Source organism: Agrobacterium leguminum (assembly GCF_015704895.1).
In the GTDB taxonomy this organism is placed as follows: Bacteria; Pseudomonadota; Alphaproteobacteria; order Rhizobiales; family Rhizobiaceae; genus Agrobacterium; species Agrobacterium leguminum.
Genome location: NZ_JADQWB010000002.1, coordinates 452,229 through 509,368, shown reverse-complemented (window position 1 = coordinate 509,368; position 57,140 = coordinate 452,229). Strand labels below are relative to the sequence as shown.

55 protein-coding genes (2 of these 55 cut by a window edge) are annotated in these 57,140 nt (G+C 59.7%); 19 read left to right on the top strand and 36 right to left on the bottom strand.

Going from position 1 to position 57,140, the window contains the following annotated elements:
• On the top strand, positions 1–1,183 hold the 3' portion of the coding sequence (gene deoA, locus I3J13_RS05405; RefSeq protein WP_196378203.1) for a thymidine phosphorylase. 134 nt of this gene lie to the left of the window's left edge; the window shows 1,183 of its 1,317 coding nt (coding positions 135–1,317); the start codon falls outside the window, past its left edge; its stop codon occupies positions 1,181–1,183.
• Here the strand turns inward: deoA and I3J13_RS05400 are convergent.
• From I3J13_RS05400 to cyoA, 9 genes are all read right to left on the bottom strand, one after another.
• Complete coding sequence (locus I3J13_RS05400) at positions 1,176–1,697, bottom strand: TIGR02281 family clan AA aspartic protease (protein WP_174055829.1); 522 nt, start codon at positions 1,695–1,697, stop codon at positions 1,176–1,178. The two genes, deoA and I3J13_RS05400, sit on opposite strands and share 8 nt — an antisense overlap.
• A gap of 134 nt (positions 1,698–1,831) precedes the next feature.
• Complete coding sequence (upp, locus tag I3J13_RS05395; RefSeq protein ID WP_003524359.1) at positions 1,832–2,461, bottom strand: uracil phosphoribosyltransferase; 630 nt, start codon at positions 2,459–2,461, stop codon at positions 1,832–1,834.
• A gap of 94 nt (positions 2,462–2,555) precedes the next feature.
• Entirely contained in the window at positions 2,556–3,533 is a 978-nt protein-coding gene (locus tag I3J13_RS05390; protein WP_196378202.1) for an adenosine deaminase, read from the bottom strand.
• Positions 3,530–4,750 (bottom strand): phosphopentomutase, encoded by a 1,221-nt coding sequence (locus tag I3J13_RS05385; RefSeq protein ID WP_196378201.1) that lies wholly within the window; start codon positions 4,748–4,750, stop codon positions 3,530–3,532. Before I3J13_RS05385 ends, I3J13_RS05390 begins: the two co-directional genes overlap by 4 nt.
• A 113-nt stretch (positions 4,751–4,863) precedes the next feature.
• Positions 4,864–5,625 (bottom strand): SURF1 family protein, encoded by a 762-nt coding sequence (locus I3J13_RS05380; protein WP_196378200.1) that lies wholly within the window; start codon positions 5,623–5,625, stop codon positions 4,864–4,866.
• Positions 5,626–5,903: 278 nt separating this feature from the next.
• Entirely contained in the window at positions 5,904–6,299 is a 396-nt protein-coding gene (gene cyoD / locus I3J13_RS05375; protein ID WP_003514416.1) for a cytochrome o ubiquinol oxidase subunit IV, read from the bottom strand.
• A complete protein-coding gene (gene cyoC / locus I3J13_RS05370; RefSeq protein WP_003524364.1) occupies positions 6,299–6,925 on the bottom strand; it encodes a cytochrome o ubiquinol oxidase subunit III in 627 nt (208 codons plus the stop codon). The genes cyoD and cyoC overlap by 1 nt, the downstream gene beginning before the upstream one ends.
• 6 nt (positions 6,926–6,931) lie before the next feature.
• Positions 6,932–8,935, bottom strand: a complete 2,004-nt coding sequence (cyoB, locus tag I3J13_RS05365; protein ID WP_080852865.1) for a cytochrome o ubiquinol oxidase subunit I — start codon at positions 8,933–8,935, stop codon at positions 6,932–6,934.
• A gap of 76 nt (positions 8,936–9,011) precedes the next feature.
• On the bottom strand, positions 9,012–10,142 hold the full coding sequence (cyoA, locus tag I3J13_RS05360) for a ubiquinol oxidase subunit II (protein WP_080852864.1): 1,131 nt from the start codon (positions 10,140–10,142) through the stop codon (positions 9,012–9,014).
• 249 nt (positions 10,143–10,391) lie between these two features.
• Between cyoA and I3J13_RS05355 the strand changes: the two genes are divergently transcribed.
• From I3J13_RS05355 to I3J13_RS05345, 3 genes are all read left to right on the top strand, one after another.
• Complete coding sequence (locus tag I3J13_RS05355; protein ID WP_196378199.1) at positions 10,392–11,720, top strand: MFS transporter; 1,329 nt, start codon at positions 10,392–10,394, stop codon at positions 11,718–11,720.
• A gap of 406 nt (positions 11,721–12,126) precedes the next feature.
• The gene (locus I3J13_RS05350) at positions 12,127–17,628 is read left to right on the top strand and encodes a glutamate synthase-related protein (protein ID WP_196378198.1); all 5,502 of its coding nucleotides are present in this window, start codon (positions 12,127–12,129) and stop codon (positions 17,626–17,628) included.
• Positions 17,625–19,394, top strand: a complete 1,770-nt coding sequence (locus tag I3J13_RS05345) for a sulfite reductase subunit alpha (protein ID WP_196378197.1) — start codon at positions 17,625–17,627, stop codon at positions 19,392–19,394. The genes I3J13_RS05350 and I3J13_RS05345 overlap by 4 nt, the downstream gene beginning before the upstream one ends.
• Positions 19,395–19,432: 38 nt before the next feature.
• On the opposite strand, the gene I3J13_RS05340 is transcribed toward I3J13_RS05345, so the two are convergent.
• From I3J13_RS05340 to fabA, 5 genes are all read right to left on the bottom strand, one after another.
• Positions 19,433–20,026: a TadE/TadG family type IV pilus assembly protein gene (locus I3J13_RS05340; RefSeq protein ID WP_196378196.1), complete on the bottom strand. Its 594-nt coding sequence runs from the start codon at positions 20,024–20,026 to the stop codon at positions 19,433–19,435.
• Positions 20,023–20,619: a TadE/TadG family type IV pilus assembly protein gene (locus I3J13_RS05335; protein ID WP_003524373.1), complete on the bottom strand. Its 597-nt coding sequence runs from the start codon at positions 20,617–20,619 to the stop codon at positions 20,023–20,025. Before I3J13_RS05335 ends, I3J13_RS05340 begins: the two co-directional genes overlap by 4 nt.
• A gap of 188 nt (positions 20,620–20,807) precedes the next feature.
• Complete coding sequence (gene fabI, locus I3J13_RS05330) at positions 20,808–21,614, bottom strand: enoyl-ACP reductase FabI (protein ID WP_020812529.1); 807 nt, start codon at positions 21,612–21,614, stop codon at positions 20,808–20,810.
• 6 nt (positions 21,615–21,620) lie between these two features.
• Positions 21,621–22,844, bottom strand: a complete 1,224-nt coding sequence (fabB, locus tag I3J13_RS05325) for a beta-ketoacyl-ACP synthase I (protein WP_196378195.1) — start codon at positions 22,842–22,844, stop codon at positions 21,621–21,623.
• A 75-nt stretch (positions 22,845–22,919) separates the two neighbouring features.
• Positions 22,920–23,435, bottom strand: coding sequence for a 3-hydroxyacyl-[acyl-carrier-protein] dehydratase FabA (fabA, locus tag I3J13_RS05320; RefSeq protein ID WP_003507274.1), 516 nt, complete (start codon positions 23,433–23,435; stop codon positions 22,920–22,922).
• Positions 23,436–23,752: 317 nt separating this feature from the next.
• Between fabA and irrA the strand changes: the two genes are divergently transcribed.
• The gene (gene irrA, locus I3J13_RS05315) at positions 23,753–24,172 is read left to right on the top strand and encodes an iron response transcriptional regulator IrrA (RefSeq protein ID WP_003507276.1); all 420 of its coding nucleotides are present in this window, start codon (positions 23,753–23,755) and stop codon (positions 24,170–24,172) included.
• Positions 24,173–24,247: 75 nt separating this feature from the next.
• Here the strand turns inward: irrA and I3J13_RS05310 are convergent, their stop codons facing one another.
• Positions 24,248–24,886, bottom strand: a complete 639-nt coding sequence (locus I3J13_RS05310) for a trimeric intracellular cation channel family protein (RefSeq protein WP_003524379.1) — start codon at positions 24,884–24,886, stop codon at positions 24,248–24,250.
• 78 nt (positions 24,887–24,964) lie between these two features.
• Here I3J13_RS05310 and I3J13_RS05305 point away from each other — a divergent pair, with 78 nt between their 5' ends.
• The gene (locus I3J13_RS05305) at positions 24,965–25,483 is read left to right on the top strand and encodes a hypothetical protein (protein ID WP_003524381.1); all 519 of its coding nucleotides are present in this window, start codon (positions 24,965–24,967) and stop codon (positions 25,481–25,483) included.
• 12 nt (positions 25,484–25,495) lie between these two features.
• Here I3J13_RS05305 and I3J13_RS05300 read toward each other — a convergent pair whose 3' ends face one another.
• Complete coding sequence (locus I3J13_RS05300) at positions 25,496–26,206, bottom strand: YoaK family protein (RefSeq protein ID WP_003524382.1); 711 nt, start codon at positions 26,204–26,206, stop codon at positions 25,496–25,498.
• 205 nt (positions 26,207–26,411) lie between these two features.
• Between I3J13_RS05300 and I3J13_RS05295 the strand changes: the two genes are divergently transcribed.
• The 8 genes from I3J13_RS05295 (at position 26,412) to I3J13_RS05260 (ending at position 33,755) form a co-directional block, all read left to right on the top strand.
• Entirely contained in the window at positions 26,412–27,353 is a 942-nt protein-coding gene (locus I3J13_RS05295) for an ABC transporter substrate-binding protein (protein WP_020809180.1), read from the top strand.
• Positions 27,354–27,491: 138 nt separating this feature from the next.
• Entirely contained in the window at positions 27,492–28,265 is a 774-nt protein-coding gene (locus I3J13_RS05290; protein WP_020809179.1) for an ABC transporter permease, read from the top strand.
• The gene (locus tag I3J13_RS05285) at positions 28,265–29,050 is read left to right on the top strand and encodes an ABC transporter ATP-binding protein (RefSeq protein ID WP_020809178.1); all 786 of its coding nucleotides are present in this window, start codon (positions 28,265–28,267) and stop codon (positions 29,048–29,050) included. Before I3J13_RS05290 ends, I3J13_RS05285 begins: the two co-directional genes overlap by 1 nt.
• A 34-nt stretch (positions 29,051–29,084) precedes the next feature.
• The gene (hutC, locus tag I3J13_RS05280) at positions 29,085–29,822 is read left to right on the top strand and encodes a histidine utilization repressor (protein ID WP_196378194.1); all 738 of its coding nucleotides are present in this window, start codon (positions 29,085–29,087) and stop codon (positions 29,820–29,822) included.
• A 193-nt stretch (positions 29,823–30,015) separates the two neighbouring features.
• On the top strand, positions 30,016–31,212 hold the full coding sequence (exbB, locus tag I3J13_RS05275; protein WP_196378193.1) for a tonB-system energizer ExbB: 1,197 nt from the start codon (positions 30,016–30,018) through the stop codon (positions 31,210–31,212).
• Positions 31,213–31,218: 6 nt separating this feature from the next.
• Positions 31,219–31,695: a TonB system transport protein ExbD gene (gene exbD / locus I3J13_RS05270; RefSeq protein WP_059759025.1), complete on the top strand. Its 477-nt coding sequence runs from the start codon at positions 31,219–31,221 to the stop codon at positions 31,693–31,695.
• Positions 31,692–32,615 (top strand): energy transducer TonB family protein, encoded by a 924-nt coding sequence (locus I3J13_RS05265; RefSeq protein ID WP_196378192.1) that lies wholly within the window; start codon positions 31,692–31,694, stop codon positions 32,613–32,615. The genes exbD and I3J13_RS05265 overlap by 4 nt, the downstream gene beginning before the upstream one ends.
• Before the next feature lie 150 nt (positions 32,616–32,765).
• Positions 32,766–33,755 carry an Ldh family oxidoreductase gene (locus I3J13_RS05260; RefSeq protein ID WP_196378191.1) on the top strand — a complete coding sequence of 330 codons (990 nt, stop codon included), beginning with the start codon at positions 32,766–32,768 and terminating at the stop codon, positions 33,753–33,755.
• A 219-nt stretch (positions 33,756–33,974) separates the two neighbouring features.
• Here the strand turns inward: I3J13_RS05260 and I3J13_RS05255 are convergent, their stop codons facing one another.
• The 16 genes from I3J13_RS05255 to phnG form a co-directional block, all read right to left on the bottom strand.
• Positions 33,975–34,220: a LuxR C-terminal-related transcriptional regulator gene (locus I3J13_RS05255; RefSeq protein WP_196378190.1), complete on the bottom strand. Its 246-nt coding sequence runs from the start codon at positions 34,218–34,220 to the stop codon at positions 33,975–33,977.
• Positions 34,221–34,684: 464 nt separating this feature from the next.
• Positions 34,685–35,725, bottom strand: a complete 1,041-nt coding sequence (locus I3J13_RS05250; protein ID WP_080852850.1) for an AraC family transcriptional regulator — start codon at positions 35,723–35,725, stop codon at positions 34,685–34,687.
• Between the two features lie 87 nt (positions 35,726–35,812).
• Complete coding sequence (gene phnN, locus I3J13_RS05245) at positions 35,813–36,412, bottom strand: phosphonate metabolism protein/1,5-bisphosphokinase (PRPP-forming) PhnN (RefSeq protein ID WP_196378189.1); 600 nt, start codon at positions 36,410–36,412, stop codon at positions 35,813–35,815.
• A complete protein-coding gene (locus I3J13_RS05240) occupies positions 36,409–37,545 on the bottom strand; it encodes an alpha-D-ribose 1-methylphosphonate 5-triphosphate diphosphatase (protein WP_020809169.1) in 1,137 nt (378 codons plus the stop codon). The genes phnN and I3J13_RS05240 overlap by 4 nt, the downstream gene beginning before the upstream one ends.
• A complete protein-coding gene (locus tag I3J13_RS05235; RefSeq protein ID WP_170988555.1) occupies positions 37,542–38,240 on the bottom strand; it encodes a DUF1045 domain-containing protein in 699 nt (232 codons plus the stop codon). Before I3J13_RS05235 ends, I3J13_RS05240 begins: the two co-directional genes overlap by 4 nt.
• Before the next feature lie 273 nt (positions 38,241–38,513).
• Positions 38,514–39,863 (bottom strand): phosphonate ABC transporter, permease protein PhnE, encoded by a 1,350-nt coding sequence (phnE, locus tag I3J13_RS05230; RefSeq protein WP_196378188.1) that lies wholly within the window; start codon positions 39,861–39,863, stop codon positions 38,514–38,516.
• The gene (gene phnE, locus I3J13_RS05225) at positions 39,863–40,849 is read right to left on the bottom strand and encodes a phosphonate ABC transporter, permease protein PhnE (protein WP_196378187.1); all 987 of its coding nucleotides are present in this window, start codon (positions 40,847–40,849) and stop codon (positions 39,863–39,865) included. The genes phnE (I3J13_RS05230) and phnE (I3J13_RS05225) overlap by 1 nt, the downstream gene beginning before the upstream one ends.
• A 70-nt stretch (positions 40,850–40,919) precedes the next feature.
• Complete coding sequence (gene phnD, locus I3J13_RS05220) at positions 40,920–41,825, bottom strand: phosphonate ABC transporter substrate-binding protein (protein ID WP_078051428.1); 906 nt, start codon at positions 41,823–41,825, stop codon at positions 40,920–40,922.
• An 85-nt stretch (positions 41,826–41,910) separates the two neighbouring features.
• Complete coding sequence (phnC, locus tag I3J13_RS05215) at positions 41,911–42,771, bottom strand: phosphonate ABC transporter ATP-binding protein (RefSeq protein ID WP_196378186.1); 861 nt, start codon at positions 42,769–42,771, stop codon at positions 41,911–41,913.
• Between the two features lie 234 nt (positions 42,772–43,005).
• The gene (locus tag I3J13_RS05210) at positions 43,006–43,623 is read right to left on the bottom strand and encodes a transferase hexapeptide repeat family protein (RefSeq protein WP_196378185.1); all 618 of its coding nucleotides are present in this window, start codon (positions 43,621–43,623) and stop codon (positions 43,006–43,008) included.
• Entirely contained in the window at positions 43,620–44,327 is a 708-nt protein-coding gene (gene phnL / locus I3J13_RS05205) for a phosphonate C-P lyase system protein PhnL (protein WP_196378184.1), read from the bottom strand. Before phnL ends, I3J13_RS05210 begins: the two co-directional genes overlap by 4 nt.
• A gap of 4 nt (positions 44,328–44,331) precedes the next feature.
• Positions 44,332–45,108: a phosphonate C-P lyase system protein PhnK gene (gene phnK, locus I3J13_RS05200; RefSeq protein WP_035219536.1), complete on the bottom strand. Its 777-nt coding sequence runs from the start codon at positions 45,106–45,108 to the stop codon at positions 44,332–44,334.
• Positions 45,105–46,007, bottom strand: coding sequence for an alpha-D-ribose 1-methylphosphonate 5-phosphate C-P-lyase PhnJ (locus I3J13_RS05195; protein ID WP_065654731.1), 903 nt, complete (start codon positions 46,005–46,007; stop codon positions 45,105–45,107). Before I3J13_RS05195 ends, phnK begins: the two co-directional genes overlap by 4 nt.
• 133 nt (positions 46,008–46,140) lie before the next feature.
• A complete protein-coding gene (locus I3J13_RS05190) occupies positions 46,141–47,250 on the bottom strand; it encodes a carbon-phosphorus lyase complex subunit (protein WP_196378183.1) in 1,110 nt (369 codons plus the stop codon).
• 1 nt (position 47,251) lies between these two features.
• Positions 47,252–47,860, bottom strand: a complete 609-nt coding sequence (gene phnH, locus I3J13_RS05185; protein WP_196378182.1) for a phosphonate C-P lyase system protein PhnH — start codon at positions 47,858–47,860, stop codon at positions 47,252–47,254.
• Positions 47,860–48,321 carry a phosphonate C-P lyase system protein PhnG gene (phnG, locus tag I3J13_RS05180; RefSeq protein WP_196378181.1) on the bottom strand — a complete coding sequence of 154 codons (462 nt, stop codon included), beginning with the start codon at positions 48,319–48,321 and terminating at the stop codon, positions 47,860–47,862. The genes phnH and phnG overlap by 1 nt, the downstream gene beginning before the upstream one ends.
• A gap of 82 nt (positions 48,322–48,403) precedes the next feature.
• Between phnG and phnF the strand changes: the two genes are divergently transcribed.
• Entirely contained in the window at positions 48,404–49,141 is a 738-nt protein-coding gene (phnF, locus tag I3J13_RS05175) for a phosphonate metabolism transcriptional regulator PhnF (RefSeq protein WP_196378180.1), read from the top strand.
• Between the two features lie 9 nt (positions 49,142–49,150).
• Here phnF and dapB read toward each other — a convergent pair whose 3' ends face one another.
• From dapB to mepA, 4 genes are all read right to left on the bottom strand, one after another.
• Entirely contained in the window at positions 49,151–49,978 is an 828-nt protein-coding gene (gene dapB / locus I3J13_RS05170) for a 4-hydroxy-tetrahydrodipicolinate reductase (RefSeq protein ID WP_059759114.1), read from the bottom strand.
• A gap of 130 nt (positions 49,979–50,108) precedes the next feature.
• Positions 50,109–51,131, bottom strand: a complete 1,023-nt coding sequence (locus tag I3J13_RS05165) for a glucokinase (protein ID WP_196378179.1) — start codon at positions 51,129–51,131, stop codon at positions 50,109–50,111.
• Positions 51,132–51,153: 22 nt separating this feature from the next.
• Positions 51,154–51,537 carry a methylglyoxal synthase gene (locus I3J13_RS05160; RefSeq protein ID WP_003524431.1) on the bottom strand — a complete coding sequence of 128 codons (384 nt, stop codon included), beginning with the start codon at positions 51,535–51,537 and terminating at the stop codon, positions 51,154–51,156.
• Positions 51,538–51,637: 100 nt separating this feature from the next.
• Complete coding sequence (gene mepA, locus I3J13_RS05155; RefSeq protein ID WP_196378178.1) at positions 51,638–52,687, bottom strand: penicillin-insensitive murein endopeptidase; 1,050 nt, start codon at positions 52,685–52,687, stop codon at positions 51,638–51,640.
• A 204-nt stretch (positions 52,688–52,891) separates the two neighbouring features.
• Between mepA and I3J13_RS05150 the strand changes: the two genes are divergently transcribed.
• The 4 genes from I3J13_RS05150 to I3J13_RS05135 all read left to right on the top strand — a co-directional run.
• Entirely contained in the window at positions 52,892–54,733 is a 1,842-nt protein-coding gene (locus tag I3J13_RS05150) for an extracellular solute-binding protein (RefSeq protein ID WP_196378177.1), read from the top strand.
• 140 nt (positions 54,734–54,873) lie between these two features.
• Positions 54,874–55,968 (top strand): microcin C ABC transporter permease YejB, encoded by a 1,095-nt coding sequence (locus tag I3J13_RS05145; RefSeq protein ID WP_196378176.1) that lies wholly within the window; start codon positions 54,874–54,876, stop codon positions 55,966–55,968.
• Positions 55,968–57,113, top strand: a complete 1,146-nt coding sequence (locus I3J13_RS05140; RefSeq protein ID WP_196378175.1) for an ABC transporter permease — start codon at positions 55,968–55,970, stop codon at positions 57,111–57,113. The genes I3J13_RS05145 and I3J13_RS05140 overlap by 1 nt, the downstream gene beginning before the upstream one ends.
• 5 nt (positions 57,114–57,118) lie before the next feature.
• Positions 57,119–57,140, top strand: the start of a protein-coding gene (locus tag I3J13_RS05135) for an ABC transporter ATP-binding protein (protein WP_196378174.1). It continues 1,619 nt past the right edge of the window; 22 of the gene's 1,641 nt are visible here — the first part of the coding sequence; it begins with the start codon at positions 57,119–57,121; the stop codon falls past the right edge of the window.

The window sequence follows — 57,140 nt, the reverse complement described above, 5'->3', positions numbered from 1 at the left end:
GGCGGTGTTCTTTCGCGGCATGACCCGGGATGAGATGGTGGCGCTGACGCTTGCGATGCGCGACAGCGGTGAGGTCCTGTCCTGGAGCGATCTGGGCAGGCCGGTGGCGGACAAGCACTCCACCGGCGGTGTTGGCGATAATGTCTCCCTGATGCTCGCCCCCATCGTTGCTGCCTGCGGTCTCGCCGTGCCGATGATTTCCGGCAGGGGCCTTGGCCATACCGGCGGCACGCTGGACAAGCTGGAAGCGATCCCCGGTTACAACGTCATGCCGGACGAGGTGTTGTTCCGCCGGACGGTAAAGACGGTCGGCTGCGCCATCATCGGCCAGACGGGCGATCTCGCCCCCGCTGATAAACGCCTCTATGCCATTCGCGATGTGACCGCGACGGTCGATTCCATACCGCTGATCACGGCCTCCATCCTGTCGAAGAAGCTTGCAGCCGGGCTGCAGACGCTGGTTCTTGATGTGAAGGTCGGCAGCGGTGCTTTCATGCAGAGCGTTGAGGATGCCCGCAATTTGGCCCGCGCGCTGGTCGATGTGGCGAATGGCGCGGGCCTGCCGACAACCGCCCTGATAACCGACATGAACCAGCCGCTTGGCGATGCCGCCGGCAATGCGGTCGAAATCGTCAATTGTCTGGATTTTCTGGCCGGTCGCAAGGCCGACACCCGTCTTGAAAAGGTGGTCCTGTCCTTTGCGGCGGAAATGCTGGTGCAGGCGCAAAAGGCGGCCACGCTGGAGGAAGGAGAGGCGCTGGCGTCGGCTGCGCTCTCCTCCGGCCGGGCGCTGGAAATCTTTGCACGGATGGCTTCGGCACTGGGCGGTCCATCGGATTTCGTCGAGCGCCCGTCGCGCTATTTGCCATCAGCGCCGGTCATTCTTCCGGTTCTGGCGGAGCGCAGCGGTTTGCTCGCCTCCTGCGCCACGCGCGATCTTGGCATGGTTGTCGTCGAACTCGGCGGCGGCAGAAGAAAGCCATCGGACACGATCGATCCGTCCGTCGGTATCTCGGATATTCTGCCGCTCGGTGCAAAAGTGGAAAAGGGCGAGTCGATCGCCATTGTCCATGCTGCTTCCAGGGAGGAAGCAGAACGTGCGGTGAAAAGGGTAGCGACCTGCTACGGATTTGCTGACAGCGCGCCGGAGATTGGTGCGCCCGTTCTTGAGCGGATCACCTGACCAGCCGCATCTCGCCGCCCGATACCTTGAAGGACGATAGTTGTTTCAGGAAGCTCATGCCGATCAGCATGTTGCCGAGCGCATTGTCCTTCAGCACCATGGCGTCGACATTCTGAACCCGGATAGCGCCGATCTCCACCCGGTCGAGCTTCACATAGGCGGCCATGGTCTGGCCATTGGCCGTTGAAATCGCATATTTATAATCGAGGCTGTTGACGCCGTAACCGAGCCGGCGCGCAATCGTCTCGTTGATGGCGACCATGGAAGCGCCGGTATCGACAAGCCCGTCGAAGGATTTGCCGTTGATGCGGAAGGTGGCGTTGAAGTGGCCGCGGGCATCCGCTTTCAGATTGACGCCGCCCAGCGAAACGGACTCCGGTTTGGCTGCTTCGGGTCTGACTTCCGCTTTCTCAATGCTTGCTTCCGGGCGCGGCTGAAACTTTTCCACCAGCGCCGGAATTTGCGTGGCACCGACCGAAAGACCAACAAGCAGAAAAATCGCGCGCGTCAGCAAGTCTTTGCTCCTCCAGGGGCAGGTTATTCTTGCCCAGAATAGACGCAAAACATGCTGAAACCTTAAAATAAAAAGCCATTCGCCGCTGGTGGAGGCGGCGAATGGCTCAAACGGTTAAGCGATGATGAACGGCGTTATTTGGTGCCATACATGCGGTCGCCGGCGTCCCCGAGGCCGGGAACGATATAACCCTTCTCGTTCAGATGGCTGTCGATGGCGGCGGTGTAGATATGCACATCGGGATGCGCTTCACGGAAATTCTTGATGCCTTCGGGCGCCGCCAGCAGACACAGGAAGCGGATGTTCTTCGCACCGCGCTCCTTCAGCTTTTCAACGGCGGCGATGGAGGAATTGCCGGTCGCGAGCATCGGGTCGACAACGATGATCAGGCGCGCATCGAGACTTTCCGGAGCCTTGAAGTAATATTCGACAGCTTCCAGCGTGTCATGATCGCGATAAACGCCGATATGGGAAACACGCGCCGAAGGCACGAGTTCGAGCATGCCTTCCAGGAGGCCGTTGCCGGCGCGCAGGATGGAGGCGAAAACCAGCTTCTTGCCTTCGAGCACGGGGGCCTCGATGGTTTCAAGCGGTGTATCGATGGTTTCCATCGTCATCTCAAGGTCGCGCGTCACTTCATAGCAGAGCAGCGTCGAAATTTCCCTGAGCAGGCGGCGGAAGCCGGCCGTGGAAGTTTCCTTCTTGCGCATGATAGTGAGTTTGTGCCGCACCAGCGGATGTTCGATGACTGTGACGCCGTCCATGAAACTGGCCTTCCTTTTATCTTATGCCCTGTAATTCACCGAAAGTGCGTTTTTCGCAAGCCTTCTTCGCGGTTTTACCCCGCGAACCGCAGCGTCAGGCGCCATCGAGTTTCGCAAGCAGTCGCGCGCGTGTTTCCTCGTCCACGAAGGCGCATTCCAGTGCGGTCCGTGTCATACGGTTGATCTCGGCATCGCTGAAGCCGAACTCGTCCGCAGCCAGCGCATATTCCCGCGCAAGCGAGGTGAAGAAGAATGGCGGGTCGTCGGAACTGATGCACACTCGCACCCCGGCGTCGCTGAGAGCTTTCAGCGGGTGGCTGGCAAAATCAGGATAGACGTTGAGCGCGATATTCGAGCCGGGGCAGACTTCCAGAACCGTTCCCACCTCGGCCAGCCGGGCGATGAGACCGGCATCTTCGATGGCGCGCACGCCATGCCCGATGCGGGACGGTTTGACGAGATCGAGCGCATCGGTAACGCTTTCCGGTCCGCAAACCTCGCCGGCATGAATGGTCAGCCCAAGGCCGGCATCGCGGGCGATGTCGAAGGCGCGTGCATAATCGGCGACGCGGCCCATGCGCTCTTCGCCGGCCATGTTGAAGCCCGTCACCAGCGGATGTTGGGCGCGTGCCGCATATTCGGCCGCGGCGATTACCCGCTCCGGGCCGAAGTGGCGCTCACCGGTGACGATGATGCGGGTTTCGATCCCCGTCTTTTCCCTTGCGATGCGGATGCCTTCGGCAATGCCGGCCAGATAGGCGTCGGCGCCAAGCCCGATGCGGTCGCCGTGATCGGGCGAAATGATCAGCTCGCTATAGATGGTATTGGCTTCGGCAAGTTCGGTCAGATAGGTTTCAGTCAGGATGGCATAGTCCTCATCCGTCTTGAACACCTGCGCCACCGCATCGTAACAACGGATGAATTCGGCGAAATCCGACCAGACATATTGGCCGTTCCGCAGAAAACCGCTGGTGTCGATGCCGTATTTCTCCGCCTGTTTAGCGACAAGGGCGGGCGGGGCCGCACCTTCGATGTGGCAGTGAATTTCCGCTTTCAGCAAATGCGATGTCAAATGAAGCTCCTGCCGTGAGAACCGGCCTCGATGCCAAGATGGTGAGCGATGCTTTCGCCTATATCGGCGTAGCTTGAACGGATGCCGACATCGCGCAAGCGAATGCCCGGCCCGAATGCCATGATCGGCACCCTTTCCCGTGTATGGTCCGTGCCTCGCCATGTGGGGTCGCAGCCGTGATCGGCGGTCAGAAGGGCGATGTCACCCGGCGCCATCTTGCGATGGATTTCGGGGATTCGCGCATCGAAGGCCTCAAGGGCGGCGGCGTAACCGGCAACGTCGCGGCGATGGCCGTAAAGCATGTCGAAATCGACGAAATTGGTGAAGACGAGATCGCCGTTTTCAGCCTCATCGATAGCCTGCAATGTCGCATCCATCAGGGCGCTGTTGCCATTTGCCTTGATGATGCGCGAGACGCCCTGATGGGCGTAGATATCGCCGATCTTGCCGATGGCGTGCACTTTTCGGCCGGCCTCCACAAGCCTGTCGAGCAGGGTCGGTTCCGGTGGCAGAACGGAGAAATCGCGGCGGTTGCCGGTGCGTTCGAAGGTCGCGGCCGTCTCGCCGATGAAGGGGCGGGCGATGACGCGACCGATATTCAGAGGATCGAGCAGCTTGCGCACCGTCTCGCAGAGCGCGATGAGCCGCTCCAGACCGAAATGCGTTTCGTGCGCGGCGATCTGGAAAACGGAATCGGATGAGGTGTAGCAGATCGGTTTACCGGTCCTGATATGCTCCTCGCCGAGCGCAGCGATGATCTCGGTGCCGGAAGCATGGCAATTGCCGAGAATGCCCGGAATATCGGCTTGCCTGCAGATCGCTTCCACCAGTTCCGGCGAAAACGCATCGCCTTCCGTCGGGAAATATCCCCAGTCGAAGGTGACGGGCGTACCGGCGATCTCCCAGTGACCGGAAGGTGTATCCTTGCCCTTGGAGATTTCGCTGGCGGAACCGTGCAGGCCGAAAATGCGCTCGGGCGGTTCCATGCCGGCGGGAATGTCGCCGCTTGCCCGCCGCGCAATCTCCAGCAGGCCGAGCGAACACATGTTCGGCAATTTCAGCGGACCGGAGCGAAGCCCCGCTTTGTCGGCAGCGCCTGCTGCACAGAATTCCGCGATATGGCCGAGCGTGTTTGCGCCAAGATCGCCATAGCGCTCCGCGTCGGGTGCGCCGCCGACGCCGAAGGAATCCAGAACGAGAAGAAATGCTCTTGCCATAACTCACCGAAACAAAATGCGCCGACGGGCAATGTCAGGCCGAACTGTCGTTATAGATCAGCAAAACGTGAAGAAGGAAGTGCTTTTATGAACCATCCGGTAAAACCGGCTGCTTAGTCCTCGTCCCCCTTCGGTTTGGGGGCGTTGAGGTTGCGCAGGACATACCAGCCCGCAGCCACCACCATCGCCGCCAGAATATACCACGTAACGGCATAGGAGAGGTGGTTGTTGGGGAAGGTGAGCATGGTCTTGCCGCCGACCGGCAGGCCGCCCGGATTGGGGGTTGCATCGGCATCGACATAGAACGGCGCGACATCGGAAAGGCCGGATGCCTGCGAGATTTGCGGGATGTTGCGGGAATACCAGCGGCCATTTGCCGGATCGTTGGTGCGCAGGAAAAGCCCACCGGTTTCGGGGGCGCGCATCAGCCCGACGATCTCGACGTTTCCGGCCGGTTCGCCTTCCTGGCGGGAGGACGGATCGCGTCTGTCGGACGGCACGAAGCCGCGATTGACGATGATGCTGGAGCCATCGTCGCGCTTGAGCGGCGTCATCACCCAGTAACCGGGGCCGAGGTCCGTGACCGTATAGACCTGTACCTCCCTGTCATTGAGGAAGGTGCCGGACAGTTTCACACGGCGATATTCGTATTCCGCCGGATCGCCGAGCACCGGCCATTCTTTGGCGGCAGGGGCGTCGACGGGATCGGCATGGGCGCGGGCTTCGACCCGCTCGATAAGATCGAGTTTCCAGGACAGGCGCTTGACCTGCCATGTGCCGAGCGCGAGCAGCAGACCCGTCAGAACAACGGTCAGGAACAGGACGACGATGGCCGCAGGGCGGATGCGCCGGTTATGGGGTGTGGTTTCGCTCATGTCACGGTCCTTGCGAAGCGCGCCTGGCAGAAACCAGTCTGCTTTGGCGGGTTTCCTAGAGCATTTCCAGGAAAAGTGGAACCCGGTTTTCCGTCCGGAAATGCGCCAAAACAAAGAGTTAGAGTGTTTTCGCGATTCGAAGAAAAGCGAAAAAACTCTAGCGCCCGCATGCGCTTTTTTCAGCAAATAACCCCATAAATCGCACCACGATTCATGGGGTTATGTGTTGGCGCGAAGGCGGCCCGCCGGAAATCCGGCAGGCCGTAGGTCTCTGCTGCTCAGGGCAGGTTTTTCACATCCTCGATGTGCAGCGGCATCATGTTCTTGTTCATGTTGTACATGACCCAGAGCGAGCCGGAGAGCGTGATCAGGAGCACCACGACGGTGAAGATCAGCGCCATGAAGGTCCAGCCGCCTTCGGACTTGGTGTCCATGTGCAGGAAGTAGATCATGTGCACGAAGATCTGGATGACGCCGAGACCCATGATGGCGATGACCAGCAGGGTCTTGTTTTCAAGAACGTCACCCATGACCAGCCAGAAGGGGATCGCCGTCAGGATAACCGACAGGACGAAGCCGATCATGTAGCTCTTGAAGGTGCCGTGGCTTGCGCCATCATGGTGATGATGGTCGTCGCCATGCGCGTCGTGATGTGCGTGTGCTTCGGAACTCATCAAAGAACTCCCATGAGGTAAACGAAGGAGAAGACGCCGATCCAGATGACGTCAAGGAAGTGCCAGAACATCGACAGGCACATCAGGCGGCGCTTGTTTGCCGCGATCAGGCCGTGCTTGGCGACCTGGAACATCAGCGTGACGAGCCAGATGATGCCGAAGGTGACGTGCAGACCGTGCGTGCCGACCAGCGCGAAGAAGGCCGACAGGAACGCCGAACGCTGCGGACCGGCGCCTTCCGCGATCAGGTGATGGAACTCGTAGAGTTCGACGGCGAGGAAGGCGAGGCCGAAAAGGCCGGTCACACCCAGCCAGACCAGCGTGGCCTTTACCTTCTGCTTTTCCATTTCCAGCATGGCGAAGCCATAGGTGATGGAGGAGAAAAGCAGGAAGCCGGTATTGATCGCCACCAGCTTCAGGTCGAAGAGGTCGGCGCCGGAAGGGCCGGCCGCGTAGTTGCGGCCGACAACGGCATAGGTGGCAAACAGCGTCGCGAAGATAAGGCAGTCGCTCATCAGGTAGAGCCAGAAGCCCAGCGAGGTGCCATTCTCCGGGTGATGGTCTTCCTTCAGGTAGAAGACCGGTGGTTCAGCGCCGTCGACGCTTTGTGCAGGTGTATGAGACATGTTCCGTTACGCCTGTTCCGCGAGCAGCTTGGTACGTTCCGCCTCGACCGTCGAAACGTCGGAAGCCGGAATGTAATAATCGCGATTGTAGTTGAAGGTATGGGCGATGGAGACCGCGATGATGGCGAGCATCGACAGAGCCGCAAGCCACCAGATGTGCCATACCAGGGCGAAGCCGAGAACTACGCTGATGGCGCTGATGATCACGCCCGCGCCGGTGTTCTTCGGCATATGGATCGGAATGAAGCCTTCCTTGGGACGGTTGTAACCGCGCTTCTTCATATCCGCCCAGGCGTCGACATCATGGATGACGGGCGTGAAGGCGAAGTTGTAGGCGGGTGGCGGTGACGATGTCGACCATTCCAGCGTACGGCCGTTATAGGGGTCGCCGGTCACGTCACGCAGCTTGTCGCGCTTCAGGAAGCTGACGATAAGCTGGATGACGAAGGAGGCGATGCCGAGCGCGATCAGGAAGGCGCCGAAGGCGGCGATCACGAACCAGATCTGCAGGGAATTATCCTCGAACTGGCTGATACGGCGGGTGATGCCCATCAGGCCGAGAATATAAAGCGGCATGAAGGCGAAATAGAAGCCGATGAACCAGAACCAGAAGGACAGCTTGCCCCAGAAAGGATCGAGCCGGTATCCGAATGCCTTCGGGAACCAGTAGACGATACCCGCAAGCACACCGAACACGACGCCACCGATGATGGTGTTGTGGAAGTGGGCGATGAGGAACAGCGAGTTGTGCAGCACGAAGTCCGCCGGCGGAACGGCGAGAAGAACGCCGGTCATGCCGCCGATGACGAAGGTGATCATGAAGCCGATGGTCCAGAGCATCGGAACGTCGAACTTGATGCGGCCCTTATACATGGTGAAGAGCCAGTTGAAGATCTTCGCACCTGTCGGGATCGAGATGATCATCGTGGTGATGCCAAAGAAAGCGTTGACGCTTGCGCCGGAACCCATGGTGAAGAAGTGGTGCAGCCACACGATATAGGCGAGGATGGTGATGACGCCCGTGGCGTAGACCATCGAGGCATAACCGAAAAGGCGCTTGTTGGAGAAGGTCGAGACGATTTCCGAGAAGACGCCGAAGGCCGGCAGCACCAGAATGTAGACTTCGGGATGGCCCCAGATCCAGATGAGGTTGACATACATCATCGGATTGCCGCCGAGATCGTTGGTGAAGAAGTTGGTGCCAACGTAACGGTCGAGGGTGAGAAGGGCGAGCGTGCCGGTCAGGATCGGGAAGGAGGCCACGATCAGGATGTTCGAACACAGCGACGTCCAGACGAAGATCGGCAGGCGCATCATGGTCATGCCAGGCGCGCGCATCTTGATGATCGTCACGATCAGGTTGATGCCCGATAGCGTCGTTCCCACACCGGCGATCTGCAGACCCCAGATGTAATAATCCACCCCGACGCCCGGGCTTCCATCGATGCCGGAGAGCGGCGGATAGGCCAACCAGCCGGTCTGCGCATATTCACCCACGAACAGCGAGATCATGGTGATGACGGCGCCGGCCGTGGTCATCCAGAAGGAGAAGTTGTTGAGGAAGGGGAACGAAACGTCGCGTGCGCCGATCTGCAGCGGCACGACGAAGTTCATCAGACCCGTGATCATCGGCATGGCCATGAAGAAGATCATGATAACGCCGTGGGCCGTGAAGATCTGGTCGTAATGGTGCGGCGGAAGGTAACCTTCCGATCCGCCCGAGGCGATCGCCTGCTGGACGCGCATCATGATGGCGTCGGCGAAACCGCGCAGCAGCATGACGAGCGCCAGAATGATGTACATGATACCGATCTTCTTGTGATCGATGCTCGTGAACCATTCATTCCAGAGATAGCCCCAGAGGCGGAAATAGGTGAGGGCGCCGACGACGGCGATACCGCCCAGAGCCACGGCCGCGAAGGTTGCGACAAGAATGGGCTCGTGAAGCGGGATGGACTCCCATGTCAGCTTCCCGAACAGGAACGACGTTTGATCGGAATTGACGATCATTTTTAGCCTCTTGCGATTCTAAGACATAAGATCGGCGCAGCCATTGGCCGCGCCGCATAATGCCGGGACGTATCCGTCAGCCAGCGACTTGTTTCGTTTCCGGCAGCGCCGCAGGCTCGAAAGTCTGTCCTTCGAGCGCAGCCGGAGTGGATTGGGGACCGCTGGCGACGCCAAAGGGCGCAAGCGGCGTGCAGACGACGGAGTTCAGCGCCTTGGCGATATCGATGCCTTCCTTGCCGCCGCCGCCATTGGCGTCGATATGCATCATGTCACGCATGCAGAGCTTGTTGGGCTCGACGCAGCGGTTGAGGATGGCACTGTAGAGCTCGGGATCGACCGAAGCGAAATATTGTACCGGCTCGCGCTCGGAAGGCTTGGCGAATTCCAGATATTCCTGACGGCCGAAGCCCTTGCCGCCCTCTTTCGCCTTGGCAACCCACTGGTCGAAGCCCTGCTGGCTGAGGCCGTGGAACTTGAAGCGCATGTGGGAGAAGCCGGGGCCGGAGAAGTTGGCCGAGAAGCCGTCATAGACGCCTTCCTTGTTGATGACGGCGTGCAGCTTGGTCTGCATGCCGCCCATGGCGTAGATCTGGCCGGCGAGCGCGGGAACGAAGAAGGAGTTCATCGCCGTCGTGCCGGTGATCTTGAAATTGATCGGAACATCGACCGGAGCGGCGAATTCATTGACGCTGCCAATGCCGAGTTCGGGATAGAAGAACAGCCACTTCCAGTCCATGGCCACCACTTCCACCGTGATCGGTTTGACATCGGCGGTCACCTGGCGGTTCTCGTCGATACGCTCCAGCGGGCGATAGGGGTCGAGACGGTGAGTGGAAATCCAGGTCACCGTGCCGAGCATCAGGATGATGGCGACCGGAGCCGACCAGATCACCATTTCAAGGCGCGTGGAGTGGTGCCACTCGGGATCGTAATCCTCGGCCTTTGCCGATTCCCGATACTTCCAAGCGAAGAAAAGCGTCAGGACGATGACGGGGACGATGATCAGCAGCATCAAGACCGTGGACGTGATGATAAGATCGCGCTGCTGGATTGCGACGTCGCCCGAAGGGTTCATCACCACGAGGTTACAGCCGCTGAGCAGCAGCAGAGCCGGGATTGCCAGAAGGGCGGATAGGATTTTTTTGATCGTGCGCACGTTCTTTGAACTCGTACAGTTTGGATTATGCCGCGAATAATTGCCGAACATCATTTTTCAAATGAGGTATATTGTCGCGGTGCAGCGAAACCTTCGCGATGCACCATGTCTCGGGCAGAGCTGCGTTTAAGGACGGAGCGCGTGCATTATCGCATGGTCGGCTGACTGGGCAACCCTTTATTGCCAAACTTCAATTGACGTTACGTAGGGTGCGTGTGACAATCCGTCGCATCGTAACGCAACGGAAGAGGAGCCGGCGCGTTACAGGAAATGGTTCGTCCATGACGCAGGAGGGATATTATGAGTTATACGAATGCTGCTCCATCCTTTGGGCAGGCGCCGGAGGCGAACGGAAATGGGGCCGGTCCCGTCAAGGTCGATCCGGATCGCATCACGATTGCGGTCATTCTTGCGAGAATGACGGAATTCTTCGACTTTTTCATCTATGCCATCGCCTCCGCGCTCGTTTTCCCCCACGTCTTCTTTTCTTTCGTCGATCCGCTGACGGCGACGCTCTATTCCTTCGCGGTTTTCTCATTGGCCTTTATCGCAAGGCCAATCGGCTCGCTGATCTTCCTCCAGATCGACCGCAAATTCGGGCGCGCCGTGAAGCTGATGGCCGCCCTCTTCACGCTCTGTGGTTCCACCATGGCGATCAGCTTTCTTCCGTCCTATGCGGAAGCGGGCATACTTGCCCCCTGTCTTCTGGCGGTATTCCGCATCGGCCAGGGCCTTGGGCTCGGCGGCGCATGGGACGGTCTGGTTTCGCTGCTCGCCATGAATGCACCGCAGAAACAACGCGGCTGGTACGCCATGATGCCGCAGATCGGTGCGGCCATGGGCTTCGGTCTCGCCAGCGCCTTTTTCATCGTCTTCGTGACGCAGCTTTCCAATGCGGAATTCCTCGCCTGGGGCTGGCGTTTCCCGTTCTTCGTGGCGCTGGCGCTGAATGTTCTCGCGCTCTTCGCCCGCCTGCGCATGATCGTGACGCCGGAATTCCAGGCCATGCTGGAACAGCACGAGCTGGAACCGCGCCCCATGTTTAAGATGCTGCGTTCGCAGTTTCCGGTCGTGGTGACGGGGGCATTCGTGCCGCTGGCAAGCTTTGCGCTCTTTCATCTCGTCACGGTCTTCCCGCTGAGCTGGGTTTCGCTCAACACCAGCCAGCGTGTCTCGGACTTCCTGTTCGTGCAATTCGTCAGCGCCATCATCGCCGGCGGAATGATTGTGGTCTCCGGTATTCTGGCCGACAGGATCGGCCGGCGGAAGCTTCTGGCCATCGCGGCGGTGCTGATCGGTCTTTTCAGTCTGGTTGCGCCGGTTCTTCTTGGTTCCGGTGATATTGGCCGTTATCTCTTTGTGCTGATCGGCTTTTCGCTGCTTGGCCTGTCCTTCGGTCAGGCGGGCGGTGCGCTTGCTTCCCGTTTCAGCCGTGAGTACCGCTATACCGGCGCGTCGCTCACCTCGGATATTTCCTGGCTGATCGGCGCCGGTTTCGCGCCGCTCGTTGCGCTCGGATTTTCGTCCAAATTCGGCCTTTTCGCCGTCGGCATTTACCTGATGTCGGGTGCGCTCTGCACGCTGATTGCCCTCTGGTTCAGCCGCACGCTGGACATGCCTTCGGAGTGATCCGGGCAATTTAAAAATCTCTGCAGCCATCGCGCCGCGGAATCCTGTCGGATTTCGCGGCGGTTTTGTTTTTTTATTGCGTCGGGTCGATTTTAATCTTGACTCGGTCGATCATGAAATATTATGTAAGCAATACTGACGTAATTCAGTGTGTCTCACCGCCGGACAGCCGGCCTTCAGGGAACGCGATGCGAACGACGACGATCATTATTTGCGAAAAAGCGGCCATCGCCGCCAAGCCGTTTGACGGCCGCAAAACGACCGTTCGCGCCATTAAACGCCGATAAGCAAAAGAATGAGGAGCAGCTAGGTCGCCTGCGGCTCCGCCCGCAGAGTGCCGGCTGACGCGCCGGGTTTCGGGAAAGAGGGCGATGCCGCGCGAAATGCGCAACGAGAGGAGAGTGCCTTGAGTGTGACGGAGCAAAAATTCGGCCTTTACGATGCGGCTTTTGAAAAAAGCAGCTGTGGCGTCGGTTTCATCACCCGCAAGGACGGCGTGCAGACGCATGATGTGCTGAAGCGCGGGCACGAGGCTCTCTGTGCCGTGCCGCATCGCGGCGGCATGTCGGCGGAAGGTGTCGGCGATGGTGCCGGCGTGTCGCTGGATTTGTCGCTTTCCTTCTTTCGGGAATTGACCGGTGAGGACGGCTTGCAGGCCGGCCGTTTCGGCGTCGGCAATTTTTTCCTGCCGCAAAATCCGGCTTTCCACGGCGAGGCTGTCGGTATCATCGCAAACGCCCTCAAAGAGCAGGGCTTTGCAATCCTGCTCGTTCGCGATGTGCCGGTGAATGATGCGGCCATCCGTCCCGCCGCCATCCCCTACCAGTTGCCGATCCGCCAATGGGTCTTTTCGGCTCCCGCCGAATGCGGCAGCCTTGCCGAATTCGACTGGCGCATCCACAAGGCGCTGCTCGCCATCGAGGCGCTTGCCTATACGGTGCCGGAACTCTCTGGCTTTTATCCGCTGTCGCTCAGCGCCCGCACGCAGGTTCTGAAAGGCCGCCTGAACTCCCATGAGGTCATGCCCTACTTCTGCGACCTCACCGATCCGCGCCATGAAGTGCATACGATGTATTTCCACACGCGTTTTTCGACCAATACCGATCCGCACCCTTCCATGGCGCAGCCCTTCCGCCTGATGGCGCATAATGGCGAACTCAATACCGACAAGAAGAACCGGTTGTCGGAAGCGGCCGTGGCGCTGGCGAAGAACGCCAGCATCATCCGCCCGAAGGGCCAGTCGGACAGCTGCCGTCTGGACCAGACCCTGCAGGCGCGGGTGATGGAAGACGGTCTCGACCTCGTCACCGCCGTGGTCTCGATGATGCCGCCAGCCTGGGAAAATGACGATACCCTGTCACCGGCCGTGAAGGCGATGCTGGAATATTTCTCGCTCTATGAGGAGAAGAATGACGGCCCGGCCGCGCTGATCTTCGGCGATGGCACCATCATCGGCGCGCGGCTCGATCGCCTTGGCCTGCGCCCGCTGCGCACCGTCGAGACGGAAGATTATCTCTGCGTCATGTCGGAGGCCGGGCAGATCGCGTTCCCGGCGGAGAGCGTCATCCGTCGCGGCCGCATCGAGGCGGGCGGCATGCTTTATTACGACCATGCAGAACGCCGCGACTTTTCCACCGTCGAAGCGCTGGAGCTTCTCGCCTCACGCCGCGATTATTCATCCCTGCTGCGCGAAGCCCGTGTCATGCTGGAGGATCTGCCGGAAGTGCCGGCGGAAAAGCAGGGCTCGCCGCTGCGTTACAACGGCGATCTGGAACGCCACCAGCGTTATGTCGCCTATTCGCATAATCAGGAAAGCTTCAAATTCCTGATGGACCCGATGCTGGCCTCAGGCGCGGAAAAGATTTCGGCGATGGGTTACGGCAATGCCATCAATGCGCTGTCCGATCAGGAAGGCGGGGTCGCGAAGTATTTTTCACAGCGCTTCGCGCAGGTCACCAATCCGCCGCTCGACAGTATTCGTGAGGCCGATGGCATGACGTTGCGTGTCGCCCTCGGTGCGAAGCCGAACAGCGGCGCGAAGAAGGCCCGCCAGATCGTCGTGCGCTCTCCGATCCTGACCCATCTCGATATGCTGCGTATTCGCGAACAGTCGGAGACGCCGCTTCGCCGTTTCGAAATGCTCTATTCGCCGGTCTTCGATGTTGCGGAGGCCAATGAAACGGCCCTGCGGCAGGCAATTGATGGCCTCTGTGATGAGGTTGTGGCTTTCGCGGCAGAGGAAGGCGGCATCGCCATCATCACCGACCGGCACGTTTCGACAAACCGCGCGGCCTTGCCGATGATCATGGTCGTCTCCGCCATCAATCAGCGGCTGATCGAGGAAGGTCTGCGGCTGCGCGTGTCGCTGATCGTTGAAAGCGGGCAATTTTCCTCTTCGCATCACATTGCGGCGAGCCTCGGCTTCGGCGCTTCGGCCGCCTATCCGCTCGGCGTGCAGTTTCGCGCCGAGGAGAAATTTGGTGCCGATGCCGACAAGGCCTTCAAGCGTTTCGCCAAGGCGGCTGAAAAGTCGCTGATGAAGACCATGGGCAAGGTGGGCCTGTGTACGGCGGAAAGCTATATCGGCGGCGAGTTCTTCGAACCGAATTTCCTCGATACCGACGATGCGGTGCTCAAGCGCTATTTCCCCAATGTGAAGACCCCGGTGGGCGGCGTCAACTTCGCCGTCATCGCGCAGGCGGTGGCGGACTGGCACCGCAAGGCGCTGTCCGTGAAGGGCGAAAACGACATACCCCTGCTCGGTCTCTTTAAGGAGCGCGCGGAAGGTGCCGGCCATTCCTATGGCACGACGGCTGTTCGCGGTTTCGTGGATATGACCGAGGAAAAGATCGGTTTCGACAAGGGAACCGAAAACGAGGACGCTTTGCGCCTGCTGCCGCTCAACCGGCTGGAAGATGCCTTCGGTCTCAACGATGCGGCCTATTACCACAACAGTTTCGACCGGCTGACGCCTGACGCAATCGACAGATTCGAGGTAACGCCCGGTTACCGCGCCTTTGCCCGCATGATGGTGGAAGAAAGGGCGCGCCGCCCGGCCGCCCTGCGCGATGTTCTGGAATTGCCGGCCGATGTGACATTCGCCGGTTCCGCGGAAGAATTCCGCCGGGAAATGGGCCGTTTTTCCCGGCAGGGCAATAACAGCTTCATGGTGCGCGGATTGCGCTGCGAAGAGGCGGGAGACGGCGCTTTCCGGCTGCAATTGACCGGCCCGCACGGTCATGAGCTTGCCCGGCTTGCCGCGCTCGGCCAGTCGCTGCTTGACCGTTTCGGTGCGGATATTCCAGGCCATTGGCTGGAAGGCGGCGCGCTCATGGTTCAGGCAAAGGGTGAAGCATCCGCCTATCTCTCGCTTATCCGCACTGCACCGGAAAGCATTCCGCTCGATGCCGTTCAGAAGGCGAGCGAGATCACCAAAACCCTCGCATCGGGCGCCATGAGCCACGGCGCGCTCGTCGCCGCTGCCCATGAGGCGGTTGCCCATGGCACCAACATGGTCGGCGGCATGTCGAATTCGGGCGAGGGTGGCGAGCATATTTCCCGTTATGGCACCATCCGTGCCTCGCGCATCAAGCAGTTCGCTTCCGGCCGCTTCGGCGTCTGGGCCGGCTATCTTGCCGATCCGATGCTGGAGGAAATCGAGATCAAGATCGGCCAGGGCGCAAAGCCGGGTGAGGGCGGGCAGTTGCCGTCTCCCAAGGTGACGGTGGAAATCGCCGCCGCACGCGGCGGCACACCGGGCGTCGAGCTTGTTTCGCCGCCACCGCATCACGACACCTATTCCATCGAGGATCTGGCCCAGCTCATCCATGACGCCAAGGCGGCGCGCGTGCGTGTCATCGTCAAGCTGGTCTCGTCGGAAGGCATCGGCACGATTGCGGTCGGCGTCGCCAAGGCGGGGGCGGATGTCATCAATGTCGCCGGCAACACCGGCGGCACGGGGGCAGCTGCCGTCACCAGCCTCAAATATACCGGCCGCGCGGCGGAAATCGGTATCGCAGAAGTGCATCAGGCGCTTTGCGCCACCGGCCTGCGCGCCAAGGTGCTGCTGCGCTGCTCCGGCGCGCACCAGACGGCGAGCGACGTGGTGAAATCCGCACTTCTCGGCGGCGACAGCTTCGAATTCGGCACGACGGCGCTGATGATGCTGAAATGCGTCATGGCCAAGAACTGCAACATCAAGTGCCCGGCCGGTCTCACCACCAATCAGGAAGCCTTCAACGGCGATCCGCGCGCGCTGGCGCAATATCTCATGAACATCGCCCATGAAACGCGCGAGATTTTGGCCGGGCTTGGGGTTGCCTCGCTGCGGGAAGCACGCGGCCGTTCCGATCTTCTTCACCTCCTCGATCATCCGGCCAGCGTCGGCCAGCTTGACCTCCGGGCAATGCTTGCCGTGGTCGAAGAGGTGAAGATCGACAGCCCCGTCTATATGGAAAAGGACTTTGCGCTTGATGATGCCTTCATCGAACTCGTGCGCTCGGCCCTGGTCGACAGCAGGCGCGAGAACATCGAGCTTGGCGGCAATCGTTTCCTCAACAATTGCAACAAGAGCGTCGGCGGTCAGCTCGCCGTCGATATCGAACGCATGCTGAACCATGAGCTTTCCGATGAAGAGGCGGATGCGCTGCCGGCCGTGAAGCGGGACAGCCGTGGCCGCCGGTTCCTGGAGGCGGGTTCGGTGCGCATCGATACATCCGGTTCCGCCGGGCAGTCTTTCGGTGCCTTCTGCAATGACGGCATGGTCATGGTCCATACCGGCACCTGCAATGACGGCGTCGGCAAAAGCGCCTGCGGCGGCACCATCGTCGTGCGCTCCCCCGGCGGCGGATCGGAAGAGGCGGGCGGCAATGTTCTGGTCGGCAATTTCGCGCTGTTCGGCGCCACTGGCGGTCGGACCTTCGTGGAAGGGCAGGCGGGAGACCGTTTCGCAGTGCGTAATTCCGGAGCCACCGCCGTGGTCGAAGGCGTGGGTGATTTCGCCTGCGAATACATGACCAACGGCGCGGTGCTGAACCTTGGCAGCTTCGGCAAGGGTTTCGGCAACGGCATGAGCGGCGGCTTCGTTTATCAGTATGATCCCTATGGCGATCTGCCGAAGAAAGTCAGCCACGATTCCATCCTGCTCGGTTCAGTCACCGGTGAGGATGAACAGGCCGCCATTCATAATCAGGCCATCCACCAGCTTCTGACCTGGCATGTCGCAGAGACCGGCTCGGCCAAGGCGGCATGGCTTCTGGAAAACTGGGAAAGCGAACAGCATAACTTCGTTTACGGCATGCCACGCGCCCTGCTGCTTTATCAGGACAGCGACGAGATTCTGAAGGCGAAGCCCCGCAAGGAACTGCTGGAGGAACTGGCATCCGCGCTTGCCGCTCATCAATTGCGCAAGTTCAAGCTCGCCTATCGTGACCGCAAGGCCGTCTTGAACGGAACGGTGCCGGGTTATGGCGAGACGGATACCGAGGAAATGTATGCGCTGCTCAACAATTATACCGTGTTGAGCATGGCGCAGGCCATCGCCATGCAGCGGGTGCCGATGGCGTCAGGTCCTTCCGACCCGGCCATTGAAAAAGCCGTGCGCAATCTCATCCTCACGGAAGATTATGCGCTGATGCAGCGGCTGCTGAAATATGCGCGCGAGGCGCTTTCAGACCATAGCGATGAACAGCTTGCGGTGATGATCGCCGCCAAGCGCCTCGACGATTACAAGCAGGCGCTGGCGCGCAGGAACATCTGGTCGGTGGACAGCCCCGGCACCTATGGCTGGATCATTCAGCAGAACCGGAAAAACATCGAGAAGATCGGCCGTCTGCCGGGCTTCGAGGAGCTCTTCGCAGCCCGCGCCATTCCCGACCTCGCCACCGCATCCAGCCACAGGGCAGCATGATGAAGATACCTTATATTCCCGAAGACGCGCCCTTCAATGGTGATCAGCGCGCATGGCTTTCCGGTTTTCTGGCGGGGCTCCATTCCCGCGCCGCCATCGGCCTGGAGACATCGGTTGCCGCCGCTGCTCCCAGGGCGGCGGCTAGTGTGCTGAATATTCTCTTCGGCACCCAGACCGGCAATGCCGAGGCGCTGGCGATGGATATTGCCGCCGCCGCCCGCGCGCAGGGCATGCAGCCGGTGGTGACGGCACTCGATGACGTCTCGATGGACAGTCTCGGCGCCATGAAGCGGGTCATCGTCGTCACCTCGACCTATGGCGAAGGTGAAATGCCTGACAATGCCCAGCTTTTCTGGGAAGCGCTCGCTGCCGACAGCGCGCCGCGTCTGGACGAGGTGAATTTTGCCGTCCTCGCGCTCGGCGATACCGGTTATGACGGCTTCTGCCAGGCGGGCAAGCTCATCGACACGCGGTTCGAACAACTCGGCGGCAAGCGTATGAAGACGCGTATCGATTGCGATATTGACTTTGAGGATGCCGCCGCCGCATGGATCGGCGAGACCCTGCCGCTCGCGGTTGCTGTCGATGGCGGCAGCGCGGCATCTGTCACCATGCCCGACATCGCCGAGCCGCCCGTACGGGCAAAGCAGGGCTGGAGCCGCAAAAATCCCTATTCGGCTGAGGTAAGCGTCAATCGTCGTCTGTCCGGTCCCGGCTCGTCCAAGGAAATTCGCCACTACGAATTCGATCTCGGCGAAAGTGGCCTGGACTATGAGGCGGGTGACGCACTTGGCGTCGTGCCCCTGAACGATCCGAAACTGGTCGGCGCGCTGCTGGAACACTTCGGGGCGGCTGCGGACAGCCAAGTCGCCGGGTTGGACCGGCCGGTCGGCGATGCGCTTCTCAACATGTTCGAGATATCGACGCCCTCGCGCGAACTCGTCGCTGAAATCGGCAAGCGGGCGGGGCATGACGAACTCAGCCACATTCTCGCAAACGGAGACAGGGAGCAACTGGCCGCCTTTCTCTGGAGCAAGGATATTCTCGACCTCATCAATCTCGGCGGAAAGCCGCTATTCGATGTTGCTGAATTCGTGACATTCCTGAAGCCTCTGCAACATCGCGCCTATTCCATTTCCTCCAGCCCTCTGGTTGCAAAAGACAGCGTGCATCTGACCATCGCCAGCGTGCGTTATCGCGCCGAGGGTCGTGAGCGTGGCGGCGTGTGCTCCACCTATCTCGCCGACCGCGTGGAGGCCGGGCAGAGTGCCGGGATTTTCGTCTCGCCGAACAAGGCGTTTCGTGTGCCGCAGGACAATGATGCGCCTGTTATCATGGTGGGACCGGGCACGGGCATCGCGCCCTTCCGGGCTTTTTTGCAGGAACGGCAAGCCCGAGGCGCAAAGGGCAAAAACTGGCTGTTTTTCGGCGACCAGCACCGGCAGTCGGATTTCATCTATGAAAACGAGCTTGGCGACATGAGCCGCGATGGCGTGTTGACGCGCCTCGACCTCGCTTTCTCGCGGGATCAGGCGGAGAAGATCTATGTCCAGACCCGCATGCGGCAGAACGGCAAGGCGCTCTATCAATGGCTTGAAGATGGCGGTTACTTTTACGTCTGCGGCGACGCGACCCGCATGGCGAAGGATGTCGATGATGCCCTGCACGGCATCGTCAGCGATGAGGCCGGCATCTCCGCCGAGGCGGCAAGCGAGTATGTGAACCGGCTGAAACGCGAAAAACGCTATCTGCGTGACGTCTACTAACGATTGCCATGACGAGACCGTCGTGACGCAACGATTGCTCAGCAATTGGTGCAGACGGTCTCGGCGTCGCGCTGTTTGAAGAAATACTCGCGGCCGATCGTGATCGACTTCACCCCGGACGAGGCAAGATCGGGCATGAACATCAGCAATTCATGCGGGATGGACAACTCGACGTGGATGAGAAAGCTGTTTTCCACGAGCAAGCGCGTTGGAACGGCGACCGGTGATCCCACCGCATAGGGTCTCAGATTTTTCTCATCCCAAGACCAGGTGATTTTCGCCTGTTTTTGCGCATCGATCTTGATGCCGCTGATCTTCAGCTGCAGACCCTTGGTGCTGTAGGGCGCAAACACGGCGGCTGCGACGTCCTGCATGCCCGCGAGATAGGTTTTATCGACGGACCCTGTTTTCGATATCAGATCGTTGATGGAGGCTGCGGCGCTGCTTGCCCGCTTGTAGGTGTTGTATCCGATCGTCAATTCGAAAGAGGTCAGATAAAGCGCAAGCAATATCGGAAAGAGGATCGCGAACTCCACCGCGCCCACGCCACGGCGATCTTTGGCAAAGCGTAAAACGAGCGCCGTCAGGCGTCGTTTGCCGTTTGCCGCAACGGACATCAGCCCTGCCATCATGAGCCCCCGCCTGTGATGTATTTCTCGTTCATGAACGCATTTGTCGCGACGATGAGGAAATGTGAGGGCATCGATCCATCGGCCGGACGTATTTTTGTCAGGTATGGCCGGATGATATCGGCAACCACACGCCAGCGATAATAGACGCGCAACATGTTGATGGTTTCCGGCCCGCCCGGTTTGAAGCCGAACTGAGCGGTATCGAGATCGTAATATTCGCCGTAGGCCTTCAGCGGTATCGTGGTCGGAATATCCTTGAAGGCGGTAAAGGAGCGAAGGTCGATATAGAGCTTCTGTTCTTTTTGGATTTCATCCGCTGAGCAGGTGATCATCACCGAAACTTCATTGCAGAAGCTCTTGCGGAAATCCTCTTTCGAAATTGAGCTGCTGATCTGCCCGGTGCGCAGACGCCGCGCCATATTCTCGGTGGCATTGGCGACGACCTGTTCCGCCATCAGGGCGATAAAGGTCTCGATGATCGCAAAGACGACGAGGAAATAGGGGATCGCGAGTATCGCGAATTCTATAGCCGCTGTCCCGTCGCGTGAGACTCCGAATTTTTCCAGCAATGGCTTCAGTCTGGCCAGTCGCATGAGGCGATATCGATCTCTAAGAATATGCGGCAAGCGCAACCGTTGAATTTGTTGCGGACCATAACCACCCGATGTTTAAATTCAGTTACTCCAATAAATTATACTTTAGTGATTTCCGAAATTGATACGACCCACAATATAAAAAGCCCGGCACATGGCCGGGCTTTTGTCGAAGCTGAAACGGACGCTTATTCCGCATCCGCTTTGGAGAGAACCTCCAGCGTGGGTGTGGAGGTGATGTTATAACCACAGTCCACATAATGGCATTCGCCGGTTACGCCGCGCGACAGATTGGACAGCAGGTAAAGCGCCGATCCGCCGATATCGTCGATATCCGCCGTCCGCCGAAGCGGCGCATTTTTCTGGTTCCATGCGTAGATCGCCCGCGCATCCGAGATGCCGGCGCCCGCCAGCGTGCGGACCGGACCGGCCGAGATGGCGTTAACGCGAATATCGCGCGGGCCGTAGTCGGCGGCGAGATAGCGGACGGACGCTTCAAGAGCCGCCTTGGCGACGCCCATGACGTTGTAGTTCGGAATGACACGCTGCGAACCATTATAGGTCAGCGTCAGCATCGAGCCGCCATTGGTCATCAGTTCGGCGGCGCGCTTGGCGATTTCCGTGAAGGAGAAGCAGGAAATGACCATGGTGCGGCTGAAATTCTCGCGCGTCGTATCCGCGTAGAGGCCCTTCAGCTCGTTCTTGTCGGAAAAGCCGATGGCATGGACGATGAAATCCAGCGAGCCCCATTTTTCGCGGATCGTCGCGAACAAGGCGTCGACCGAGGCGATATCCTCGACATCGCATGGCACGATGAAATCGGATCCGAGTTCGGCGGCGAGCGGTTTCACACGCTTGCCGAGCGCTTCACCCTGATAGGTGAAGGCCAGTTCCGCGCCCTGTGCCGCAAGCGCCTTGGAGATACCCCAGGCGATGGAATGATTGTTTGCGACGCCCATGATGAGGCCGCGTTTACCCTGCATGATGCCGTTCATGGGCAATTATCCGTTATGACGCTGGAAGACGAGCGTGGCGTTGGTGCCGCCGAAGCCGAAGGAGTTGGAAAGGATGGTGTCGATCTTGGCGTTGTCGATGCGGCTGCGAACGATCGGAACGCCCGCAAATTCGGGATCGAGCTCGGAAATATGCGCGCTTTCGCCGATGAAGCGTTCCTGCATCATCAGCAGGCCGTAGATCGATTCCTGAACGCCGGCCGCACCCAGCGAATGGCCGGTGAGCGACTTGGTGGACTGGATATGCGGGATTTTGTCGCCGAAGACTTCCCGGATCGCGCCGATTTCCTTGCTGTCGCCAACCGGCGTCGAGGTGCCATGGGTATTGATGTAGTCGATGTCGCCCTTGACCGTGGAAAGCGCCTGCCGCATGCAGCGGATCGCGCCTTCGCCTGAAGGCGCCACCATGTCGTAACCGTCCGAGGTCGCGCCGTAACCGACGATTTCGGCGTAAATCTTGGCGCCGCGCGCCTTGGCATGTTCCAGCTCTTCGAGAACCAGCACGCCCGCACCGCCGGCAATCACGAAACCGTCGCGGTTGACGTCATAGGCGCGCGAGGCGACGTTCGGCGTCTCGTTATATTTGGACGACATGGCGCCCATGGCGTCGAAGAGGTTGGACATGGACCAGTCGAGATCCTCATGGCCGCCCGCGAACATCACATCCTGCTTGCCCCACTGGATCATTTCGGCGGCGTTGCCGATGCAGTGCGCCGAGGTGGAGCAGGCCGACGAGATGGAGTAGTTGACGCCATGGATCTTGAACCAGGTGGCGAGCGTCGCGGAGGCGGTGGAGGACATGGCCTTCGGCACGGCAAAGGGGCCGATGCGCTTCGGGCTGTTGTTCTTCAGCGTGATATCGGCTGCCTCGACGATGGTGCGGGTGGAAGGACCGCCCGAACCCATGATGATGCCGGTGCGCTCATTGCCGCTGATGTCGCTCTCTTCGAGACCGGAATCGGCGATCGCCTGCTTCATCGCGACATGGTTCCACGCGCCGCCCTGCGACAGGAAGCGCATGGCGCGGCGGTCGACCAGATCGGTCGGGTCGAGAGACGGCTTACCCCAGACCTGGCATTTGAAACCGTGTTCGGCAAAATCCGGCGAAAATGAAATGCCGGATTTGGCATTGCGCAGCGATGCGGTGACTTCAGCGGCATCACCGCCGATGGAAGAAACAATACCGAGGCCGGTGACAACAACTCGTCTCATGAAAGGGACCTTTTCTTAAGATTTCGGCTGGACGACAGAAGCCGCCCGGCGTTTGTCAGGACTATTCCGTCTGCCTCAGGCAGCCTTTTCCTTCGACAGGCCTACGCGCAGGTCCGTCGCCTGATAGATGGTTTCGCCATCCGCCTTGAGCCAGCCGTCGGCGGTTCCGAGCACCAGACGACCGCGCATCACGCGCTTGAAATCAATACCATATTGAAGGAGCTTGGTGTGAGGGCGAACCATGCCCTTGAACTTCACTTCGCCGGTCGACAGCGCCATGCCGCGGCCTTCTTCGCCCAGCCAGCCGAGGAAGAAACCGGTCAGCTGCCACATGCCGTCAAGGCCCAGGCACCCCGGCATGATCGGGTTGCCCTGGAAGTGGCAGGGGAAATACCAGTCGTCGGGGCTGACATCGTATTCGGCGCGGATGAAACCCTTGTCGAAGGCGCCGCCGGTTTCGGAAATTTCGGTAATGCGATGGACCATGAGCATGGGGGGCAATGGGAGCTGTGCATTTCCCGGGCCGAACAATTCGCCGCGACCGCAGGACAGGATCTCCTCGTAATTGTAACTTGATTGCCTCGTTGCCATACCGCTTTCACTTCCCCAGTTACTGGTGTTGATCGACTTCACTAGAGCAAGTTAGGTTCAAAATGAAGCGCTGCAAGGGCAGAGGCCGCTCCGCCCACATTCTTTGTCTTCGAACCTTCTTCGCAGAAGTCATTACCTCAATATGCCGTCCGCATACAGGAACCGTACGGCTGGAACCAGAGGAAATTTGCAGGAATGGCCGGTTTGCCGCCATTTGCCGCGCCTAAGCCACGCCGAAACTATTGAAAGCACTCGCCGCAAAAGATATATGCTAATGCAATTGGTAAGTTTCATACCTCTGTTTGGAATGGGATTGCATGGCATTTGACGCCACATTGGATATCGGAACGAGGTTGCGGCGCTCGGGGCTGCGCCCCACGCGACAGCGTGTGGCTTTGGGCGATCTGCTTTTCGCAAAGGGCGATCGCCATCTGACGGTCGAGGAACTGCACGATGAGGCGGTCACCGCCGGCGTGCCCGTTTCTCTCGCCACGGTCTACAATACGCTGCACCAGTTCACCGAAGCCGGCCTCATCCGTGTTCTCGCCGTGGAAGGCGCCCGCACCTATTTCGACACCAACGTCTCGGATCACCACCACTTCTTCGTGGAGGGCGAGAACGAGGTTCTCGATATTCCCGTCAATAACCTCCAGATCGACAATTTGCCGGAAGCGCCCGAGGGCATGGAAATCGCCCATGTGGACGTGGTCATCCGCCTTCGTCGCAAGCGCGGATGAGGCTTCAGTCCGATAGCGGATGTGAAAATGGCGCCCGCGGGCGCCATTTCTGTTTTCGGCGGTCATTTCTATATGTCACTTCATGACATCTTCCGGCCGTCTGCCGGGCTTTGCCTTATAGGGCGGAAAAGTCCAGCCGAAGATCAGCGCGCCTGACCGGACGGCGAAGGCCGTAAGGACGCCTGCGGCTGATGCGGCATAAAGCGGTGCGCCGAGGAAATAGACGACAATGAAGGTGGAGGAACCCAAGAGCGCGCAGGTGATGTAGATCTCCGGCCGCAGCAACACGGACGGTTCGCCGGCGAGAATATCGCGCAGCACACCACCGAACGTCGCCGTCAGAACGCCGGTGACGATGGCGACGGTTGCGGAGCCGCTGGCGGCAAGCCCCTTGGCTGCTCCCATGACGCAATAAGCGGAAAGGCCCAGCGCATCGAGCCAGATCAGTACGCGGTAACGGGATTCGAACAGATGCGCGGTGAAAAACAGCAGCACCGCGACCGAGACGCAGACGAGGATATAGGTCGGGTTCACCACCCAGAATACCGGCGTCCTGCCAAGCACCAGATCGCGCACCGTGCCGCCGCCGATGCCGGTTGCGGCGGCGAAAAACAGGAAGCCGATCAGGTCGAGCTGCTTGCGCGAGGCGGCGAGCGCGCCGGTTGCGGCAAAGATGGCGACGCCGGCATAGTCGAGAAAACCCAGAAGCGTCATGAAAAGGTTCCCCCCGGAAACAAGGGCTGCGAACACGTCAGTGTCGCGCAAGCACTAAACTCTAGGCTGGCCGCCCGGATGATCGCAACATCCATAACCGAAACGGATGCAAAGGAAAATGCCGTGCGAATCGCTCTCGTTGCCGCTCTTCAGGCGCTGGTTCTCTTGATGTTTCCGGTGGCGCTCTCGGCGCAGCAGCAACTGGTGAACGATCCCGAGATCTACGAGAAGGACCATTTCCGCAACGAGTGCAAGGTGGCGGCCTTCGGCGACGATTTCGTCACGCGGCTGGATATCAACAATGATGGGCTGATGGACGCCGTCGTCAATCACGGCGTTCTCGATTGCGACGGCGAAAAGGGCCGCAGCTGCGACGACGAGGGATGCCCCTATAATTTCTATGTCCAGGTGAAAGAGGGCGGTTATCTGATGATCGCGACGGCCCGAATTTACGACTATGATTTCATCAAGCGCTTCGGCAACATGGTTTTTGTGCTGAAGATGCATCCGCGTTATTGCGAGCGTACCGACAAGGAGCCCTGCCTGATGACGGTGCGGGTGCGCGGCACGAAATTCGTCACCATCTCGCGAAAGTGACGGCGACGATTTTCAAGGCGTAATTCGCCGGATTTTGACCCTTTGATTGTAGCGCTGGCGAAGCGAGCGCGGGATGATGAAGGTGGCGATGGCGACGGCGAAAACCGTGGCCGCAACCACCCAAAGGGCATTCGATTGCAGGGTGGCGGCGAGAACGGCGCCGCATATCGCGCCGCATATCATGCCAAGCCATGGCACGATCTGAATGCCCCAGTCGAGGCTTCGTTCGCCGAGAAGAAAACGACCGATGCCGCGGCCGAAGCGGGAAAGCGCGCCGGTCACATAGGTAAGCCCGATTGGCAGTCCCTCAATGTGCTCAACGGCGGCGTTGACCATGCCCATGGCGAAAACGACGAGATAAAATTGCGCAAGAGCGGAAGTCTCGCCGCCGAGCAGCGCGGCAATTGTTACCAGCAATCCCACCGCCATCAGAACGGCGAAGATGCGCCGGTCGAACTTATGCGCCACCACGATGCCGCCGGCATTGCCCGCCACGAAGGCAACGATTGCGAAAAGCAGTTTCGCGGCGTGGGAATAGAGGCCAGCCTCCATCGAGACTGCGGCGCGTGTGGTGTTGCCGGTCATGAAGGATACGAAGTCACCTGAAATATGCAGGCCCACCGCATCCGTCATGCCCGCGATGAAGGAAATGGCGGCAACCAGTGCAATTCCAGTTCCGGTTCGCCTTGCCCTGATGATACTGCGACGTCTTTGTCTGGTCATGGAAAGCTCGATATGGAAAAACGGCGGCCTGCGCGCGGGGCCGTGTTATCCTATGTCTAGAATGCCGGATGGTGTATTTGCAATCTTTCTGGAGGCCTTCGGAAGCTTCTATTTTGTCTAGACAAATATAAAATCCCTGCCTACCATGCCTCAAATAAAGCGATAAACAACATCGCACAAAAATAAATCAAAAGGGGTTCAGATCATGAAGAAAACATGGGTTCTCGCCACAGTCGCCGCGCTCTTTTCATCCGCTTCCGCCTATGCCGAGACGTCGGTGACGATTGGCATGTCCGGCTGGACCGGTTTTGCGCCGCTGACGCTCGCCAAACAGGCCGGCATTTTCGAAAAGAACGGCCTGAAGGTCGACATCAAGAAAATCCCGCAGGCGAGCCGCCATCTGGCCCTTGCTTCCGGTGACATTCAGTGCGCCGCCACCACGGTGGAAACATGGATCGCGTGGAATGCCAATGGCGTGAAATCCACCCAGATTTTCCAGATGGACAAGTCGCATGGCGCGGATGGCATTGCGGTGCGCAGTGATGTTGCCAAGGTCGCGGACCTGAAAGGCAAGACGGTTGCCGCCTCCGCGCCGGGCACCTCCCCTTATTTCTTCCTTGCCTGGATCCTCAAGGAAAACGGCCTCACTCTTAAAGACGTCAAGGTCGTCAACCTCGAGCCGGGACCGGCCGCGCAGGCATTCGTTGCCGGTCAAAATGATGCGGCCATGACCTATGAGCCCTATCTGTCCACCGTCCGCGCCGCCCCCGACAAGGGCAAAATCCTCGCCACGACGCTGGATTATCCCGCCGTCATGGATACGTTCGGTTGCACCCCGGATTTCCTGAAGGCCAATCCGCAGGCGGCGAAAGCCCTGGCGGACAGCTATTTCCAGGCCCTCGAGCTCATCAAGGCCGATCCCGAAAAGTCCTATGCGACGATGGGGGCGGATGTGAAGCAGACCGGCGAGGCCTTTGCCGCTTCGGCAAAGTTCCTCGAATGGCAGGATAAGGCCGCCAACCAGAAGTTTTTCGAGGGTGAATTCAAGGCATTCTCGGAAAAATCGGCGGACCTGCTGCTGGAAATCGGCGTGATAAAGTCGAAACCCGATCTTTCGACCCTCGCGGATACGTCCTTCATCAAGTAACAGAAAAGGCGGCCGCATTCCCTGCAGGGAATATTGCAGCCAAAGACAAGTGAGTGCGTCGATTGTGCGTCACGAAACGCGCACGGCGTTCTGATGGCGCGGCGAAGGTGCCGCGCCGGTTTTCCGGACAGGCGACAGATGCAACCTCTTCAACCCATAAGGAACAGCACGAGAATTGCTCTCGGCATCCTGTTCTTCGTGCTGTTTTTTTCCGCCTGGGGCTTTGCCACGCTGGGCGGTTTCGTATCGCCGACCTTTCTGGCCGACCCCATCACCATGCTGAAGGACGGCATCTATTTGCTGACCGATCAGGGTTTTGCCAGCGATATCGGCATGACAATCTGGCGCGTGGTCGGCGGTTTCGTGCTGGCATCGCTCGTTGCCGTGCCGGTCGGCATCGCCATGGGGGCCTATAAGCCCATCGAGGCGCTGCTTGAGCCTTTCGTCTCCTTCGCACGCTATCTGCCGGCTTCCGCCTTCGTGCCGCTCCTCATTCTCTGGGCCGGCATCGGCGAGATGCAGAAGCTGCTGGTGATCTTCATCGGCGCGGTGTTCCAGATCATCCTGATGGTGGCCGTGGCTGTCGCCGGCACGCGGCGTGATCTGGTGGAGGCCGCCTATACGCTTGGTGCGAAGGACCGGGGCGTTGTTCGTCGTGTTCTCATTCCCGCCAATGCGCCCGATATTGCGGAAATCCTCCGTCTCGTTCTCGGCTGGGCCTGGACCTATGTCATTGTCGCTGAACTGATCGGCGCCTCCTCGGGCATCGGCTATATGATCATCAACAGCCAGGCGCTGATGGCGACCGGGCAGATCATCTTCGGCATCATCGTCATCGGCATTATCGGTCTTATTTCGGACTTCGCGTTTAAATCGCTGAACCGGAAGCTTTTCGCCTGGAGGCTTGCCTGATGAGCGAACTCGTTATCAAGGGCGTCAGCCGCACTTTTCCGGGTGTGCAGGGCGGGCAGCCGACGCTGGCCCTCCAGCCCACCGATCTGGAAATCCCCCGCAATGATTTCGTCACCATCCTCGGCCCGTCGGGATGTGGAAAATCGACCTTGCTGCGCATCATCGCCGGTCTCGACCGCCCAACGACGGGCGAAGTGCTGCTGTCCGGCAGGGCGGTGACGGGGCCGGGGGCGGATCGCGGCATGGTGTTCCAGTCCTACACCCTGTTTCCCTGGCTGACGATCCGCGAAAACGTCGCCTTCGGCCTGCGCGAACGCGGCGTTGCCGAGAAGGAAAAATGGGAGATTGTCGACAGCTATATCGACAAGGTCGGCCTGCGCGGCTTCGAGAACCATTGGCCGAAACAGCTCTCCGGCGGCATGCAGCAGAGAACGGCCATTGCCCGTGCCCTGGCGAACGGCCCGAAAATCCTGCTACTCGACGAGCCTTTCGGCGCTCTCGACAACCAGACGCGCGGACTGATGCAGGAACTGCTGCTCGGTATATGGGAGCGGGAGCAGAAGACGGTCATTTTCGTCACACACGATATCGAAGAGGCGGTCTTCATGGCGTCGCGTGTGGTGACCATGTCCGCAAGGCCGGGTCGCATCAAGTCGATCACGCCGGTCGACCTGCCGCATCCGCGTCACTACACCGTCAAGGCCAGCCCGGAATTTTCTGAGCTGCGCGCCAAGCTTACGGAGGAAATCCGCAGCGAGGCGATCGCCGCCGCTGCCCATGGATAGTTGATCAGGCAAAAGGGAGGATAAAAGCATCGGGATGAGGAGCACAGGCGCCGATCTTCAGGAAAAATCGCTGCACGAGCGCATCCGCAATGATGTCGAGCGCCACATCATGTCGGGCGAATGGCCGCCGGGTTATCGTATTCCCTTCGAACACGAGATGACCCGGCAATATGCCTGTTCGCGCATGACGGTGAACAAGGCTCTCGGCGAATTGGTGCAGCGCGGACTCATCGAAAGACGCCGCCGTCTCGGCACCTTCGTTCGCCAGCCCCATGCGCAATCCGCCGTTCTGGAAATCCACGATATCGAGCGGGAGGTGCAGGCGCTGGGTCTGGTCTACGGTTACCGTCTCGACAAACGACGGCTGCGCCCTGCGGGGGAAGAAGACGGCGCGGCCATGGCGCTTGCCGCCGACGCCCCGGTCTTGGAGCTCACCTGCACGCACTTCGCCGGCGGCGTTCCCTTTTGCCTTGAAGAGCGCATCGTCAATACCACCGCCGTTCCGGAGGCGGAAGCCGCGGATTTTTCACAGATCGGGCCGGGGACATGGCTGCTGAAGATGGTGCCCTGGAGTGCGGCCGAACATCGTATCAGCGCCGTTTCCGCCGACCGTAAAAATGCGGCGGTGCTCGGCATTGCTTCCGGTGCTGCCTGTCTGGTCATTGATCGGCGGACCTGGCATGGGGCGGATTATATCACCCGTGTCCGTGTCACCTATCCCGGTGACCGGCACGCCCTCATTGCGCAGTTTTCGCCCTCGCATAACAGCTGAAGGCCGTCGATCGGTCAATTTTTTGTAAAGAAGAGTTTACGGGTCGTCTTTTGACAATATAATAGTTGTCAAAAGAACTCAGGTTTATTATCGGAACGTCAAGCTTTCACGACGGTATCCGTTCATGACCCCGGTTTTCAGGAACCGGTCAATCTGCGGATGAGTTCATCGACGGAAATCCGGGATAAAAATTATGTCAGCTGAGACCTCAACTTCTTCCGCATCCTTCACCAAGGCAAACACGACAAGGCATCTTTCCCTTGCCATGACTGTCACCTTGCTGGCCGGCTTGAGTGCCGGCGCGGTTTTCGCTCAGACGGCACCGGAAACCCAGATACAGCCCGCACCGCAACCGGAAGCGGTTCAGCCGGCAACTCCCGCAACGCCGGGCGCTCCGGCCTCCGCGCCCGTCCAGCCTTCCGCGACTGCACCGGAACAGCCGGCCGCCACCGCACCCTCGCAGCCTCAGTCAACTCAGCCCGCACCGGCCCAGCCTGCGCCCGCTCAGCCCGCGACGGATACCGCACCGGGAGCCGAAGGCCTGGCGCCGCAGCCGACGCAGACCGAGCAACCCGCACAGACGGGCCAGACGAGCGCGCCGAATGAAGCCGCGACCCCGATAGAGCCTGTCAGCACCGAGCCCACGAGCGCTGAACATCGTGCAGATATCCCGCACAACCTTTCTCCCTGGGGCATGTTCATGGCGGCCGACTGGGTTGTGAAGGGTGTCATGATCGGTCTTGCCTTCGCATCTCTGGTTACGTGGACGGTCTGGGTCGCGAAGTCTATCGAGCTTGCAGGTGCGCGGGTGCGCGCCGGCTCGACGCTCAAGGTCATTCGCAAGGCAAAAACCCTGACTGAGGCCACCGAGGCCGTCGAAAAGAAGGGCGGGCCGGCAGCACTGATGCTGCGCATGGCAACCCACGAAATGCAGCTTTCCGATGCAGTGGTCGAACATACGGATGGCGGCGGTATCAAGGAGCGTGTCTCTTCGGCGCTGTCGCGTATCGAAACCCATGCGGGTCGCCGCATGTCGCGCGGAACGGGTGTTCTGGCGACCATCGGTTCCACTGCTCCCTTCGTCGGTCTGTTCGGCACCGTCTGGGGCATCATGAACTCTTTCATCAGCATTTCGGAATCGCAGACGACCAATCTTGCCGTCGTCGCGCCGGGCATTGCCGAGGCGCTGCTCGCCACCGCCATCGGTCTCGTCGCCGCCATTCCGGCCGTGGTGATCTATAACGTCTTCGCCCGCTCCATCACCGGTTACCGCCATCTGCTGGCGGATGCCGCAGCCGGCGTGGAACGCCTCGTCAGCCGCGATCTCGATTTTCGCCGTATTCCGCCGGGCAACACCAGCAAGCCCGCAGTATCGCTGGTCGGACGGTGATCGGCCATGGCTGGCGGTATTCGCGAAAATAGCGGAGACGACCTCTCCGAAAACCACGAGATCAATGTCACGCCCTTCATCGACGTGATGCTGGTTCTGCTCATCATCTTCATGGTGGCCGCACCGCTGGCCACCGTCGATGTGAATGTCGATCTGCCCGCATCCACCGCAAAGCCGGCGGAACGTCCGGAGGAGCCGCTTTATCTGACGGTCAAGGACGATCTCTCGCTCAATCTCGGCAATGATGCGGTTGCCCGCGAAGCACTGGCGGCCGCCATCGACCGGCAGACGGGCGGCAAGAAGGATACGCGCATCTTCCTGCGGGCCGACAAGGCGGTCGACTACGGCCACTTCATGGAAATCATGAACCTGCTGAGAGATGCCGGTTATCTGAAGATCGCCCTCGTAGGGCTGGAAAACGCGGCTGCCGTAGCGCAGCCCGCTGCCGCTGGCCAACCTGCAGCGCCGGGAACCGCGCCATGACTGAAAACGGCTACCCGCAGGCCCGGCATTCCCGTCTCGGGGAAGTGACGCTGTGGTCCGTCGCGGCGCTGCTCATGCTGGGCGTTCACGCCGGTTTTGCCTATTATCTGATGCAGGAGCCCGAAGAGCTGGATGCCGGCGGGCCGCCGCCTGCTGCGATCATGATCGAAATGGCCGCGATACCGGAGGCCGTCAAGACCGAAGAAACAACGCCCGCGCAGGATGTCGAGGACGCCGAAGAGGTGAAGAGCGACAGCAGCGAACCGGTGGAGGAAGCCGCCCCGGAAGAGCCGCCGCCACCGGAGCCGGTTGCGGAAACGCCGCCGCCAGAGCCGGTGCAGCCGCCTGAACCGCCGGTCGAGGAGATCGTCGAACCGCAGGAAATTCCCGAACCTGTTGAGCCGGTCGATCCCGTTCAGGAGCAGATGATGGCGGAACTCGAAAATGTCGAGGTTCCTCTGCCCGTCATGCGTCCTCCGCCGCCGCCCGTCGAAAAGAAGGTGGAAAAGAAAGAGCCGGAAGAGAAAAAGAAGGTTGAGCGCCAGCGTCCCAAACCGCAGCAGGCATCGGAACTGCGCGAAACGGCGAAGGCTGAAGCCCAGCAGTCCGACCGGACGGCGGCATCGCGCAGCAATGCCGGCTCCTTCTCGTCCTCGTCCATGTCAAATGCCGATTGGGGTGCGAAAGTGCGCTCGGCGATGCAGCGGCGACTGGTGCGTTCGGCTGGAAAATCGGGGATGACCATTACGGTTTCATTCAAGATAGACAGCGGTGGTTCCGTAGGCGGTGCGAGGATTATTTCATCCACCGGTGACTCGGCGATGGATCAGAAGCTTCTGGCCGTCATACAAAGAGCGTCCGTCTCGCCGCCGCCGCCAGGCGCAAATACGAGTTTTACCCTGCCGATTCTTTTCAAGTAGGCTGAAACAGCCCGACCGCATAAGGGCATCCCGACTCTGGAGAGGATGGGATGCCCGATTTATTTTCCATGTTGATTTGCAGCGACCGTATACCGCAAAGTAGGACCAATCCGTCCCATCGCATGCAAGCCAACAGGAATCACGAAAATCATGAAATTCTCAATCGCAGAGGCGGAGGATCTCGTATCCTCTATCTTTGAGCGCAACGGCGTTCTGCAGCAAAACGCCCGTTCGGTGGCAAAGGCGCTCGTCGCCTCCGAGGCGGCCGGCCAAGGCGGTCACGGTTTTCGCCGTATCCCCGTTTATGTCCGGCAGGCGCGTGTTGGTAAAGTCGATGGCAAGGCACGTCCGGTGGCGACCCGCGTGAAGCCGGGTGTGCTCTCGGTCGACGCCAATCACGGCTATGCCTATCCGGCAATCGATTGCGCCCTTGAGGAATTGCCGGACATGGTCCGGCAGCAGGGCATTGCGCTTGCGGCGATCCACCGTTCCCATCATGCGGGTGTCATGGCGCTGACCGTCGAGCGCCTCGCCGAAATGGGTTTCGTCGCGCTCATGTTCGCCAACGCACCGGCGTCGATGGCGCCCTGGGGTGGCAGCAAACCACTCTATGGAACCAATCCAATCGCCTTCGCCACCCCCGTCGGCGGCGCCGATCCGCTGGTCATCGATCTCGCGCTCTCCAAGGTCGCGCGCGGAAAGATCATGGCGGCCCGCCAGAAGGGTGAAACCATCCCCGGCGACTGGGCGCTCGACCGAAACGGCCGGCCGACGACCGATCCCGAAGAGGCCATAGAGGGAACCATGGTGCCCGCAGGCGAGGCCAAGGGCGCTGCGCTGGCATTGATGGTGGAGATCATGGCCGCTGCGGTGACAGGCGGAAACTTCGCATTCGAGGCTTCTTCCCTTCTCGACGATAAGGGAGCGCCGCCCTCTCTCGGCCATACGATCATCGCCATAGACCCGGTATCGTCAGGCGGTACGGCCTTTACCGAGCGGCTGGGGCTCATCGCCGGCGAGATAGAAAAGCAGGAAAATGTGCGTCTGCCCGGTCGCCGGAGCCAGGGGATTCGCAAACAGGCGCTGGAAAGCGGCATCGTGATCGAAAGCGATATTCTGGCCGAAATTCAGTCGCTTTGATGCGACAATAAAACCCGGCGGGTCGAATATGACCCGCCGGGCAAACCGTAAAGGGCTGCTTTGCATTTGCGTCGAAGAGGGCCGGACATCATGTCCAGCCCGCTTTGGTCCGCCATCCCGCCATTGATATGGAAGGATTTTGACGCAGAAAGCCGCTCATTCGGTTTTCAGCTTACGGGAGGGGACGTTTCGCGTAAGCTTGGATGGATCAGGTGGCGATTATGCGTCCTGCTCGATCAGGCCGCGCAGCAGGGCGATGCTGACGGCATTCAGCAGATTGGCCGCACCCAGTCTGTGGCGCACTCTTTCCAGAGTGTCCTTCACGTCCGCTTCGTCCGCGCCGGTTATCGAGGCGATGTGGGATGGATGCTTGCCCCGCGCGACCAGCCCCAGATAATGCCGCTCACGCTCCGAAAGGATGATTTCACGCGTCCGGCGATGTTCATGCGGCGTATTTGAAGACATTTTCTTTCAGCCTTAAAAGAGATTGGCCTTCCCGGGGCACGATCAGTCAATGATTCATTCCCCGAAACCAGCTCGTTTACCGCTCTGTCTATACGCGAACAGAAACGCTAATTTCGCCAATAGGTTTCATGGGGCATCGGTAATTATGCAATAAAGGGCCGATTTCGCAGCCAGCCGATCGCGGCGCGGACGCTCTATTCTGTGCATTGAAAGGAACTGCAACATCGATATCGCCAGAGACCGCAATCGGTCTGGCGTGAAATGCAGCTTCAAAGCTCTGGAATGTTTTCGTCACACCCGAAGGATATGCGGCGCTCTAATAGGCGATGTGCCTCACCGATAGAATAACATCGCGCGCCAAGTTTTTCGTTTTATTGTTATGTTTCGGCACGCAACGCGATGAGTGCTGACATATTTCTCAAATTTAATGCGTCATTTCGAAATATTGATGCCGTCAACATGTATCATCCGGCGGAATGATGCGCGTGTTTCTTGCGAATATCGGTCGGTGTTGCGCCGAACCAGCGGGAGACGGAACGCGAAAACGCGCCGGGTGTCGAATAGCCAAGCCTGTAACTGATGTCGGATACCGGAAGATCGCTTTCCACGAGGAGTTTGAAACCGGCATTTTTGCGAATGGCATCCTTTATCTCGTTGAGATTGGTGCCGAGCTCTGCGAGCCGCCGTTGAAAACTCCGTTCCGACAGGTTGAAATAGGGAGCGATCTCGCCGAGCGAAAGCTCGGCATCCGAGAGCCGCATCTGCATATACCGCTTCACCTGGTCAATGAAGTGGGTCGCGTCCGCCGATGTTTCCGGTCGCAACATGCGGCACTGCAGGTTCATCAGCTCGAACAGCCGCTCATCCGCATTCGGATTGACCACATCGAGAAGCGATACCGGAAGACGCATGGTGTGGATGGGCTGAGAAAAGCTGACGCGCCTGGTCATTCTTTCCTTAAATAGCTGAATATTATTCGGTTTCGGCCGCTCCAGACCGATCTCGATCTGGTTGATACGATCTCCGAGAATATCACGGAGACGTTGTACCAGAACGGCGAGCGACAAATCCACATATTGATCGCGTTTGGCGATAACCGGCGCGAAGGACCATGACAGGGTCACCTGCGTGGCATCCGTTACCATGGTGAAATTGCTGTTGTTGGTCGCGTAATAGACATGGTCCTGAAGAAAACGCAGGAACGCCCGTACCGTCGGTGCGCTGATCAACCCATATCCGAACGCGCCGGATGCACCTGCTGGAAAGGTGGAAGCGCATTGCAGACCGAAGGCGTCGTCGCCGGAAATCAGTGCGCAGGTTTCGAGCAGGCGTGAAAATCTATCGAGGCTGATGCGTTCCGTCAGGCTGCTGAATATGGCTGGATCAATGTCCAGAGCCTTGCAGATCGGCGCGATATCTATGCCCCGTGACCGGGCATAATTGCTGACGCCGGCAGCCAGACCGGCCACCACACTTATCTCGTCACTGACCCTCTTCTCGGGCATCCCTCGCCTTGGCGTACCATGTTTGGAAATTGTCGCCTGATGGTAAGCCTTGAGAGGGCGTTTGTCGAGCAGCCCGGCTCCGGGATTTTAAGTGCGGTCGGTGTCTGCGCTTTGCTCCAGCACCTGCATGATGGCTTGGCCGGCATCTTCGATAGCGCCGCTATTATCGACGGTCGTAACATCGAAATCTCCAACGACTGTCAACGAACTGCGTTCCAGCCGCCGGAGAATATCGTCCCGGCTCTCGCGCCCACGCTGCTCCAGGCGCATTGCCAAAACCTCCGGCCGAGCGACGATGTTCACGACCTTGAGACGGGAAAAGGCGGTGCCGAAATGCGGCAGGGCGGAACGCGAACCGTTGGCGATGACCACATCTCCCGCATTGAGATGACGATAGACAGCGGCCGGGATGCCATATTTCAGCCCATGCGCCTGCCAGGACACCGCGAAGGCGCCCTCATCTTCCAGCCGGTTGAACTCGTGCATCGAAACGGCATCGTGGTTTTCACCCCCCGCATCGCCGCTGCGGGTAATGACGCGGCGGGTGAAGTGAAAGCCCGGCCGCCCACACAGTCGCGCTGCGGCATAGTCCATCAGCGTGTCCTTGCCGGCCCCGCTCGGGCCGACAATCACGATCATCGTGCCGGGCGATGCCGCGCGCCGGCTATCCTGCCCATCGTCGGTCATGCCACGCGCTTGCCCTGACGCCAGACGGAACGGGCGACCGGCACACCATCCTCGCGGTGAACTCGGACCAGATCGGCCCGCAATCCCGTCGCGATACGACCGCGATCGAGAAGGCCGACGGTGCGCGCCGGCGTGGCGGTGACCATGCGCAGCGCCTCCGGCAGGCTGATGGCTTCCACCTGATCGGCGAGCAGGAATGGCGCGAAGAGCAGACTGAAGGGCACGTAGTCGGAAGAAAGAACATCCAGCACACCGATCTCGGCAAGATCGCGGGCGGCGATGTTGCCGGAATGGGACTTGCCGCGAACGATGTTCGGCGCGCCCATCAGCACGCTCATGCCGGCGCTGTGCGAGGCTTTTGCGGCCTCGACGCTGGTGGGAAATTCCGCCAGTTTCACGCCGTGGCCGATAGCTTCGCCGACATGCGCTTCGGTGGCGTCGTCATGGCTTGCGACCGTAATGCCGCGCTCGGCGCAGCGGGCGGCCAGATAATCGCGGTGCTTGGCGGAATATTCCGCCGACGCCGCCTGCCGACGCCGCACGAACTCGGCGAAAGCCTCGTCGCTCAGCCCACGCTTCTTCTGGTAGTAGAAGATATATTGATCCATCGACTGGAACTGGCGCTGCCCCGGGGAGTGGTCCATCAGGGAAATCAGCCGCACGCGCGGATCGGTTTCGAAGTCTTCGAAATGTTCCAGCACATCCGATGAGGCGACTTCGCAGCGCAGATGCAGCAGGTGATCCGAACGAAGGCGGTTCTGATCCGCTGCGGCCTCGATGGCGTCAGCCATTTCGCGCATTTCACCCTTCTTGAAGCCGCCATCCTCATCCGAGCCGAGCCGCAGGCAGTCAAATACGGTGGTGATGCCGGAGGCGGCCACCTGAGCGTCATGGGCCTGAATGGCGGCGATCTTGTCCCAGATCACGCCGGGGCGCGGTGAATAATGCTGCTCAAGATGGTCGGTATGCAGTTCCACCAGACCCGGGATCAAATAATCACCTTCGAGATCTTCGCCGGTTTTGGAAGCACCTTCGCTGATATCGGCGATCTTGCCGTCACGGATCAGGACGGAGCCCAGAATAATATCGTCTTCCAGAACGATACGGGCATTGGAAAGGGCGTGCTCGGTCATGGGTTCGCATCTTTCTTTGGTGGCTGGCCAAGGGGGTGCCAGCTATGAACGGTAAAGGGCGCGCCGCGCGTTTCTTCAATGAACAAGGCGAGGCCGGAAATGCTGAGAGGCCGATCGGTGAATTCGGAAAACCGCACCGAAAGCACCTCGTGCATGGCGGGCTGCTCGCTCTCGTCGATGCGGCCGGTGAGCGTCATGTGAAAACGGAAATCATCCATGACATGCGGGTAACCCCAGAGCGACAGATTTTGCCGCTGGCTCTCCGTCAGCATCTGTGGCCGCCGACGGGCAATATCGGTCTCTGACAGGGGCGCGCGAAACCGGTCGAAATGATCGACGATCTCGGCGGCAAAATCCTGCAGTGGCTGATAGGTGCGGTCCGGGACCAGTGCGAAAAAAGGCCCGAGCGCACCGACGACGACACGCGGAATTTCGAAAGTGGACTGGCTGGCCGCGAAATCTTCGAAGGCCGTGAGTAGCTCCGCCTCGCTGTATTTTTCGGCAAGCTCGAAAGGAGCCTTCAGGGTCGCGTGGAAACCGTAACGGCGGGGCTCCTCCGTCATGTCGGCATAGTCGTCGTGGTCGTCATGCAGCGTGCCGGAAAATGCGTCGCGGCCGAGCCAGCGTGACGCCGCCTCAGTCAGCGGGTGATCTTTAGCCGGAGAAAAATAGATGGCATAGCGCACGGCAAGCACTCTTCAGTGTCATGAGAGACCAGGGATGAGAAGCTATTTGGCGTGACTCGCCAGCTTCCCGCAAGGTCAGGAGTGCGAGGTAATTGGTTTCCGTGACAGAATGATGATGCCGAGGGAAAAAAGCGCATTGGAAATGCGGTAACCCTTCCGAATGTGCTGAAGACACAGGAGGAGATGATGACGGTATACGGCCGGCATAAATCGGGACTGCGCGAGTGTCCGGCTGGAGATGACGAACATCGTTACGACGTTCGCCATTCCATCCCTTCAGGCCTAGTGTTGTGTTTTGCCGATCAGGCGTGAACGCAGCGAATTGGAGATGTGGTCGAACAGGAAAACGACGAAGAGGATGAGCAGGACCATATAGGCGACCTTGTCCCAGTCGGCATTGGTGCCCATCGCTTCCAGCAGTTTCAGACCGATGCCGCCCGCGCCCACCGCGCCGATGATGGTGGCGGAGCGGGTGTTGCTTTCCCAGAAATAGAGTGACTGCGAAATGAAGACCGGCAGGACCTGCGGCAGCACACCGAAGCGGTTGACCGCAATCGGGGAAGCACCGACTGATTTGACACCCTCGCGCTGCTTGTCGTCGACATTTTCCAGCGCCTCGGCATAGACCTTGCCGAGCGCACCGGTATCGGTGAAGAAGATCGCGGCAATGCCGGGGATCGGTCCGGGACCGAAGCTGCGGGTGAAGAACAGGGCCCAGATCAGCATGTCGATGGAACGCAGGAAGTCGAACAGCCGCTTCATGCCCCAGTTTGCGGCCCTGTTGGCGGTGATGTCGCGCGCGGCGATGAAGGCGAGCGGCAGGGCGACGAGCGTGCCGAACAGCGTGCCCACAAAGGCCATAACCAGTGTCTGCATCAGCTTGGAAAGAATATCGGCATGTTGCCAGACGCTGTTGTCGAGGAAATCATCTACCATATGGCCGATATTGGAGCGCTCGGGATCGAGCCTTTCTCCCCACAGCGCGAGAGCGGCGAGTTCGCCATAGCCCTTGCCCCAGAATTCCGATTTGGTGTCGAACAGGAAATTCGCCCATCCGAGGAACCGGCGCTGGACATAGACCTGGCTGGTGCGGATTTCCGCCTGACCGGCAAAACCAAAATGCACGAGAACCTTGTTGCCGTCCTGCTGGATTTCCTGCGGCACGTCGTCGGACGCCCGGGCCTGTTCTCCATTGATGATGACGGGATAATTCTTGCCGTCGACATAGACATCCACCCGGGTCGGGGTCACGTCGAGGCGGTTGTCTGTGCCCGCATAAACGACACTGTAGCCGCCATCCGGCAGGGGCTGCAGCCAGTCGATCTTTGCATCGACCGGATATTGCCCGCGGCTGGACCATTGCGGCTCAACCTTGCCGTCTTCGAAACGCAAGCGCGGCTGGGCGCGCCAGGAATACCAGTCCTGAATATAGCTGGAGGCACGATCCCACCGGCCCTGCATGAAGGCCGGACCGACATTGAAGAAGAAAAAGCAGGCGACGAGATAGGCGAAGACGATGAGGATGCCGGCCAGCAGGCCATATCGCTGCATGAAACTGCGATTGAACACTTGCGGATGCGCGGCCGTCAGCCTCTCGCGGTCGGCGGTGTTGAGAATGAAGCTGGTCGACATCAGGCCGCTCCCCGTCCGAATTCGAAGGATTGATGGCCGATCAGCCTGCGACGCAGCCAGCTGGAAAACTGGTCGACGGCGATGATGGTGACCAGCAGAAGGATGATGATGGCATAGGTCTTGGAGGCGTGGTCGTTGCCGATCGAGAGCCGGAAGACCTCGCCGATACCGCCGCCGCCCACAGCACCGATGATGGTGGAGGCGCGCACGTTGATTTCGGCGCGCAGCAGCGCGTAAGAGACGAAATTGGGCAGAACCTGCGGTACGATGGCGAAGCGCACCCGCTCCAGCCAGTTGGCGCCCGCGGCGCGCAGGCCTTCATCGGGCTTCATATCGGCATTTTCAACCACTTCGAAGAACAGCTTGCCCAGAGCGCCGATCGTGTGGACAGAAATTGCGATGATCGCGGCGATCGGGCCGATCGACAGGATGGCGGTGAGCAACCCGGCGACGACGATTTCCGGAAAAGCGCGCAGCACTTCCATCACCCGGCGCACCACCCAGCGCACGAGGCCGGCGCCGACAAGGTTGGTGGAGGCGAAGAAGCAGAGCACGAAGGCAAAGCTGGTGCCGATGATTGTCGAGACCAGCGCAATATTGAGCGTGATGATCAGCTGATAGATGAAGTGCGGTATGTAGAAACCGTCGGTGATATAAACGCGGTCCGCGACATAATTGTATTTCAGCGAGCCATCCGCATAGGGCGACGGCAGGTCGAACATCGCGCGGAAGATTTCCAGCGGACTATCGGGCACGAAGGTTTTCATGAAGTCGAAAAAGTAGGGCAGACGCTCGAAGAACTTACCCGAATTGGCCGCATTGGCGAAATTCAGCGAGGCAGCGAGGATGGCGAGAAAGATCACGAGCGAAATGACGGTATAGATTCGCCGTGTCGCAAGCTGCTGTTGATAGTGACGCATGACCGTCTTGGACGATGCGCTCAATCCCTCGGGCGAGAGGGTACCATGGTGCAGTGTGGTCGCCATGCCGCTTTTCCTTTATTGACAAAAGCGGCGGTGCCGCAAGGCACCGCCGCTTCCGGATATGATCTGAGGATCAGCCGCCGATAACGGACTTACGGGCGTCGATGATCGTCTGGTAGAAGGACGGATCGACCTTGATGTAGGCGGTGTTCTTGCCCTGGGTGAAACCCTGGAAGCAGGCGAGGTCCTTCTTCGGCAGTTCCATGAAGAAGTCTTCAACCTTCTGCTTCATCGCGTCGCCGAGCTTGTTCGTAACCATCAGCGGACCGTTCGGGATCAGCGGCGACTTCCAGACTTCGACGATATCGTCCATGTCGAGGTTGCCCTTCTTGACCATCTGGTAGAGGTTGCCGGCGGTGTAGCCTTCTTCCCACTTGCCGACGCCCGAACCGAAGGTGGTACCGACGTCGAATTTCTTGTCGAGAACGGCGAGAACGAGGTTCTCATGGCCGCCGCCGAAGCCGGTTTCGGAGAAGTATTCCTTGACCGGAACACCGGTTTCCTTCGGGATAGCCACGTTCGGAACGAGGAAGCCGGAGGTGGAGTCAGGGTCGGCAAAGCCGATCTTCTTGCCCTTGGCGTCAGCCAGCGTCTTGATACCGCTGTCCTTGCGGGCAACCATGATGGTGTAATAGCCGGTCGAACCATCGGCGCCAGCGGTGGTCAGGATAGGGTCGACGGCCTTCGGATCGGCAAGAGCGATCTTGGCATAGGAGGAAGCGCCCATGGAAGCGATGTCGATGGTGCCGCCGAGAAGACCCTGGATGACGCCGTTATAGTCCGGCGACGGGAAAACCTGAACTTCGGCAACGCCGGTCGCGGCCTTCAGGCCATCGGCAACGCACTTGGTGTTGCGGATCTGGTCGGCTTCGTTTTCGGAGCCGTCGAGACCGATGCGCAGAACCTTGACGTCCTGAGCCATGGCGGAACCGGCCAGAACGCCAAGCGCGACTGCCGAAAGAAGGACTTTCTTCAACATGGACTTTCTCCTGTTTCCCGGCGAGCCGGAGTTTGTTGTGAAGTATCGGCCCTTGACGCGGGCGCAAACGATGCTGAGCGGTTCCTCAGAGCCCGGCGAGAGCGAGCGGTTCGGGGCCGGCAGATTGCTGCACCGGACGCGCGGGAAGCTGCGCGCCGGGAATATTGATGCTGGTCGAGGTCATGGTCTCGTCGATGCCCGACCCTTGAGAATCGGTTCCGTAAATCTCCGTGACGGCCGCAGCCGTCAGCTCAGTAGGGGTTCCGTCGAAGACGACGCGGCCCTGAGACATGCCGATGATGCGTTCGCAATAATTGCGCGCCGTATCCAGCGTATGCAGGTTGGTAATAACCGTAATGCCTTCGCGTTCGTTGATGTCGCGCAGCGCGTCCATCACGATCTTGGCGTTCAGCGGGTCGAGGGAAGCGATCGGCTCATCGGCCAGAACCATCTTCGGAGACTGCATCAGGGCGCGGGCGATGGCGACGCGCTGCTGCTGACCGCCGGAAAGCGTGCCGGCAGCCTGCATGGCCACATGCTCGATGCCAAGCCTTTCCAGGGCGGCGATGGCCATCAGGCGCTCGTCATTGGTGAAGATGTTGAACAGGCTGAGCGCCGTCGAGCGGTGGTTGAGGCGGCCGAGCATGACATTGGTGAGCACATCGAGGCGCGGCACCAGATTGAACTGCTGGAAAATCATGGCGCAGTCGCGCTGCCAGCTGCGAAGCGCAGCACCCTTCAGCGCCGAAACTTCCGTGTCGTTGAAATGGATGGAACCCGAGGACGGATCGACGAGGCGGTTGATCATGCGCAGCAGCGTCGATTTTCCCGCACCCGAACGTCCGATAACGCCAACCATCTGGCCCTGCGGTATCTCGACATTCACGGAATCGACCGCAGTGTGGTTGCCAAAGTGGCGCGTGACTTGCTTCAGGTGAAAGCTCATTTCCCCGTCCAATCTTCTTTTTTGACGGGGTTCGGCGTAACAGCGGTGCGTGAAGTGTGGATGTCAGTTTGATGAATAAAATATTACAGATTTCACGGATTTCGCATCCGCCTGTTCGCCGACAAAGCTTTCGGGAGGAATCTTGGACCGTTCAAATCCGCGTGTCTTTTTTGATCGCATAAACAAAAATCCCGGGGGGCCCCGGGATTTGCAGGTGTTCGGCAGAGGGAGATTTCATCCGCGGTATTTCGCGACGAAATCCTCGGCGTCCAGACTACGGAAATCGTCGAGAGCGACGCGCAATGCCGCGTGGTCCCAGTCCCACCACTTCAGATTATCCATTTGCCGGCCAAGTTCCGCCGGGAAGCGCTCCCTAATCAGCCGGGCGGGCACGCCGCCGACGATGGTATAGGGCGCGACGTCTTTTGAGACGACTGCACCCGCCCCGATCACCGCGCCGTTTCCCACCGTGACACCGGGCAGGATTGTCGCACCATGGCCGATCCACACATCGTGGCCGATGACGACGCGTTTGGCGCGGCGGGCGGCGAAGAAGTCCGTCTCATCCTCCGCATCGTCCCAATAGTTGTGGGCACGATAGGTGAAGTGATGCAGCGTCGCCCGCTGCATCGGGTGATTGGTGGCGTTGATGCGGACGGAGGCGGCGATGTTGACGAATTTGCCGATGGTGGCGCACCAGATCGCACCATCCTGCATGATATAGGAGTAGTCGCCCATCTCGACTTCCTCGATGCGGCAGCGTTCCGAAATTTCGGTATAGCGGCCGATCAATGAGTTGCTGACGCGGGCGGTCTCATGGATGACGGGTTCCAGACCGACCTTGACGCTCATGCCGCTGCCTTTCTGGGAGAAAACTGTGAGACGTCCAGAATGCGGTCGGCCACGGCTTCCCGCACCTCCTCGTCATGGAAAATGCCGAGCAGTGCCGTGCCCTTCTGTTTTTTCTCGACGATCATATCGACGACGACACGCCGGTTAAGGGCGTCCAGCGAGGCTGTCGGCTCGTCCAGAAGCAGGATCGCATGGTCGGTGATGAAACCGCGCGCGATATTCACGCGCTGCTGTTCGCCGCCCGAAAAGGTTGCCGGCGGCAGTGACCATAGTTCCCGTGGCAGGTTGAGCTTCGAAAGCAGCATGGCTGCGTGTTCGCGGGCTTCATCGGCGGCAACCTTGCGCGCCAGAAGCGGTTCGGCGACGACATCTATGGCAGCGACACGCGGCACGGTGCGCAGGAACTGGCTGACATAACCGATGGTGCGGTGACGGATATCGAGGATCGTGCGCGGCGAGGCGTTGCCGATATCGACGACCTGGCCCTCATGACGAACGAGAATCTGCCCGCTGTCGATGGTGTAGTTGCCATAGAGCATTTTCAGGATCGAGCTTTTGCCGATGCCGGAGGGACCGCCGAGCACGACACATTCGCCGCCGCAAACGGAGAAATTGACATCGCGCACAACGGGCAATTCGATACCGTCGCGAAGATGCATGGTGAAGCTTTTGAAGACTTCCGAAACGATAAGAGGCGTCGGCATGGCGTCAAACCTGCAGAATAGAGGAAACAAGCAATTGCGTATAGGGCTCGCGCGGGTCGTCCAACACCCGGTCGGTCAGACCATGTTCGATGACATCGCCGCCCTTCATCACCATCATGCGATGGGAAAGCAGCCGCGCCACCGCAAGATCATGGGTGACGACCACGACAGCAAGACCGAGATCGTTGACGAGACCGCGTACCAGATCGAGCAGGCGCGCCTGCACGGAGACATCGAGGCCGCCGGTCGGTTCGTCCATGAAGACGAGGCGCGGTGAGGTGACGAGGTTGCGGGCGATCTGCAGGCGCTGGCGCATGCCGCCGGAAAAGGCGCGTGGTTGGTCGTCGATGCGGTCGGTGCCGATTTCCACCCGCTCCAGCCATTCGCTGGCCGATTGCCTGATATTGCCGTAATGCCGGTTGCCAACGGCCATCAGCCGCTCGCCGACATTGGCGCCGGCCGAAACCGCCATGCGCAGCCCGTCCGCCGGGTTCTGGTGCACGAAACCCCAGTCGGTCCGCATCAGGAAACGCCGTTCGGCCTCGCCCATATGATAGAGGTCACGCACCGAACCGTCGCGCATGCGATATTCCACACTGCCCGCCGTCGGCATCAGCCGGGTGGAAATGCAGTTGAGAAGCGTGGTCTTGCCGGAACCGGATTCGCCGACGATGGCAAGCACCTCGCCCGGATAAAGCTCGAAGGAGACGTTGCGGCAACCGGCCCGCTCGCCGTAATATTTGGAAACGTCCCTGACTTTCAGAAGCGGTGCGTCGCTCATTCTGCGGCCTCCTTCACATCCGCCAGCAGGTGGCCTTTATGGCCATGGGCGCGGCGGTCCTCGCAATGGTCGGTATCGGAGCAGACGAACATCCGCCCGCCTTTGTCATCAAGCACCACCTCGTCCAGATAGACATTCTCCGCGCCGCACAGCGCGCAGGGCTTGTCGAAGCGCTGGATTTCGAAGGGATGATCTTCGAAATCGAGGCTGACGACATCCGTATAGGGCGGCACGGCATAGATGCGCTTCTCACGTCCGGCGCCAAAAAGCTGGAGGGCATCCGAGAGATGCATTTTCGGATTATCGAATTTCGGGGTAGGCGATGGATCCATCACATAACGCCCGGCAACCTTCACCGGATAGGCATAGGTGGTGGAGATGCGTCCGTTGCGGGCGATATCCTCGTAAAGCTTGACGTGCATCAGGCCGTATTCCTCCAGCGCGTGCATGACGCGCGTTTCGGTCTCACGCGGTTCGAGGAAGCGCAAGGGCTCGGGAATGGGAACCTGATAGACGAGGACCTGACCCGAATGCAGTTCTTCTTCGGGAATTCGGTGCCGCGTCTGGATGATGGTTGCATCCTTGGTGCGGGTGGTGACGGCAACATTCGCCACCTTCTGGAAAAAGGCGCGGATGGAAACCGCATTGGTCGTGTCGTCCGCGCCCTGGTCGATAACCTTCAGCACATCGTCTGGGCCGAGAATGGAGGCGGTTACTTGCACACCGCCGGTGCCCCAGCCATAGGGCATGGGCATTTCGCGGGAAGCGAAGGGAACCTGATAACCGGGAATGGCGATGGCCTTGAGAATCGCCCGGCGGATCATTCGCTTTGTCTGTTCGTCAAGATAGGCGAAGTTGTAGGCAGCCAGCCCGTCGTCAAATGAAACTTCTTCAAGCATTGCGCGTTAGCCTTGTGAAAAAAGGAGTACAAGCTCATGGAGATTGGAATTCTTGCAGCCGTGTTCTTTGCTGTGTTTGCAGCATCGACCGTCTTTTGCGCTTACTGGTTTGGCGAGCAGCACAGCCGCTGAGCTATTCGGCCGCATCGCCCATCCACTCCGCGCCATCGGCGTTGATCGCCTCGAAATCGGCGCGCATTTTCCTGACCAGACCGAGTTCGGCCTGAAAATCCACGTAGTGCGGCAGTTTCAGATGTTCGACGAAACCCGTCGCCTGAACGTTGTCGGCGTGTGAAATGACGAATTCCTCGTCCTGCGCGGGGGCCACGACGTCCTCGCCGAATTCGCCTGCCCGCAGCGCCCGGTCGACCAGCGACATGGCCATCGCCTTGCGCTCGCTCTGGCCGAACACCAGACCGTAGCCACGGGTAAATTGCGGCGGCGCTTTCGCCGAACCCTTGAACTGGTTGACCATCTGGCATTCGGTGACCTGAATGTCGCCCAGCGAGACGGCAAAGCCGAGTTCCGGCACCTCCAGTTCCACCTCCACCTCGCCGATGCGGATTTCGCCGACGAACGGATGGGTGCGACCGTAGCCGCGCTGTGTCGAATAAGCGAGCGCCAGAAGGAAACCCTCATCACCGCGCGCCAGCGATTGCAGGCGCAGGTCACGCGGCATTGGAAATTCCATCGGCTCCCGCGTTAGGTCGCCGGCAATATGGTCAGCCGGCATATCGCCGTCGGTTTCGATCAACCCTTCCTGGGCCAGAATGTCTGAGACGCGCATGACATGTTCAGGCTCGCCTTCGCGCTGGGTGGCTGTCTCAACGGCCTCGTCCTCAAGAAGCGAAGGATCGAGCAGGCGATGGGTGTAGTCGAAGGTCGGTCCCAGCAATTGTCCGCCCGGCAAATCCTTGTAGGTCGCGGAAACGCGCCGCTGCACCGTCATCTCAGCGGTATCGACCGGAACCGAATAACCGAAACGCGGCAGCGTCGTGCGGTAGGCGCGCAGCAGGAAGATGGCCTCGATCATGTCGCCACGGGCCTGCTTGACGGCAAGGGCTGCAAGCGACTGATCGTAAAGAGACGCTTCCGCCATCACCCGGTCGACGGCGAGCGAAAGCTGCGAAACGATCTGCGCGACCGTCATCGCGGGCAGGTCGCGGTCTCCGCGCCGCTTGTCGGCCAGAAGCCGGTGGGCGTTGGCAATTGCGGTTTCCCCGCCTTTGACAGCAACATACATCTTATGCCTCCACGGGTTGAATGCGCGTCGTGCGCGGCAGGCAGACAAATCTGTCGGCGGATGTCAGGATGACATCGACGCCGCGCGGGAAAATGGCATTGTTCTCCGCCCACAGCCTCGGGAATATTGCCGGCAGGCCTGTTGGGCTGATGATGTTGACGTGGCGGATACCGGGGCCGGAGAGCAGCAATTCCCGCCCGCCATCCAGATCAGGCAACTCGATGATGATCGTGGTGGAGCGGTCGGGATATTCCTGACTTCCTTGGGCGAAGAGACCGAAGGAGGCTATGGCGCTGCCCGCTTCGATGACGGCGAAATGCGCCGCATTTTTTTCATCCGTCGCGACCGCGCCGGTATGAAATGCGACCCAACCGGGGACGGTGGTTTTTCGTAGCGCGCCGCTCAGCCAGACCGGCGTATCGTGATCGCAGAGCGCCAGCAGGACCGCGCCGGTGGCCGGGGCGAGAGGCAATGGCGGGGCGACTGCGGTTTCGATTGTCTGCGGCGTGCCCGGCCGGGCCATGCCATCCATGAGTTTCTTGAAAATCCGTTGGGAATCGAAGACGGCGTCGGAAAAACCGCCTGTCAATGCTTCGGCCTTGACGCTCATCAATCTTCTCCTCGAACCATGGTGAAGAAATCGACCCGCGTTGCGGCGGTCTCTTTTGTTTTCCTGTTCTTCTCTTCGGCCAGTCGTTTCTCGACCGGTGAAAGAAGCTCTGTCTCGATGAAGCCGCGGGTCGGGCTTTCCTGCCACAGCGCATCGAAAACGGCGGCATACCAGGCCTTCTTGCGGCCGGTGCCGAGAACATGGGCGTGACCGACGGTGCCCGAGGCAAGCTTGACGGTTGCCCGGGTCACGGTCGTCTCACCCAGATTGAAGGGCGCGCCGCCCCCGCCGATGCGGCCCTTGACCATGACGAGGCCGGTTTCCGGCCCGCGCACATTTTCCGTCCGGGGGCTCTCATCCTGCCGGTTCCAGACGGTTTCGAGTTCCTGCACGGTGGCGCGGGCAAGAAGCGCCGCCACCCGCTTTCTGTCTGCATGCAAGTCTGCAGTTTCGTGAATCATCGCTTGACCTCTAATGTCTATTGATATAGACAACTATACAATATAAGGTACATTTAACGTTCGTGAATGACAAGCGTGTGACATGAGCCCTTCGGCAGCGATGAAAAGAAAGAACGGCGTGGCGCTCTGGCGGCAGATCGCCGACAGGATCAGAGGCGAGATCGCGGCGGGCGATCACGATGAAACCGGCATGTTGCCGCCGGAAATGACGCTGGCCGAAAAATTCGGCGTCAACCGTCATACTGTCCGAAACGCCATTGCGGCGCTGGCCAGCGAAGGCATTCTCGAGCCGATGCAGGGGCGCGGCACGATGATCGCCCGCAAGGAGCGCCTGAGTTTTCCGATTTCACGGCGCACACGGTTCACGGCGGGGATCGCCGATCAGGTCAAGGAAATGGAGGCGCTGCTTCTTTCCCACACAACCGAACCGGCCAATGCCGATCTGGCGGCGCGGCTGCAATTGCCGGCGGGTGCGCCGCTCATACGTCTCGAAACGCTGCGCAAGGCCGATAACCGCCCGGTGTCCCGCTCGACTACATGGTTTCCGGCGGATCGTTTCGCCGGAATAGGGGAAGCCTATCAGAAGAGCGGCTCGATTACCGCTGCCTTCAATATGCTGGGCGTGGCGGATTACGTGCGTATTTCCACCGTCATCTCCGCCAGCCATGCGGATACGCAGGACCTGGCCGATCTGGAGCTGTCGCCGGGCGCAATTCTGCTCGTCACCCAGGCGCTGAATGCCGATATGGATGGCGTACCAGTGCAATACGCCATCAGCCGCTTTTCGGCCGATACGGTCGAATTCACGGTGGAGAATTAGGCCGAAAGCTTACTCCGCCTGCGAAAGCCCCAGCACATCCAGCATCGAATAGAAGCCCGGCTTCTTGTCGAAGGCCCAGACGGCTGCAGCAATCGCGCCGCGTGCGAAAATGGAGCGGTCGCCGGCATAATGCGAAAGCTCGACGCGCTCGCCCTCTCCGGCGAATATCACTGAATGTTCGCCGATCACCGAGCCGCCACGCAGCGTGGCAAAACCGATGGTCCCCGCTTCACGCGCACCCGTATGCCCGTCGCGCACGCGAACGGACGATGTGGTGAGATCGACCTTGCGGCCCGCCGCAGCCGCCTCGCCGAGCAGAAGGGCGGTGCCTGAGGGCGCATCCACCTTGTGCTTGTGGTGCATTTCAAGGATTTCGATATCCCAGTTCTGCGCATCCAGCGCCTGCGCTGCCTGCTGTGTGAGAACACTGAGCAGGTTGACGCCGAGGCTCATATTGCCCGACTTGACGATGCGGGCATGGCGCGACGCCGCCTTGAATTTTTCCTCGTCTTCCGCCGAGCAGCCCGTGGTGCCGATGATATGCACGATGCGGGCCTGTGCGGCGAGGCCGGCAAAGGTGACGCTGGTTGCCGGCGAGGTGAAATCGATCACCCCTTCCGCATGCAGAAATGCCTGCAGCGGATCGCTGGTGATTTCGACGCCGATCGGGCCGAGACCGGCGATTTCGCCCGCATCGCGGCCGACGAAGGCCGAGCCTTCGCGCGCCACGGCGGCATGTAGCTGGACGCCGGGCGTCTGGTGAATGAGGCGGATCAGCGCCTGTCCCATGCGGCCCGCCGCGCCGACCACCACCAGTTTCATGCCGCTGCTGCCCATGCTGTCACTCACTTTTCATCTCGGGCGGATCGAGATCCGCCGGTATCTGTCGATTGATGTTTGCAGCAGCGACGTTAAAGACCGCCCGCCCGCTTCGCAAGCATCACGAAGGGCTGACCGTTGGAAACGATCAGGCCCTCCAGCGTCGCCCGTCCAGCGACAGGCCGAAATCGGACGGCGTTCTCGAATAGGTGGCGAGCCCGGAAAGAGCCGCCTGCGGATGGGTGACGACGAAGGTGGGGATGGTCCGCATCAGCGCGCTGTGCGGCGCCTTGTCTTCGAAGGCGGCCCGGAATTCCGGGCTCTTCAGCGCCGGGATGATCTTCTGCGAAATGCCCCCGGCCAGATAGACACCGCCCTTCGCCATGAAGATCAGCGCGAGGTCACCGGCCACGCGGCCGAGATAGGTGCTGAAAAGGGACAGGGTCTCTTTCGCTTGCCGGTTATCGCCCGAAAGCCCCTGAGAAGTAATGTCGGCCGGATCGGAAAAGACAGGCTCGATGCCATCAGCGGTGCAGACGGCCCGGTAAAGATTGACCAGCCCGCGCCCGCAAAGGATCTGCTCCCCGGCGACACGGCCTTCAATGGTTTCGATATGCGGGAAAACCGCATAGTCACGCGCGCTTCTCGGGCCGATGTCGATATGGCCGCCTTCGCCGGGCACCGGGAACCACATATGGCGGGCGTAAACCAGCCCGGCGACACCAAGTCCCGTACCCGGTCCAAGAACGACACGCGATGCCAGCACATCCTTGCGGCCGGAGCCGATGGATTCGCGGTTGTCGTCGTCAAGCGCTGCAATCGCCAGAGCCTGCGCCTCGAAGTCGTTGATGACGATGACATCCTTCAGGCCGAGATTGGCCAGCATGCCCTTCGGCCTGACGACCCAATGGCAGTTGGTCAGCGGAATCTCGTCGCCTCCGATGGGGCCGGCAATCGCAAGAATGGTCGAGACCGGCTGAAGCGAGGTCTTGTCCAGAACCGCCTGCTGGATGGCGTCGTCGATGGTCGGATATTCCGCCGTCTTCACGGTGGTGAGGTGCACCGGCTCAGCAAAGGAATCGATCAGAATGGAAAAGCGGGCATTGGTGCCGCCGATGTCGCCAAGAAGGATCGGAAAGGACAGATATTCGGTATCGGACGTCTTCGGCATTGCCTGTTCCATGTTGGGAGGTTCAGTTGGCGACGTGGAAGTCGATGAGATTTTCTGCGGTGGCGCGGTTGAGCGCCATGGGAATATCGTAAACCGTAGCAAGCCGCGTCAGCGCCTTCACATCAACATCATGCGGCATCGCCGTCAGCGGGTCGGTGAAGAAGATCAGCATGTCCACCTCGCCGGTGGCGATCATCGCGCCGATCTGCTGGTCGCCGCCAAGCGGACCGCTTTTGAGGCGAATGACTTCAAGTCCCGGACAGGCTTCCTGTACCCGCCCGCCGGTGGTGCCGGTGGCGACGATCCTGAAACCGGCAAGCGCTTTCTGGTGATGACGGGCGAAATCCGCCATATCGTCCTTTTTCTCGTCATGAGCGATGAGCGCGATACAGCGTTGTCCTTCCATGGTCCCAGCCCGTTCCATCAAGAATTAAATCGATTTGAAGCCTTCTATAACAGCTTGCCGCCATTTGAAAAGGGAAGCTGTTGAATGCCCCATTTCTGTTTCAGTTCAATGTCGGGCGCTGGGTGGGAAGCGGAATATCCGAAGGCGGCTGCAGGGCGGGGGCTGCCTGAATGACCTGTTCCACGCTTTGCTGGCGCGTTGCCGGAGCAGGCGAATAGGCCTGAGCTGCAAGTCCCTCGGGATTGGCGGAAGGGGCGGCAGCCACGGCGGCGCAGGCCGAGGGCAGATCGGAAACCATGACCGGACGCGGTTTCACCGGCTTGGCATTGGGGTCCTTTTTCGGCGGCGCCCATGGTTCCTTGCTGAACCACCAGGCAAGCGACTTGTCGCAGCCGTCGCCTTTGCCCACGGCCGCCTGCGGTTTGCAGTTGGGCGCGCCGGGCGGGCATTCGAGACGGATGTGGAAATGCTCGTCATGGCCGTAGATCGGCCTGATCTTGCCCATGAAGGTGCGGTCGCCGGTCCATGTCTGGCAGAGTTTCTGCTTGATGGCCGGGTTGACGAAGACACGCTCCACCTGCGGGTAGCTTGCCGCCATCATCACCAGCTGGGCATTGAGCGGTGACCACTTGCGGTCATCGACCGTCAGGAACTTGCTCTTGTCCAGCATGGAGACGAAAGGCACGGTTTCGCGCTGCTCCACGCTCAGCCGCGGGGTCGGCATAGGTCGCCACCAGATGTCTACGTCGAGGCCGATCTGGTGCGACGCATGGCCGGTCAGCATCGGCCCGCCGCGCGGCTGGGAAATATCGCCCAGCAGCAGGCCCGGCCAGCCGATCTTCTGGGCATCCTGCGAAAATTGCTCGAGGAAGGAAATCATCTGCGGCTGGCCCCAGCGGCGGTTGCGGGAAAGGCGCATGGCCTGCCAGCCGGGACCATCCGTCGGCATGGCGATGGCGCCGGACTGACATCCCTTGGCATAGGAGCCGATCGGCTGCGAGGTTGTGGCGGAAGGCAGAGCCATGTGGCCAAACACCTCTTTCGCGGGCCTGTCTTCAGCCGATGCGGTTTGTGCCTGCAATTGCACCGCGGAAACAACCGAAATCGCCAGCATGGCCACTTTGAAAACTCTGGATGATCCCACCGTCATATAGTCGTACCCGTCCAATCAGATGATTCTCTTCCCCTTAAGATAAACTGGAACGGGATTTTGTTGAAACCATGTTTCAGCCGCTGGCGCCAAAGCATGAGGATAAAGACGCCGATAAAGAGCTTGTGAGCCAGCGCATCTGTTTTTTGCCAATCTTTGTTTTATGCTCTCTCCAACAAACGCGAAAACAGGGACATTCCCCCGATGATATTGGCACCACTGAAATCCCGTCTCCTCATTGCTCTTGCGGCATTCGCTCTGCTGATACCGGCGGCCTCCGCACAATCGGCCGATGTATGGCGAAAGGGGATTTCGACGGTTGGGGAACTGAAACATCCCGATGGCTTCGATCATTTCGACTACGTGAACACCAAAGCGCCGAAAGGCGGCACCCTTCGCCTGTCGACGGCGGGCACCTTCGATACCCTCAATCCGCTGCTCGCCAAGGGCGAGGCGGCGACCGGTCTCTCGCTGGTTTTCGATACATTGATGAAATCGACGGAAGAGGAGCTGTCGGCCTCCTACGGTCTTCTGGCCGAGGGCGTTAGCTACCCGGACGATATTTCGAAAGCCACCTTCCGGCTGCGCGCCGAGGCGAAATGGGCCGATGGCAAGCCGGTGACGCCGGAGGATGTCGTCTTCAGCTTCGAAAAAGCCAAGGATTTGAGCCCGCAGCTAGCGACCTATTACACCCACGTCACCAAGGCGGAGGTGAGCGGCGAAAGGGACATTACCTTCACTTTCGATGAAAAGAACAATCGCGAATTGCCGCAGATTGTCGGGCAATTGCTGATCGTTCCCAAGCACTGGTGGGAAGCCGCCGGCCCGGATGGCAAGCCGCGCGACATATCGCGTGGCACGCTGGAACCGGTGATGGGTTCCGGCCCCTACAAGATTGCCTCGGTCTCTCCCGGCTCGACAATCGCTTATGAACGCCGCGACGACTACTGGGGCAAGGACGTCAACGTGAATGTGGGGATGAACAATTTCAAAACCATCGCCTACACCTTCTTTGCCGATCAGGATGTGGAATTCCAAGCCTTCAAGTCCGGCACCGTCGATTTCCGCCAGGAAGCCTCCTCCAGCCGCTGGGTCACGGGTTATGATTTCCCGGCCGTCAAGGAAGGCCGCGTCAAGAAGGAGGAATTGCCGAATATCTATCGCTCCGTCGGCATCATGCAGGCCTTCGTGCCGAACATGCGCAGGGAGAAGTTCCAGAACCCGAAACTGCGCAAGGCGCTCAATTATGCTTTCGATTTCGAGGAGCTGAACCGCACGCTGGCTTACGGCCAGTTCCAGCGCATCAACAGCTTCTTCATGGGCAGCGAGCTGGCCTCTTCCGGCCTGCCGACCGGTCGCGAGCTGGAAATTCTTCAGGAACTGAAGGATCAGGTTCCGCCGGAGGTCTTCACGACAGAATATCGCAACCCCGTGGCAGGCGACCCCGCCAAGCAGCGCGACAATCTGCGCGAAGCGGTCAGGCTGATGAAGGAAGCCGGTTACGAGCTGCGTGGCAACCGCATGGTCAATGCCAAAACCGGACAGCCGCTCGATATGGAGTTTCTGATCGATTCCGCCGGCATGGAAAGAACCATCCTTCCCTATGTCCAGAACCTCAAGAAGATCGGCATCAACGCGACGATCCGGACAGTCGACGCCTCGCAATATACCAACCGCACCCGCAGCTTCGATTATGACGTCATCGTCAAGCTCTGGGCGACCTCGGCCAACCCCGGAAACGAACAGGCGGATTTCTGGGGCTCGGCCGCCGCCGACCGGCAAGGGTCCAACAATATTGCCGGCATCAAGAACCCCGCCGTCGATGCGTTGGTCAGAAAGGTCATATTTGCGCCCAACCGGAATGAACAGGTCGCCGCCGCACGCGCTCTCGACCGGGTGCTTTTGGCAAACAGCTACGTCATACCGCAATTCTACCGTGGCGAGATGTTCATCGCTTACTGGAACACGCTCATCCGTCCGGAAAACCTGCCCCAATATGGTGTCGGTTTTCCGGAAGCGTGGTGGTCCAGTCAGGCCGCGAACTGACGCTGGCCTTGCTTTCGCGCCGAAGGCTTGATTCACATAGGGCGAGACGAATCGCTTAAAGCGCAGGCAGGCGCTTTCAGGAAAGGACCGGGTTTGACAGAAACGAAGACCGCTGACGTATCGGCCGGGAGCAGAGGCTGATGGGCGCCTATATCCTCAGACGTCTGGCGCTGATGATCCCGACCATCGTCGGCATTATGGGCATTTCGTTTCTCGTCATCCAGTTCGCGCCGGGCGGGCCGGTGGAACAGGTCGTCGCGCAATTGACGGGGCAGGGCGACAGCGCCTCCGACCGGCTATCGGGTGGCGGCGATCTCATGGGCCAATCCGGCGGTTTCGATGATAGCGGTTCGAAATATCGCGGTGCGCAGGGTCTCGATCCGGAACTGATCGCCAAGCTCGAAAAACAGTTCGGCTTCGACAAACCGCCGCTCACCCGTTTTCTCGAAATGATGTGGAATTATATCCGCTTCGATTTCGGCGACAGCTTTTTCCGCAATTCCTCGGTGATTGATCTCATCATCGACAAGCTGCCGGTGTCCGCGTCGCTCGGTTTCTGGATCCTGATCATTTCCTACATCATTTCCATTCCGCTCGGCATCAAGAAAGCCGTGTCCGACGGCTCGACCTTCGACGTCTGGACCTCCGGCATCATCATCATCGGTTATGCCGTGCCGAGCTTCCTGTTCGGTATCCTGCTCATCGTCCTCTTTGCCGGTGGATCTTTCTTCGACTGGTTTCCGCTGCGCGGTCTGGTGTCGGAAAATTTTGATCAACTGAACTGGTGGCAGAAGATCATCGACTATTTCTGGCACCTGACCCTGCCGCTCATTGCGCTGTCGCTTTCGGCCTTCGCGACAACGACGCTTCTGACCAAGAATTCCTTCATCGACGAGATCAAGAAACAGTACGTCATCACCGCCCGCGCCAAGGGGCTCACGGAGCGCAAGGTTCTTTATGGTCATGTCTTCCGCAACGCGATGCTGATCGTGATCGCCGGTTTTCCGGGTGCCTTCATCTCGGCCTTCTTCACCGGATCGCTGCTGATCGAGAATATCTTCTCGCTCGATGGTCTCGGTCGCCTCGGTTATCTCTCGGTCGTCAACCGCGATTACCCGATCGTGTTCGGCACGCTCTTCATCTTCTCGCTGATGGGCCTCGTGGTCGGCCTCATTTCCGACCTGATCTATACGTGGATCGATCCGCGTATCGATTTCGAGCGGAGGGACGTGTGATGACGCTTGCCCATACCGCCGCAGCAGAAACGATAGAAAAGCCGAAGCGCCCGTGGTTTTCGCCGACTACCAAACGCCGCTGGCAGAATTTCAAGGCGAACCGGCGCGGTTACTGGTCCTTCTGGCTGTTCCTGCTCCTGTTTTTCCTGAGCCTGATCGCGGAATTCATCGCCAATGACAAACCCATCCTCGCCTCCTACAAGGGCGAGCTGCTGGTGCCCGTCATGGTGGATTATCCGGAGGAAAAATTCGGCGGCTTCCTTGCCCAGACCGATTACAAATCCTCCTTCATTCAGGACGAGATCAACGCCAATGGCTGGATGATCTGGCCGCCGATCCGTTATTCCTATCAGACGGTCAATTCCAATATTCCGCATTCCGCTCCCACCGCGCCCTTCTGGCTGATGGATAAAAAGGATCGCTGCTCGGCTTACCCGCAGGGCGATGCCGATCCCGGCTGCACGCTTGGCAATCTCAACTGGCTTGGAACCGACAATCAGGCGCGCGATGTCACGGCGCGGATGATCTACGGGTTCCGTATTTCCGTGCTGTTCGGTCTGACGCTGACCATCGCGTCGGCCCTTGTCGGCGTCACCGCTGGCGCGATCCAGGGTTATTTCGGCGGCTGGACCGACCTGCTGTTGCAGCGTTTCATCGAAATCTGGTCGTCCATGCCGGTGCTTTATATCCTGCTCATCATCGCGGCCATCCTGCCCCCGGGCTTCTTCGTGCTGCTCGGCATCATGCTGCTTTTTTCATGGGTCGGCTTCGTCGGCATCGTGCGCGCCGAATTCCTGCGCGCCAGAAACTTTGAATATGTCCGCGCCGCCCGCGCGCTTGGCGTTGGCAACTGGACGATCATGTTCCGCCACCTTCTGCCCAATGCCATGGTGGCGACACTGACCTTCCTGCCCTTCATCCTCTCCGGATCGATCACAACGCTCACCTCACTCGACTTCCTCGGCTTCGGCATGCCGCCGGGATCGCCGTCGCTGGGCGAGATGATCGCGCAGGGCAAGAACAACCTTCAGGCCCCCTGGCTTGGCCTCACTGCGTTTTTCACCATGTCCATCATGCTCTCACTGTTGATTTTCGTCGGTGAAGCGGTGCGCGACGCCTTCGATCCACGCAAGACGTTCCGGTGATCGCCATGACGGAAACAAAGACCCAAC

Coding starts and splice junctions, on each gene's coding strand:
- I3J13_RS05290 (WP_020809179.1), top strand. CDS start 27,492: ATGCAACCTCTTCAACCCATAAGGAACAGCACGAGAATTGCTCTCGGC.
- I3J13_RS05340 (WP_196378196.1), bottom strand. CDS start 20,026: ATGATGGCAGGGCTGATGTCCGTTGCGGCAAACGGCAAACGACGCCTG.
- phnE (WP_196378187.1), bottom strand. CDS start 40,849: ATGGCGACCACACTGCACCATGGTACCCTCTCGCCCGAGGGATTGAGC.
- I3J13_RS05345 (WP_196378197.1), top strand. CDS start 17,625: ATGATGAAGATACCTTATATTCCCGAAGACGCGCCCTTCAATGGTGAT.
- fabB (WP_196378195.1), bottom strand. CDS start 22,844: ATGAGACGAGTTGTTGTCACCGGCCTCGGTATTGTTTCTTCCATCGGC.
- phnD (WP_078051428.1), bottom strand. CDS start 41,825: ATGTTGAAGAAAGTCCTTCTTTCGGCAGTCGCGCTTGGCGTTCTGGCC.
- I3J13_RS05165 (WP_196378179.1), bottom strand. CDS start 51,131: ATGCCGAAGACGTCCGATACCGAATATCTGTCCTTTCCGATCCTTCTT.
- I3J13_RS05240 (WP_020809169.1), bottom strand. CDS start 37,545: ATGACCGAGCACGCCCTTTCCAATGCCCGTATCGTTCTGGAAGACGAT.
- I3J13_RS05160 (WP_003524431.1), bottom strand. CDS start 51,537: ATGGAAGGACAACGCTGTATCGCGCTCATCGCTCATGACGAGAAAAAG.
- phnH (WP_196378182.1), bottom strand. CDS start 47,860: ATGAGCGTCAAGGCCGAAGCATTGACAGGCGGTTTTTCCGACGCCGTC.
- I3J13_RS05250 (WP_080852850.1), bottom strand. CDS start 35,725: ATGCCCGAGAAGAGGGTCAGTGACGAGATAAGTGTGGTGGCCGGTCTG.
- cyoA (WP_080852864.1), bottom strand. CDS start 10,142: ATGTTCGGCAATTATTCGCGGCATAATCCAAACTGTACGAGTTCAAAG.
- phnG (WP_196378181.1), bottom strand. CDS start 48,321: ATGATTCACGAAACTGCAGACTTGCATGCAGACAGAAAGCGGGTGGCG.
- fabA (WP_003507274.1), bottom strand. CDS start 23,435: ATGGCAACGAGGCAATCAAGTTACAATTACGAGGAGATCCTGTCCTGC.
- I3J13_RS05380 (WP_196378200.1), bottom strand. CDS start 5,625: ATGAGCGAAACCACACCCCATAACCGGCGCATCCGCCCTGCGGCCATC.
- I3J13_RS05210 (WP_196378185.1), bottom strand. CDS start 43,623: ATGAGCGTCAAGGTCGGTCTGGAACCCGTCATCCATGAGACCGCCCGC.
- phnF (WP_196378180.1), top strand. CDS start 48,404: ATGAGCCCTTCGGCAGCGATGAAAAGAAAGAACGGCGTGGCGCTCTGG.
- I3J13_RS05335 (WP_003524373.1), bottom strand. CDS start 20,619: ATGCGACTGGCCAGACTGAAGCCATTGCTGGAAAAATTCGGAGTCTCA.
- phnN (WP_196378189.1), bottom strand. CDS start 36,412: ATGACCGACGATGGGCAGGATAGCCGGCGCGCGGCATCGCCCGGCACG.
- I3J13_RS05295 (WP_020809180.1), top strand. CDS start 26,412: ATGAAGAAAACATGGGTTCTCGCCACAGTCGCCGCGCTCTTTTCATCC.
- I3J13_RS05310 (WP_003524379.1), bottom strand. CDS start 24,886: ATGACGCTTCTGGGTTTTCTCGACTATGCCGGCGTCGCCATCTTTGCC.
- I3J13_RS05255 (WP_196378190.1), bottom strand. CDS start 34,220: ATGTCTTCAAATACGCCGCATGAACATCGCCGGACGCGTGAAATCATC.
- phnL (WP_196378184.1), bottom strand. CDS start 44,327: ATGCCGACGCCTCTTATCGTTTCGGAAGTCTTCAAAAGCTTCACCATG.
- fabI (WP_020812529.1), bottom strand. CDS start 21,614: ATGAACGGCATCATGCAGGGTAAACGCGGCCTCATCATGGGCGTCGCA.
- I3J13_RS05385 (WP_196378201.1), bottom strand. CDS start 4,750: ATGGCAAGAGCATTTCTTCTCGTTCTGGATTCCTTCGGCGTCGGCGGC.
- phnE (WP_196378188.1), bottom strand. CDS start 39,863: ATGTCGACCAGCTTCATTCTCAACACCGCCGACCGCGAGAGGCTGACG.
- I3J13_RS05305 (WP_003524381.1), top strand. CDS start 24,965: ATGATCGCAACATCCATAACCGAAACGGATGCAAAGGAAAATGCCGTG.
- cyoD (WP_003514416.1), bottom strand. CDS start 6,299: ATGAGTTCCGAAGCACACGCACATCACGACGCGCATGGCGACGACCAT.
- mepA (WP_196378178.1), bottom strand. CDS start 52,687: ATGACGGTGGGATCATCCAGAGTTTTCAAAGTGGCCATGCTGGCGATT.
- hutC (WP_196378194.1), top strand. CDS start 29,085: ATGAGGAGCACAGGCGCCGATCTTCAGGAAAAATCGCTGCACGAGCGC.
- I3J13_RS05140 (WP_196378175.1), top strand. CDS start 55,968: ATGACGCTTGCCCATACCGCCGCAGCAGAAACGATAGAAAAGCCGAAG.
- I3J13_RS05260 (WP_196378191.1), top strand. CDS start 32,766: ATGAAATTCTCAATCGCAGAGGCGGAGGATCTCGTATCCTCTATCTTT.
- phnC (WP_196378186.1), bottom strand. CDS start 42,771: ATGAGCTTTCACCTGAAGCAAGTCACGCGCCACTTTGGCAACCACACT.
- dapB (WP_059759114.1), bottom strand. CDS start 49,978: ATGGGCAGCAGCGGCATGAAACTGGTGGTGGTCGGCGCGGCGGGCCGC.
- upp (WP_003524359.1), bottom strand. CDS start 2,461: ATGGACGGCGTCACAGTCATCGAACATCCGCTGGTGCGGCACAAACTC.
- I3J13_RS05145 (WP_196378176.1), top strand. CDS start 54,874: ATGGGCGCCTATATCCTCAGACGTCTGGCGCTGATGATCCCGACCATC.
- cyoB (WP_080852865.1), bottom strand. CDS start 8,935: ATGATCGTCAATTCCGATCAAACGTCGTTCCTGTTCGGGAAGCTGACA.
- exbD (WP_059759025.1), top strand. CDS start 31,219: ATGGCTGGCGGTATTCGCGAAAATAGCGGAGACGACCTCTCCGAAAAC.
- I3J13_RS05300 (WP_003524382.1), bottom strand. CDS start 26,206: ATGACCAGACAAAGACGTCGCAGTATCATCAGGGCAAGGCGAACCGGA.
- I3J13_RS05355 (WP_196378199.1), top strand. CDS start 10,392: ATGAGTTATACGAATGCTGCTCCATCCTTTGGGCAGGCGCCGGAGGCG.
- I3J13_RS05195 (WP_065654731.1), bottom strand. CDS start 46,007: ATGCTTGAAGAAGTTTCATTTGACGACGGGCTGGCTGCCTACAACTTC.
- I3J13_RS05265 (WP_196378192.1), top strand. CDS start 31,692: ATGACTGAAAACGGCTACCCGCAGGCCCGGCATTCCCGTCTCGGGGAA.
- irrA (WP_003507276.1), top strand. CDS start 23,753: ATGGCATTTGACGCCACATTGGATATCGGAACGAGGTTGCGGCGCTCG.
- I3J13_RS05190 (WP_196378183.1), bottom strand. CDS start 47,250: ATGTATGTTGCTGTCAAAGGCGGGGAAACCGCAATTGCCAACGCCCAC.
- I3J13_RS05150 (WP_196378177.1), top strand. CDS start 52,892: ATGATATTGGCACCACTGAAATCCCGTCTCCTCATTGCTCTTGCGGCA.
- phnK (WP_035219536.1), bottom strand. CDS start 45,108: ATGAGCGACGCACCGCTTCTGAAAGTCAGGGACGTTTCCAAATATTAC.
- I3J13_RS05285 (WP_020809178.1), top strand. CDS start 28,265: ATGAGCGAACTCGTTATCAAGGGCGTCAGCCGCACTTTTCCGGGTGTG.
- cyoC (WP_003524364.1), bottom strand. CDS start 6,925: ATGTCTCATACACCTGCACAAAGCGTCGACGGCGCTGAACCACCGGTC.
- exbB (WP_196378193.1), top strand. CDS start 30,016: ATGTCAGCTGAGACCTCAACTTCTTCCGCATCCTTCACCAAGGCAAAC.